Source organism: Pseudomonas sp. (assembly GCF_017744435.1).
Lineage (GTDB): Bacteria > Pseudomonadota > Gammaproteobacteria > Pseudomonadales > Pseudomonadaceae > Aquipseudomonas.
The window spans coordinates 1-57671 of the sequence record NZ_JAGIBG010000032.1; the positions used below are offsets into that span (position 1 = coordinate 1).

Sequence of the window (57671 nt, forward strand, 5' to 3'; positions counted from 1 at the left end):
CTTCAACGACGGTGGCGTATTCGACCAGATCTACACCAACCAGCAGTAATTGATGTAGGCAGGACCGGCCTCTTCGCGGCTAAAGCCGCTCCCAGGGCCCTGCGCTGTACCTGTGGGAGCGGCTTTAGCCGCGAAGAGGCCGGTCCTGCCTACATCAATTACTGCTGGTTGGTGTAGATCTGGTCGAATACGCCACCGTCGTTGAAGTGGGTCTTCTGCACGGTACGCCAGTCACCAAAGGTCTTCTCCACCGACAGGAAGTCGACTTTCGGGAAGCGGTCGGTGTACTTGGCCAGTACCGCCGCATCACGCGGGCGCAGGTAGTTCTGTGCGGCGATTTCCTGGGCTGCTGGCGACCACAGGTACTTCAGGTATTCCTCGGCCACGGCCTGGGTGCCTTTCTTGGCCACCACCTTGTCGACCACGCTCACTGGCGGCTCGGCCTCGGCCGACACACTTGGGTAGACCACTTCGAACTGATCGCGGCCGAACTCGCGGGCGATCATCTCGGCTTCGTTCTCGAAGGTGACCAGCACGTCGCCGATCTGGTTGGTCATGAAGGTGGTGGTGGCGGCACGGCCACCGGTATCGAGCACCGGCGCCTGCTTGAACAGCTTGCCGACGAATTCGCGGGCCTTGGTTTCATCGCCGCCCTGCTTGAGTACATAGCCCCAGGCCGACAGGTAGGTGTAGCGGCCGTTACCGGACGTCTTGGGGTTGGGCACGATCACCTGCACACCGTCCTTGAGCAGGTCCGGCCAGTCCTTCAGGGCCTTGGGGTTGCCCTTGCGCACGATGAACACAGTGGCCGAAGTGAACGGCGCGCTGTTGTTCGGCAGGCGGGTTACCCAGTTGTCCGGCACCAGCTTGCCGTTGTCGGCCAGGGCGTTGATGTCGGTGGCCATGTTCATGGTGATGACATCGGCCGGCAGGCCATCGATCACCGCACGCGCCTGCTTGCTCGAGCCGCCGAAGGACATCTGCACATTGACCTTCTCGTTGTGCTCGGCTTCCCAGTGTTTCTGGAAGGCCGGGTTGTAGTCCTTGTAGAAGTCACGCATCACGTCATAGGAAACGTTCAGCAGGGTCGGGGCAGCTTGGGCCAGGCTGCCCAAGGCCAGGCCGGCGGCGAGCAGCGAGGCGGTGAAGAGTTTTTTCACGTTGCGTCCTTGTTCTGGTTCAAATGTTTGGCAATGTGCCAGCGACTATAACGTTTGGTTCTTGGGCGTTTAAAGACCGAATGGCTCTTTGCTTATTCGGTTTTTGGAAACAGCACGTTACCGCAACGCGAGCAGAATGCCGCGCCATGCTCGTGGGTCTTCTTGCTGCAGGTCGGGCAGTCATGTTGCAGCTGCTCGCCGCGCATCGCGTTGGCCAGTTCGGCGGTAAAGATCCCGGTTGGAACGGCGATGATCGAGTAACCGGTAATCATCACCAGCGACGACAGCACCTGCCCCAGCGGCGTCTTTGGCACGATGTCGCCGAAGCCCACCGTGGTCAGCGTGACGATCGCCCAGTAGATCCCTTTGGGGATGCTGGTAAAGCCATGCTCCGGCCCTTCGATCACATACATCAGGGTGCCGAACACCGTTACCAGGGTAGAAACCGTCACCAGAAACACGATGATCTTCTGCTTGCTGCCGCGCAGCGCTTCCATCAGGTAATGCGCCTGCTTCAGGTAGGGGCTGAGCTTGAGCACGCGGAAGATCCGCAGCATCCGGATCACCCGGATGATCAGCAGGTACTGGGCGTCGCTGTAGTACAGGGCGATGATCCCCGGGACGATCGCCAGCAGGTCGACCAGACCGTAGAAGCTGAAGGCATAGCGCAAGGGCTTGGGCGTGCAGTACAGGCGGGTGAGGTATTCGGCCAGGAAGATCGCGGTGAAGCCCCATTCGATGGCGGCCAGCAGGCCGGCGTATCCCTGGTGCACATCGTCGATGCTGTCGAGGATCACCGTGACCAGGCTGGCCAGGATGATCAGCAGGAGGATCTTGTCGAAGCGCCTTCCAGCCACGGTATCGGTCTGGAAGACGATGACGTAGAGCTGCTCGCGCAGGCTCGCAGGGTTGTTCATTGGCTCGTTCCACAATTGCGATGGGCAGAGCCTAGGGGCTGCGTTTCAGCTGTGCAAGCGGCTGGGGTTGCGCTGCCGGGGCTGGGCGAGGTGGCTACCCAGATGCATCAACCAGCAAGCAGCGACGAAGGGCGCAGTCAACCCGGAGACAGGCAAAAGCTTGAACACCGGTTGCAGCAGCAGGGCCAGAGCAATGGCCAGCAACGTAACCCAAGGCTTTTCACCCTGCCGGCTGAAGGCTAACGCTGCCAGCGCGGCATTGAAGCCGAACAAGCCCAGCCACGCAGCTTGCGCCTGGTCGGCGAGCAGCGCCACGCCGCCGCCAATGGCCGAACCGAGCACGGCCCACGTCGCGGCATAGGGGTTGGCAATGAACATCCCGATGATGATCAGCAACCCGGCCAGCGGCTGGTCGAGCAGGAAGATCTGCCCGACGCCCCGCGCCAGGGCATACACAGGTTCTGCGTCGACGAAGCCGCTGGGCGCGGGGCTTGCGAACAGCAGGGCAACCCAGCCGAGCAGCACGAAGGGTGCGGTGTAGGCAACCAGCAGCTTGCCGCCACGCTTGCGCCATTGGTGGGTGATGATGCTCGACAGGCCGCCGGCGGCGATGATCAGCGGCGGCAGAATGACCGACCAGGGCAGCACGGCGCTGATCAGGATGCCGATCAGCACGCCGTTGTAGCAGTACAGCCCGGCCTGGCGGTCGGCGCGGTCGTAACCGCGGCGTTGCGCGGTGAGCAGGCCGGACAGGGCGCCGAGCAGAGCGCCGCCGACCAGGTCGGGGGCGGTCAGCAGGATGGCCAGCAGGCAGCACAGGCCGCACAGGGGGTTGCGCAGCAGCAGCACCTGGCTGAAGCCGTTGAGCAGCGCCGTGGCCCAGTCGGGGCACGGGTTGACGAAATTCTTGGTGTACATGGGGCAGTCAGCAAGGTTGATGGGGGAGCGGTGGGCCTCTTTGGGCCTCGGTTTTCCGCAGGTTCGGTGTGATGGGAGGGCGTTGCCCTCCTTTCGCGACACAAGGCCGCTCCCACAGGGATCGTGTGTCCATGCCTTGGCGCGGTCCCTGTGGGAGCGGCCTTGTGTCGCGAAAGGGGCGCAAAGCGCCCCCGGCGATCTCAGACCAGGGTCTCGATCCGCAAGGTATTAGTCGAACCCGGCTTGCCGAAAGGCACACCGGCTGTGATCAGCAGCGTGTCGCCACGGCTGGCCATGCCTTGCGCCTGGGCGATTTCCAGGGCGGTGGACACCACCTCGTCGACCTGGCGCAGGCGGTCGTTGACCACCGAGTGCACACCCCAGGCCACGCTCAGGCGGCGAGCGGTGGCCAGGTTTGGCGTCAGGTTGAGGATCGGCGCCCGTGGCCGCTCGCGGGCGGCACGCAGGGTCGAAGCGCCCGACTCGCTGTAGTTGACCAGCACCGCCACCGGCAGGATGCCGCTGATACGGCGGATCGCGCAGCTGATGGCGTCCGATACGGTGGCCTCGGCCTTCGGCCGGCCGACGTCGAGCTGGGCCTGGTAGTCCGGGCCGTTCTCCACCTGGCGGATGATCTTGCTCATCATCTGCACGGCTTCCAGCGGGTAGTCACCCGAGGCGGTCTCGGCCGACAGCATCACCGCGTCGGCGCCTTCGGCCACGGCGTTGGCCACGTCGGTGACTTCGGCGCGGGTCGGTGCTGGCGAGAAACGCATCGATTCGAGCATCTGGGTGGCTACGACGACCGGCTTGCCCAGCTGGCGGCAGGTGCCGATGATGCGTTTCTGGATCTGCGGCACGCTTTCGGCCGGCACTTCCACGCCCAGGTCGCCACGGGCCACCATGATCGCATCCGCCAGTTCAGCGATGGCTTGCAGTTGTTCGACTGCCGAGGGCTTCTCGATCTTGGCCATCAGGTAGGCGCGGTCGCCGATCAGCTGGCGCGCCTCGACGATGTCTTCCGGGCGCTGCACGAACGACAGGGCCACCCAGTCCACGCCCAGTTCCAGGCCGAAGGCCAGGTCGCGGCGGTCTTTCTCGGTGAGCGGGGAGAGGTCGAGCACCGCTTGCGGCACGTTGACGCCCTTGCGGTCAGACAGCTCGCCACCGTTCAGCACTTCGGTGTCGATGGCGTCATCGTGCTTGGCGGTCACCCGCAGGCGCAGCTTGCCGTCGTCGAGCAGCAGGTCCATGCCTGGCTCCAGCGCCGCGATGATCTCCGGGTGTGGCAGGTTGACCCGGCGGCTGTCGCCCGGGGTCTTGTCCAGGTCCAGGCGCAGGGCCTGGCCGCGTTGCAGCTGGACCTTGCCCTCGGCGAAGCGGCCGACGCGCAGCTTCGGCCCTTGCAGGTCCATGAGGATGCCCAGCGGGTAGTTCAGCTGCTGCTCGACTTCGCGGATCCACTGGTAGCGCAGGGCGTGGTCGGCGTGCTCACCGTGGCTGAAGTTGAGGCGGAAGATGTTCACCCCGGCTTCGACCAGCTGGCGGATGTCGTCGATGCCTTTGATCGCAGGGCCGAGGGTGGCGAGGATCTTTACTTTTTTATCAGGCGTCATGATTGGGCAGTCTCGAGGATCAGGATGGCGCGGAAGTCGTTGACGTTGGTACGGGTCGGCTCGGTGACGATCAGGGCATCGAGCGCGGCGAAGTAGCCATAGCCGTTGTTGTTGTCCAGCTCGTCGCTGGCCGACAGGCCGAGGGCTTCGGCGCGGGCGTAGCTGCTCGGGGTCATGAAGGCGCCGGCGTTTTCTTCCGAGCCGTCGATGCCGTCGGTGTCACCGGCCAGGGCGTACACGCCCGGCAGGCCCTTGAGGCTTTCGGTGAGGCTGAGCAGGAACTCGGCGTTGCGCCCGCCACGGCCGTTGCCGCGCACGGTGACGGTGGTTTCACCACCGGAAAGGATCACGCAGGGCGCCTTCAGCGGCTGGCCGTGCAGCACGATCTGCCGGGCAATGCCCGCGTGTACCTTGGCCACTTCGCGCGATTCACCTTCCAGGTCGCCGAGGATCAGCGGGCTGAAACCGGCCTGGCGGGCTTTGACCGCGGCGGCTTCGAGCGACTGCTGGGGCTTGGCGATCAGCTGGAAGTGGCTGCGGGCCAGGGCCGGGTCATCGGCCTTGACGGTTTCCGAGGCGGGGTTGTTGAGCCAGTCGATGACGGCTTTCGGCGCTTCGATGTTGTAGCGCTTGAGAATCGCCAGGGCATCGGCCGAGGTGCTCGGGTCAGCCACGGTCGGGCCGGAGGCGATGACGGTGGCCAGGTCGCCAGGCACGTCGGAAATCGCATAGGTGTAGACGGTGGCTGGCCAGCAGGCCTTGGCCAGGCGGCCGCCCTTGATCGCCGAGAGGTGCTTGCGCACGCAGTTCATCTCGCCGATGGTGGCGCCGGATTTGAGCAGCGCCTTGTTGATCTGTTGCTTGTCCGCCAGGGTCAGGCCTTCGGCTGGCAGTGCCAGCAGGGCGGACCCACCGCCAGACAGCAGGAAGATGACGCGGTCTTCTTCGTTGAGGTTGCTGACCAGCTCCAGCACGCGCTTGGCCACGGCCAGGCCGGCGGCGTCGGGGACTGGGTGAGCGGCTTCGACCACCTCGATCTTCTGGCAGTTGGCGCCGTGACCGTAACGGGTCACGACCAGCCCGGAGACTTCGCCCTGCCAGCTCTTTTCGACCACTTCGGCCATGGCGGCTGCGGCTTTGCCGGCGCCGATGACGATGACCCGGCCGCTACGGTCGGCGGGCAGGTAGGGTTCGAGCACTTGGCGTGGGTGGGCGGCGGCGATGGCTGTGTCGAACAGGTCGCGGAGAAGTTTTTGCGGATCGACCGACATGGCAGGCTCCCAGTTATTGTTGTTTTGCAGAATCAAAAACGCCCCTGGAACTGCCTCCGTGCAGGCCGAACCAGGGGCGGGTGTTGCTCGGGTTCACCTATGGACCTGTGGTCGCAGGTTCATAGGTGTTGGCTTCTTCGCGGGCTTGCCCGCTCCCACAGGAATATCGTGGCCCTCAGGCTTGCGCAGTACCTGTGGGAGCGGGCGAGCCCGCGAAGAGGCCAGTGAGATCTACAACTGTCTTACTTGTCGTCGCGGATCGAGAAGTTGGCCATGTGCTCCAGGCCTTTGATCAGCGCCGAGTGGTCCCAGTTGCCGCCGCCCAGGGCCTGGCAGGTGTTGAACACTTGCTGGGCATTGGAGGTGTTGGGCAGGTTGATGCCCAGCTCCTTGGCGCCTTGCAGGGCCAGGTTGAGGTCCTTCTGGTGCAGGTTGATGCGGAAGCCTGGGTCGAAGGTGCCTTTGATCATGCGCTCGGCGTGCACTTCGAGGATCTTCGACGAAGCGAAGCCGCCCATCAGCGCTTCACGGACCTTGGCTGGGTCGGCGCCGTTCTTGGCGGCGAACAGCAGGGCTTCGGCCACGGCCTGGATGTTCAGGGCGACGATGATCTGGTTGGCGACCTTGGCGGTCTGGCCGTCGCCGTTGCCACCGACGCGGGTGATGTTCTTGCCCATGGCTTCGAACAGCGGCTGGGCGCGCTCGAAGGCTTTCGGGCAGCCACCGACCATGATGCTCAGGGTCGCGGCCTTGGCACCGACTTCACCGCCGGACACCGGGGCGTCGAGGTAGGCGGCGCCGGTGGCCTTGATCTTCTCGGCAAAGGCTTTGGTGGCGGTAGGGGAGATCGAGCTCATGTCGATCACCACCTTGTTCGGGCCCACGCCTTCAGCGACGCCGTTTTCACCGAACAGGACGCTTTCGACCTGCGGGGTATCCGGGACCATGACGATGATGAACTCGGCTTCCTGGGCCACTTCTTTCGGGTTGGCCAGGGCCACTGCGCCAGCGGCGATCAGGTCGGCCGGGGCAGCGTCGTGGTGGGTGGAAACGAAGATGCTGTGACCTGCTTTCTGCAGGTTCTGCGCCATGGGCTTGCCCATGATGCCGGTGCCGAGGAAACCGATTTTAGCCATGAGAAACTACCTCTTTATATTTGTTCGCATTCCCAGTGGGAGCAGTGATTCAGATCGCGTTGTGCGTTTTCAGCCAGCCCAGGCCCGCTTCGGTGGTGGTCAGCGGCTTGTATTCCGCGCCCACCCAGCCCTGGTAGCCGATGCGGTCCAGGTGTTCGAACAGGAAGCGGTAGTTGATCTCGCCAGTGCCTGGTTCGTTGCGGCCCGGGTTGTCGGCCAGCTGGATGTGGTTGATCAGTTTCAGGTTGGCTTCCATGGTGCGAGCCAGGTCACCTTCCATGATCTGCATGTGGTAGATGTCGTACTGCAGGAACAGGTTGTCGCTGCCGACTTCGGCCTGGATTTCCAGCGCCTGTTTGGTGGTGTTCAGGTAGAAGCCAGGGATGTCGCGGGTGTTGATCATTTCCATGACCAGGCGGATCCCGGCGGCCTTGAGCTTCTCGGCGGCGTAGCGCAGGTTTTCCACGAAGGTCTTGCGCACGTCGGCGCACTGCAGGCCTTGTGGGCGGATGCCGGCCAGGGCGTTGACCTGGGTGTTGCCCAGCACCTTGGCGTACTCGATGGCTTTGTCGACGCCAGCGCGGAATTCTTCGACGCGGTCAGGGTGGCAGGTGATACCGCGCTCACCCTTGGCCCAGTCGCCTGCCGGCAGGTTGAACAGCACCTGGGTCAGGCCGTGGGCGTCCAGCTGCTGCTTGATTTCGGCGGCGCTGAAGTCGTACGGGAAGAGGTATTCGACGCCGCTGAAACCAGCGTCAGCGGCAGCCTTGAAGCGGGCCAGGAAGTCCTGTTCGGTAAACAGCATGGACAGGTTGGCAGCGAAGCGAGGCATGGGTTGTCTCCTTGCGATGAAGGCCCCCAGGGCAAGCCTGGGGGCGTCAGGCGATCAGTCCAGCAGCGAGATGGCGGTTGGCGCGTCGTTGCCGACCAGGGCCAGGTCTTCGAACTCGTTGACCGCGTTGATCTCGGTGCCCATGGAAATGTTGGTCACACGCTCGAGGATCACTTCGACCACAACCGGCACGCGGAACTCTTCGGCCATCTTCTGTGCCTTGAGCAGGGCAGGGGCGATCTCGGCCGGCTCGAACACACGGATGGCCTTGCAGCCCAGGCCTTCGACCACGGCAACGTGGTCGACACCGTAGGTGGCAGCGTCGGTCGAGTTGATGTTCTCGAACGCCAGTTGTACACAGTAATCCATGTCGAAGCCACGCTGTGCCTGACGGATCAGGCCCAGGTAGGCGTTGTTCACCAGCACGTGGACGTACGGCAGGTTGAACTGCGCACCGACGGCCAGTTCTTCGATCATGAACTGGAAGTCATAGTCACCCGACAGCGCGACCACCTTGCGCTTCGGATCGGCTTTGACAACGCCCAGCGCGGCAGGGATGGTCCAGCCCAGCGGGCCGGCCTGGCCGCAGTTGATCCAGTGGCGTGGCTTGTACACGTGCAGGAACTGCGCGCCAGCGATCTGCGACAGGCCGATGGTGCTGACGTAGCAGGTGTCCTTGCCGAAGACCTGGTTCATCTCTTCGTATACGCGTTGCGGCTTGACCGGCACGTTGTCGAAGTGGGTCTTGCGCTGCAGGCTCGACTTGCGCTGCTGGCAGTCTTCCAGCCAGGCCTTGCGGCACTTCAGCTTGCCAGCGGCTTTCCACTCGCGGGCCACTTCGAGGAACACGTCCAGTGCCTTGCCGGCATCGGAAACGATACCCAGGTCCGGGGTGAACACGCGGCCGATCTGGGTCGGTTCGATGTCCACGTGCACGAACTTGCGGCCTTCGGTGTAGACGTCGACGGAACCGGTGTGGCGGTTGGCCCAGCGGTTGCCGATACCGAACACCAGGTCGGATTTGAGCAGGGTGGCGTTGCCGTAGCGGTGCGAAGTCTGCAGGCCGACCATGCCGACCATCTGTGCGTGGTCGTCCGGGATGGTGCCCCAGCCCATCAGGGTCGGGATCACCGGTACGCCGGTCAGTTCGGCGAACTCGACCAGCTTGTCGCTGGCGTCGGCGTTGATGATGCCACCACCGGCTACCAGCAGTGGGCGCTCGGCGTCATTGAGCAGGGCCAGGGCTTTCTCGGCCTGTACGCGGGTAGCGGACGGCTTGTTGATTGCCAGTGGCTCGTAGGCGTCGATGTCGAATTCGATTTCGGCCATCTGCACGTCGAACGGCAGGTCGATCAGCACAGGGCCTGGGCGGCCGGTGCGCATTTCATAGAAGGCCTTCTGGAAGGCGTAAGGCACCTGGCCTGGTTCCAGAACGGTGGTGGCCCACTTGGTGACCGGCTTGACGATGTTGGTGATGTCGACAGCCTGGAAGTCTTCCTTGTGCAGGCGGGCACGGGGTGCCTGGCCAGTGATGCAGAGGATCGGGATGGAGTCGGCCGAGGCGCTGTACAGGCCGGTGACCATGTCGGTGCCGGCTGGGCCGGAGGTGCCGATGCACACGCCGATGTTGCCTGGGTTGGCACGGGTGTAGCCCTCGGCCATGTGCGAGGCGCCTTCGACGTGGCGAGCGAGGACGTGATCGATGCCACCGACTTTCTTCAGGGCCGAGTACAACGGGTTGATGGCAGCCCCCGGGATGCCGAACGCGGTATCTACACCTTCACGGCGCATGACCAGAACGGCTGCATCGATTGCTCTCATTTTGCTCATGGTTTGTGCCTCATCGATTTTGTAATTGTATACAACTTGCTTTGTGCCAGAGTGTATTCATGGCTGGCCGCTCAGGTCAACGGGTTTTCGTCGGACAAGGTGGCTTTCGTTCGAGCGCCCGCGAAAACGGCGGTTTGCGATCTCGCATACGATCGTTTCAATTTATTGTATACAAAAATAGATTCAGTTGTGTTCTATTGGCTTATCGGTTTTTCACCTGCCCTCAGGGCTTCTCACAACAAGAAGAGGACCTTTCCATGAACGCTTTGAACCTGAAAGTCGCTGTCAGCCTGGTGAACGCCGCGCTGGCGGCGGGCCGCAAGATCAATGCAGCGCCACTGACCGTGGCCGTGCTCGATGCCGGTGGGCACCTGCTGGCCTTGCAGCGCGAGGACGGCGCCAGCCTGATTCGGCCGGAAGTGGCCACCGGCAAGGCTTGGGGTGCAATTGCCCTGGGCAAGGGCTCGCGCCTGCTGGCGCTGGATGCGCAGCAGCGGCCGGCGTTTTTCGCGGCGTTGAACGGCCTGGGCGAGCGGCCGGTGGTGCCGGCACCGGGTGGTGTGCTGATTCGTGATCAGGACGGCAAGGTGCTGGGAGCGGTGGGGATCAGCGGCGATACGTCGGATATCGACGAGCAGTGCGCGATCAGTGCTATTGAAGAGGTGGGGTTGAAGGCTGATGCGGGTGTAGCGGCTTAATTCTCTACTGCCTGTTCTGGCCTATTCGCGGGCACGCCCGCTCCCACAGGTACAGCGCTATCCCTGTGGGAGCGGGCGTGCCCGCGAATGGCTTACATAGGTGGCTCAGGCCGCCTCGGGCTCACAGCCCTTGAGCACCATGCGAATGATGGTGTCAGCTGCGGCATCGTAATCGCTGTCGGCCAGCTTGGCCTTGCCGGTCACGGCGGAAATCTGCCAATCGAAATCGGCATAGGTCTGGGTCGCGGCCCAGATACTGAACATCAGGTGGTGGGCATCGACATGGGCGATCTGCCCGCGGTCGATCCAGCGCTGGATGCACTCGATGTTATGCCGGGCCTGCTCGTTCAACTGCTCCACCTGGTTCGGCGACAGGTGCGGTGCGCCATGCATGATTTCGCTGGCGAACACCTTCGAGGCATGGGGCAGGTCACGTGAAATGCGGATCTTCGAGCGGATGTACGCACTCAGCACCTCTTTCGGATCACCGTCGGCATTGAACGGCGTCGATGCCTGCATGATCGGCGCGATGATGCTTTCCAGGACCTCGCGGTAGAGGTTGTCCTTGGATTTGAAGTAGTAATACACGTTCGGCTTGGGCAGGCCGGCCTTGGCAGCGATGTCGCTGGTCTTGGTGGCAGCGAAGCCCTTGTCGGCGAATTCTTCACTGGCTGCGCGCAGGATAAGCTCTTTGTTGCGCTCGCGAATGGTGCTCATGGTGGGACGGTCCTTTGACGCTGCGAGCGGGGATGTTATCAAGAACCGCTGGACAGAGCACCCATGCGAGGAACCGCTTGAGGTGATGCAATTCAGGCAGATTTGCGCGCAGCGCCCGCCTGCTGCCGGTTGAATACGCTCAGTGTGTGCAGGCTGATCAGGATTACAGCAGTTCCGATCCAGAACCTGGTATCGGGAAGCGTACTCCAGAGTATCCAGTCCGCTATCGCCGACAGGATGACATTGATGAAGATAAACGGGGTGATTTCACTGACTTCTGCCAAGGCGAAGGCTTTGGTGGCGAACAGTTGGAAGCCGAGTCCGAACACACCGACGAGGCCAAGAAGCAGTGCTTCGTGCGCTGAAGGCAAGACCCAGTCCGAGGTGTAGGTAAACGGCAGAATCACCGTTCCACTCAGGAAGAAATAGAAAATGATGTTCAGCGCCGAGTGCTGACGACTCAGGGATTTGACTCCCATGTAGGCGAGTGCGGCGAATACCGCACCCAGCAGCGCGGTCAGCAGGTAGGGCACGCGGCTTTCGCTCAGGCCAGGTTGATACAGCAGGATGCAGACGCCGGCGAACCCGCCGGCGGTACAAGCCAGCGTGGCCAGTGAGGTTTTCTGCTTGTAGATGATCAGGATGAACAGCGGCGCAAAGAATGCTGACGTATTTGACAGGATTATGGCGGTCGAGAGCGGCAGGTACTTGAGGCTGTAGAACATGAAAAGCATGCTCAACAGGCCGGCTCCGTTGCGCACCATGCTGGACCTGAAGTCAAGGATTCGCCAGCTGAAAGTCCGCTCCCTGATGATCAGCGGCACCGTGAACAGAAGGCCGACAAGAAAGCGAAAGAACAACGTCTCGGTGGGTGGAACATCATGGTTCGACGCCTCTTTGACCATGCTGCTCATGATCACGATGCTGGCATAGGCCACCACCATGTACAGGGTTGCCTTGCGGAAATCATTCATGATGGAAGTCAGGCTCCGTGCTGCATGTACTGCTGGATGTCATTCATGCTCATGCCGTTGAAAAGGTCGTTGGCGATTGCCCTGCCGTGGGAGAAATAGCAGGTGTCGTTGAGTAAGGACGACAGGGTGATGAGTGATTTCATTACGGCGGAATCATAGTGGGCATGCAGGCCCAGGCTGTACCAAGGCAGCATGACGTAGGGGATATCCTGAGTGAGGTATCTGTTGTTCACCGAGGCAGGGCAGAGTTTCAGTGCATTGTGTGCCGGGGATTGCGTGAAGAAGTCGTGGATGCTGCTGAAGTCATATCCGTAAAAACTGTTCATGTTGTCCAGATAGCTCGGTAGTTGCAGACCGTAGCGCTGGCCTATGTTGATTCTGTCGTTGTCCAGGGCCTGAATCAGCCTTGCCGTACTGGCACCGATACCTTCTTTGTAAAAGTAGAACTCTGCCTGGCCTTCGCCAATTCGTCCGGCGTTGGTGATCATTACCGTGGGGTGGCTGATTGCACTGGTGATATTCAGGCCAAGTTCCAGAACTGAGGTGCTGGCGCTCAGCCTGCACGGGAAGCCCGCCGACAGCCTGGCCATGATGAAAGGCGTGCTTCGGGCCGGCATTGCCGCCAGTTGCATCGACCGCTTGATTTCGATGATCTCCACATGGCCGGGGCGATGCGCTCGACAGGCATACGGCAGTGAAGCGGTATCCGCTATATGGATGGCCGGTGCGTGCGGCTGTTGCTTGAGTTCCCTGTATAGATAAAGTGCGCTGAAGTTGCCGGCTAGCGAGACGACGATCTGGTTATCGACCAGAAATGGCAACATCTTGCGAAACTGCGGCACGTGCGCGTGGGTTGGTAGGGACAGATAAATGATGTCTGCATTTTGTACGGCCATTTCGATATCGGTGGTGATGGCTGCAAGTGTGGTTGTCGCCTTGACCCTGCCCGTGAGCGTGATGGTATTGGCATGGATGCCATGCAGGCCGCCGGGGTGCTGTTCATCTGCATAGAGTGTGATCGAGTGGCCAAGCAAGGTGAGGTGCGCGGCCAGTGCCTGGCCGCCATGGCCGCAACCGATAATGCTTATGTTCACTGAATTGTTCCGCTGGATTGAGGTGGCTTGTTCGAATGATTTTGCGGTTGCCAGCCCTGGGAGTGATTAGGCGTAATTGTCCAGAGGTGTGGTCCTGTTCGTTTTGATCTGTAGTTCGTTTGCGGGTAGCCGCTCACCGTGCAATGGCGGGGCAGGCTGTCGCTTGCCTGAACAAGACGAGGATCGAGCGTTACCCTGAATGGGTGGGTGATAGAGTTTTAACGGGTCGTCCTTCGTGGAAGCACTGTCGTGGTCAACGGCGTACGGGCAAGGCACGGACTTTTGATGGGCCTGGGAGGGCTGTTGCTGCTGGGCCTGCTGACCTGGTGGCTGCTCTCGGGCCACGCGAACGCGCCGCGACCGGCCCCCGCCGGCGAGCCGGTGGCCGCGGTGGCCGTGGCGCTGCAGGATGTGCCGGTGTACATCGATGCCCTGGGTACGGTGACGCCATCGCGCAGTGTCAGCGTGACCACCCAGGTCAATGGCATCCTCGCCACCGTGGAATTCAGCGAAGGCCAGACGGTGCGCCAGGGCCAGATCATCGCCCGCATCGACGACCGTGCGCTCAAGGCGCAACTGGCCCAGGCGCGTGGGGTGCTGGCCCACGACCAGGCGGTGCTGGACAACGCCCGTCGCGACCTGGCGCGCTTTCGCGAGCTGATCAAGGCCGGTTCGGTCAGCCAGCAGACCCTCGACACCCAGGCCTCCACCGCGCAACAGCAAGCGGGCACGGTGGCCGCCGACCAGGGCGCGGTGCAGAATCTCGAGGTGCAGTTGGGCTACTGCACCATCGTCTCGCCGGTGGACGGTGTGGTGGGCTTGCGCCAGGTCGACCCGGGCAACTATGTCAGCACCACCAGCACCACGCCGATCGCGGTGATCACCCAGCTGCACCCGGCCATGGTGATGTTCGCCGTGCCCGAGGACGACCTGGGCAAGATCCACCAGGCACAGCTCAAGGGGCCGGTCAGCGTGCTCGCCTATGACCGCGACAAGCACAACCTGCTGGCCACCGGCACATTGCTGGCGCTGGACAACCAGGTCGATGTCGGCACCGGTACGGTCAAGGTCAAGGCGCGCTTCGACGAGGCGGGCACGGCGCTGTTCCCCAACCAGTTCGTCAATGCCCGGCTCAAGGCCGATACCTTGCTGCAGGTGCCGGTGGTGCCGACGCGGGCGATCCAGCATGGCAGCCAGGGCGATTTCCTGTTCATCGTGCAGGCTGCCAAGGCGCAATTGCGCCATGTGCGCAGCGGGCCCAGCAGCGGTGACGTCACGGCGATCCTCGACGACGGCGTGCGGCAGGGCGAGCAAGTGATCACCGAGGGGGCCGACAAGCTCGACGACGGCTCCGTGATCAAGGTTGTGGCGCAATGAGGCGCGGCTGATGAACATCTCCCGCCCGTTCATCGAGCGGCCGGTGGCCACCTGCCTGCTGATGTTCGCCGTGTTGCTGCTGGGGATTCTCGGCTATCGGTTGCTGCCGGTGTCGGCGTTGCCGCAGGTCGACTACCCGACCATCCAGGTGTTCACCCAGTACCCCGGGGCCAGCCCCGAGGTGGTCAGTTCGTCGATCAGTGCGCCGCTGGAGCGCCAGCTGGGCGAGATGCCGGGCCTGCGTTCGATGGGCTCGACCAGTTCCGATGGTGTTTCTGTGGTGACCTTGCAGTTCGACCTGGCGCTGTCGCTGGATGTCGCCGAGCAGGAAGTGCAGGCGGCGATCAATGCTGCCGGTACCTTCCTCCCGGCCAACTTGCCTTACCCGCCGGTCTACAGCAAGGTCAACCCGGCTGATGCGCCAGTACTGACCTTGTCGCTGACCTCCGATGTGCTGCCGCTGACCAAGGTTCAGGACCTGGCCGACACCCGCCTGGCGCAGAAGATTTCGCAGATCACCGGCGTCGGCCTGGTGACCATCAGCGGCGGGCAGCGCCCGGCGGTACGGATCGAGGCCAACACCTCGGCACTCAACAGCCTCGGTCTGTCGCTGGAAGACCTGCGCACCCTGTTGGGCAGCGCCAACGTCAACCAGGCCAAGGGCAACATCGACGGGCGTTTCCAGGCCTACTCCATCGGCGCCAATGACCAGTTGCAGAAGCCCGAAGACTATCGTGACCTGGTGATCGCCTACCGCAATGGCGCGGCCATTCGCCTGTCTCAGGTGGCCAGCTCGATCCTGGGGCCGGAGAACCCGCGACAGGTCGCCTGGACCAATGCCACACCAGCCATCGTGCTGAACATCCAGCGTCAGCCTGGGGCCAACGTGATCGACGTGGTGGACCGGGTGCAGCACTTGCTGCCGACCCTGCGTGCCGGCCTGCCCGGCACGCTGAAGGTGGCGGTGCTGACCGACCGGACCCAGACCATCCGGGCCTCGGTCAGCGATGTGCAGTTCGAGCTGGGGGTGGCCGTTGTGCTGGTAGTGCTGGTCATCCTGGTGTTTCTGCGCAGCCTGTCGGCCACGCTGATTCCGGCGCTGACCGTGCCCCTGACGCTGGTCGGGACCCTGGCGGTGATCTACACCCTGGGCTTTTCCCTGAACAACCTGACCTTGATGGCCCTGACCATTTCCATCGGTTTCGTGGTCGACGATGCCATCGTCATGGTCGAGAACATCACCCGCTACCTGGAAGCGGGCGACACACCGCTGCAGGCCGCGCTGAAGGGCGCGGCGCAGATCGGCTTCACCATCGTCTCGCTGTCGATCGCATTGATCGCGGTGATGATTCCGTTGCTGTTCATGGGTGATGTAGTGGGCCGGCTGTTCCGCGAGTTCGCCATGACCGTGGCGGTCGCCATCGTCATTTCCGCGCTGATTACCCTCACCCTGACCCCGATGCTGTGCGCGCGCATGTTGCAGCGCCGCCAGGGGCCGGCGCAGCAAGATCTGTTCGCCCGCATCGAGGGCCGCTACCTGCGGGGCCTGGACTGGGTGCTGGCACACCGTGGCCTGACCCTGCTGTCGGTGTTGCTGACCGGTGCCTTGACCTTGCTGACCCTCTCGGCCATGCCCAAGGGTTTCTTCCCTGAACAGGACACCGGCTTGATCCAGGGGATTTCCCAGGCCGCGCCGACCACCTCGTTCAGCAACATGCAGGCACAGCAGCAGCGCCTGGTCGCGCGTATCTTGCGTGACCCGGCGGTGGAGAACCTGTCATCGTTCGTCGGCATCGACCAGAACAACTCCACGCTCAACCAGGGCAGCCTGCTGATCAACCTCAAACCGCGCGGCCAACGTGACAGCGCCGCCGTGGTGATCCGCCGGCTGGCCGATGCCAATGCCGACGATGCTGGCATCCGCCTGTACCTGCACGGCGTGCAGGACCTGACCCTGGATGCGACGGTGTCGACCACCAGCTATCGGCTGGGGCTGCAGGCCGCCGACATGGACACCCTCGAACGCTGGACCGGCCAGCTGCTGGGGGCGATCCGCCAGGACCCGATGTTCACCGATGTGCAAAGCCAGGCCCTGCAGTTCGGCAACCAGATCCAGCTGACCTTTGACCGCGCCACCGCTTCGCGCCTGGGCGTCACGCCCCAGGCCATCGACGATGCGTTGTACGATGCCTTCGGCCAGCGCCAGGTCTCGACCCTGTACACGCAGCTCAACCAGTACCACGTGGTGATGGTCAGCGACCGGCCACCGCACAACCTGGCCGACCTGCTCACTGGCCTGTATGTGAGCCTGCCGGGTGGTGGCGTGGTGCCCTTGTCGAGCATGGCCAGCCAGCAGGTGCAGCGGGTGCCGCTGACGCTCAACCGGCTGGGCCAGTTCCCCTACGCCGACATCGCCTTCAACCTGGCGCCGGGGCAGACCCTGGGCGCGGCAGTGAACCGGCTCAAGGTGATCGAGGCACAACTGGGCTTGCCGGCGGCGGTGCAGGTGTCGCTGGAGGGGGCGGCGGCGACCTTCGCCGACTCGCTGGGCAACCAGGCCTTCCTGGTGGGCGCGGCGATCGTCGTGGTCTACCTGATGCTCGGCATCCTCTACGAAAGCTTCGTGCACCCGGTGACCATCCTCTCGACCCTGCTCTCGGCGGCGCTGGGTGCGTTGCTGGCGCTGTGGGTCAGCGGCCTGCAGTTCGACATCATCGGCCTGATCGGCATCGTGCTGCTGATCGGCATCGTCATGAAGAACGGCATCATGATGGTCGACTTCGCCCTGGAGCTGCAGCGCCGTGACGGGGCCGAGCCGCTGCAGGCGATCCGCCGCGCCGCACAGCTGCGCCTGCGGCCGATCCTGATGACCAGCCTGGCCTCGTTGTTCGGCGCCGTGCCACTGGCGCTGGGCAGCGGGGTTGGCTCCGAGCTGCGTCACCCGCTGGGCATTGCCATCATTGGCGGGCTGCTGTTGAGCCAGTTGCTGACGCTGTTCACCACCCCGGTCATCTACCTGGCAATGAACGGCCTGGCCCAACGCTTCTGCCGTCGCCGTTCGCTGCAGGATGCGACGCCATGAACCTCAGTGCGCCGTTCATCCGGCGCCCGGTGGCCACGGCGCTGCTGGCCCTGGGCCTGGCGCTGGCCGGCGGCCTGGCCTTCACCTTGCTGCCGGTGGCGCCGCTGCCGGAGGTGGACTTCCCGACCATCAGCGTGCGTGCCTCGTTGCCCGGTGCCGACCCCTACACCGTGGCCACTTCGGTGGCCACGCCGCTGGAGCGCCAGTTCGGGCAGATCGCCGGGGTGACCCAGATGACCTCGGCCAGCACCCTGGGGGCCACCCGCATCAACCTGCAATTCGACCTCGACCGCAACATCGACGGCGCCGCCCGCGATGTGCAGGCGGCGATCAACGCGGCGCGCAGCAACCTGCCCAGCGACCTGACCGGCAACCCGACCTACCGCAAGGTCAACCCGGCCGATTCGCCGATCCTGATCATCGGCCTGACCTCCGACAGCGCCACCCCGGGGCAGATGTACGACGTGGCTTCGACCCTGCTGGAGCAGCGTCTGTTGCAGACCCGCGGGGTCGGCGACGTGACGGTCGGCGGCGGGGCCTTGCCGGCCGTGCGCGTGGAGCTCAACCCGGACCGCCTGAACCACTACGGCGTGAGCCTGGAGCAGGTGCGTTCGACCATCGCCAACGCCAACGTCAACCTGCCCAAGGGCGTGGTCGAGCTTGGTGCGCAGAGCCATGTGCTGGCAGCCAATGACCAGCTGTACACGCCCGCCGATTACGCACCGCTGGTGGTCAAGCAGGTCGGCGGCAGCCTGGTCCGCATCGCCGACCTCGGCCAGGTGCGCGAAGACGTCGAGGACCTGCGCAACTTCGGCCTGTTCAATGGCAAGCCGGCGGTGCTGCTGGTGCTGTTCAAGCAGCCCGGTGCCAACGTCATCGACACGGTGGACGCCGTGAAGGCGCAGTTGCCGCTGCTGCAGGCCTCGATTCCCGCGACCATCAAGTTGAGCGTGCTGATGGACCGCAGCACCACCATCCGCGCCTCGTTGCGGGATGTGGAGATCACCCTGTTGGCCGCGATCCTGCTGGTGACCTTGGTCACCTACGGCTTTTTCCGTGACTGGCGCAGTACCCTGGTGCCCGCCACGGTCGTGCCGCTGTCGCTGCTGGGCACCTTCGGCGCCATGTACTTTCTGGGCTACAGCCTCAACAACCTGTCGCTGATGGCGCTGACCATCGCCACCGGTTTCGTGGTGGACGATGCCATCGTCGTGGTGGAGAACATCATGCGCCACCTGGAACGCGGCGTGCCGCGGCAACAGGCGGTACTGGAAGGGGCGGGTGAAGTCGGCTTCACGGTGCTGAGCATCAGCGTGTCGCTGGTGGCGGTGTTCATTCCGCTGCTGTTGATGGGGGGGATCGTCGGCCGGCTGTTCCGCGAGTTTTCCGTGACCCTGTCACTGTCGATCGTCATCTCCATGCTGGTCTCGCTGACGGTCACCCCGGTGCTGGCCAGCGCGCTGCTGCGCCCGCCACGGCAGGCCTCAGCCGAAGACACGCCGGACTCGCGCTTCCACCGGTTCTACGACCGCAGCCTGGCCTGGGTCATCGACCATTCGCGGCTGATGGGGCTGCTGACCCTTTTGGTGCTGGTACTGGCTGTGGTGCTGTACACCGTGGTGCCCAAGGGGTTCTTCCCGCAGGAAGACAGCGGGCGTCTGAGTGGCACCATCCTCGCTTCGCAGAGTGTGTCCTACGGGGCGATGCAGGCGGACTTTCGCGAGATCAACCGCCAGGTGGTGAGCAACCCCAATGTCGCCACCGTGGGCGGTTTCGTCGGTGGTGGCGGCGGCGGTGGCTCCGGGGCGATCAACAGTGCCCAGCTGTTCGTGGCGCTCAAGCCCAAGGGCGAGCGGCAGGCCACGGCCGACCAGGTCATCGCGCAGATTCGCCACACCCTGGGCGCGATGCCGGGCACCAGGCTGTACCTGCAGTCGGCGCAGGACATCACCGTCGGTGGCCGGCAGAGTGGGGCGCAGTTCCAGTACACCCTGACCGCGGATGACCAGGACACCCTCGACCTCTGGGTGCCCAAGGTGGTCGACGTGCTGCGCGGCCTGCCGCAGCTCACCGACGTCAATACCGACCAGCAGAACGCCAGCCTGATGACCCACCTGCAAGTCAGCCGTGATGCCGCCGCGCGGCTGGGGGTGAGCATGTCGGCCGTGGACCAGACCCTGTACGACGCGTTTGGCCAGCGCCAGGTGTCGACGCTGTACCGGGCCGCCAACCAGTACCATGTGGTGATGGGCCTGGCGCCGTCGTACTGGACCGACCCTGCGGCACTCCAGGCCATCTACCTGCCCAGCCGGCAGCCAGGCGAGCCGCTGGTGCCACTGATGGCGGTGGCCAGCCAGTCGTTGGCGCGCACGGCCATCGCCATCAACCACCAGGGCACCTTCCCGGCGGTAACCGCTTCGTTCAACCTGGCCCCTGGGGTGTCCATCGGCCAGGCCACGGCGCTGGTCGACAACGCGGTGGCGCAGCTGCGCATGCCGGCCAGTGTGGTCGGCGAGTTTGCCGGTACCGCGCAGGTGTTCAAGGCATCGCTGGCCGGCGAGCCCTTGCTGATCGCCGCCGCGCTACTGGCGGTGTACATCGTGCTCGGCATTCTCTACGAGAACCTGGTGCACCCGCTGACCATTCTCTCGACCTTGCCCTCGGCCGGGGTGGGTGCCCTGGTGGCGCTGCTGCTGACCGGTACCGAGCTGTCGATCATTGCCCTGGTGGGGATGATCCTGCTGATCGGTATCGTCAAGAAGAATGCGATCATGATGATCGACTTCGCCCTCCAAGAGCGGCGCGTCGAGGGCAGCGACGCCCGCGCCGCCATCCGCCGGGCGTGCCTGGTGCGGGTGCGGCCGATCCTGATGACCACCCTGGCAGCCACCTTGGGCGCATTGCCGCTGGTGCTGGGCCATGGCTATGGCGCGGAGCTGCGGCGGCCGTTGGGCATCTCGATCATCGGCGGGTTGCTGTTCAGCCAGCTGCTGACGCTGTACAGCACGCCGGTGGTCTACCTGTGGCTGGACCGCCTGGGCGGCAAGGCCAAGGAGCAAGGCACATGAAGCTGCGCATCGCTGGCTTGCTGCTGTTACTGTCGCTGACGGGTTGCATGGTCGGGCCGGATTACCAGCGTCCTGAGATGGCGCTGCCCCAAGGCTTCAAGGAAGGCACCCAGTGGCAGCGCGCCGCCGCCAACCCGCAAGGGGCACTGGCAAGCCGCTGGTGGCTGGCCTTTGGCGACCCCCAGCTGAACAGCCTGGTCGAGCAGTCGGCCCGGGCCAACCAGTCGATCGTCGCTGCCGAAGCAGCCTGGCGCCAGGCCAAGGCCCAGGTCGATATCAGTCGTGCGGGTTTGTGGCCGACCGTCAGTGCCGGGTTGTCGATGAGTCGAGGCGTGGGTGGCAGTGGTAGCAGCGCTGGCAGTGGTGTTGCGGGTTCAGGCACATCCGGCGGTGTGGAGCAAACGGTCAGTGCCACGTTGGGGGCAAGCTGGGAGCCTGATCTGTGGGGGCAGGTACGGCGCACCATCGAGTCCAACCAGGCCCTGGCCGATGTCTCGGACGCCCAGCTGGCCGGCGTGCGCCTGTCGATCGCCAGCAGCGTGGCGAGCAATTACCTGGGCTTGCGCCAGCTGGACCTGGACATTGGCCTGCTCGAACAGCAACAGCAGCTCAACCAGCAGTTGCTGGACATGACCCAGGCCAGCTTCCTCCAGGGCACGGCGTCCAACGATCAACTACTGGTGGCCCAGGATCAGCTGAGTGCCGTGGTCGTCAGCCTGCAGACGGCCCAGCGCAGCCGCGAGCAGTTCGAGCACGCCCTGGCCGTGCTGGTCGGCCAGGCACCGGCACAGTTCAACGTGATGCCCAGGGCCGATTACGCTTTTGTCGTGCCGCACCCGCCCTTGAGCCTGCCTTCAGTGCTGCTGCAACGGCGGCCCGATGTGATCGCTGCCGAGCGCACGGCGGCGGCGGCCAATGCCCGCATTGGCGTGGCCGAGGCGGCATTTTTCCCGAACCTGGACCTCACCGCAGAAGTCGGCTTTCGTGGCAGTGCGCTGGGCGGCTTGTTCAATACTGCCAACCGTATCTGGAGCCTTGGCCCGGCGCTGTCGGCGACGCTGTTCGATGGCGGCGAACGCGAGGCCGCCTTGCGCCAGGCCTACGCCGGCTACGACCAGGACGTGGCCAACTACCGCGGTACGGTGCTGGCGGCACTGCAGAATGTCGAAGACAACCTGTCGGCGCTGAACCACCTGCAGCGCCAGGCCGACACCTTCGGCCAGATCCACCAGCGCAACCAGCAGCTTTTCGCCAGTCAGCAGTCCCAGCAGCACGCCGGGGTGGCCAGTCGGCAGGCGGTGCTGACCCAGCAGTTGCTGCTGTTGCAGAGCGAACAGAGCCTGCGCGATGCCCAGGGCCAGCAGAGCCAGGCCAGCGTGGCGCTGATCCAGAGCCTGGGCGGTGGCTGGGCACCTTGAACGGCGCGGGGTATGCTGCGGCTTTTGAACCGTAAGGAAGCGCTTTCCATGGCCGCAAGCAGTCTGCTGGTACTGATCGACGACATTGCCACGGTGCTCGACGATGTCTCGGTGATGACCAAGGTCGCGGCAAAGAAGACCGCAGGTGTGCTGGGCGACGACCTGGCGCTCAATGCCCAGCAGGTCACCGGCGTGCGCGCCGAGCGCGAGATCCCGGTGGTGTGGGCGGTGGCCAAGGGGTCGCTGGTGAACAAGGCGATCCTGGTGCCGGCGGCGCTGCTGATCAGCGCGTTCATCCCCTGGGCGGTGACGCCGCTGCTGATGCTCGGCGGCGCCTACCTGTGCTTCGAGGGCTTCGAGAAGCTGGCGCACAAGTTCCTGCATAGCAAGGATGAGGACGAGCAGCAGCATGAGGCGCGCAAGGAGGCCGTGGCCGATGCCAGTGTCGACCTGGTGGCGTTCGAGAAAGCCAAGATCAAGGGCGCGGTGCGTACCGACTTCATTCTCTCTGCGGAAATCATCGCCATTACCTTGGGCATCGTCGCCGATTCGCCGCTGACGCAGCAGATCATCGTGCTGTCGGGCATCGCGGTGGTCATGACCATCGGTGTGTATGGGCTGGTGGGCGGTATCGTCAAGCTTGACGACCTGGGGCTGTGGATGACCCAGAAGTCTTCAGCGCTGGCCCGCTCGATCGGCAATGGCATCCTGCGCGCCGCGCCCTACATGATGAAGAGCCTGTCGGTGATCGGCACCGCCGCGATGTTCCTGGTCGGTGGCGGGATCCTGGTGCACGGGGTGGCGCCCTTGCATCACGCGATCGAGGCGTTCAGCGAAGGGCGCGGAGGGGCACTGACCAGCGGCCTGCTCAATGGCGTGGCCGGTGTGCTGGCCGGGGCCGTGGTACTGGCGGTGGTGGCGGTTGCGGGGAAACTGTGGCGTATGGTTCGCTCGGCCCGCTAAGGCTGTATGGCCGGGGCTTCGCCCCGGTTCGCGGGCTTGCCCGCTCCCACAGGAATCGCTCATGCCCTGAAGCTAGCGCTAAACCTGTGGGAGCGGGCAAGCCCGCGAACACCGGCGGAGCCGGTGCCATCCATCGCGATCAGTTTTCGGTCGTGGCGTCCTGTTGCTCGGGTTTCCAGGCCAGCAGGCCCTGGCTGAAGCCGTAGGCCGCGCTCTGGTAGTAGGCGATTGCCCGGCGGATCAGCGGGTTGTCGCTGGCGACCGTGGTTTCATGGCTCTTGCCCAGGGCGTCCTCATGCACACGCATGCCGCCACGCGGGCTGAGAATGGCCAGGTTGTTGCCGTCGAACAGCCCCAGGTGCTGGTAGTTGCCGATCAGCACGCGTGGCGGCAGGTCGTCTTCCTTGAGCAGGTCGCGGCCGAAGAAGGTCGAGGTGTAGTCGAAGTTGAGCAGGCCCAGCAAGGTGGGCGCCAGGTCGATCTGGCTGGCCAGCTTGGCTTCTTCGCGGGGCTCGATCATTTTCGGTGCGTAGATCCACAACGGGATCTGGTAGTTGTTCACTGGCAGGTCTTCGACCCCGGCACTGCCGGCCGTGTGGTCGGCGACAAACACGAACAGGGTGTTGTCGAACCACGGCTTGCCCTTGGCTTCCTTGAGGAACTGGGCGATGGCATGGTCGGTGTACTTCACCGCGCCTTCGCGGCCGTCGCCTGACGGGATGTCGATACGGCCGTCCGGGTAGGTGTAGGGGCGGTGGTTCGAGGTGGTCATCAGTTGCAGGAAGAACGGCTTCTGCTGGGCGTAATCGGCATCGGCCAGCTTGAGGGTCTGCCGGTACAGGTCCTCGTCAGCCATGCCCCAGGCGTTCTTGAAGCTGATTTCGCTTTCATCGACGCTGCTCTGGTCGACGATGCGGTAGCCATTGCCGCTGAAGAACGCGTTCATGTTGTCGAAGTAGCCGCGCCCGCCGTAGACGAACACGGCGTCGTAGCCTCTGGCGGTCAGTTGCTGGCCAAGGCTGGCGTAGCCGCTTTCGCGACCGATGCGCTTGACGATCGAGCGGCCCGGGGTGGGCGGGATCGACAGGGTGATGGCTTCCAGGCCGCGGTCGGTGCGGGTGCCGGTGGCGTAGAAGTTGTTGAAGTACAGGCTCTCGCGGCGCAGGGCATCGAGGTTTGGCGTGAGGTTGCGCGCATCGCCGTTGCTGCCCATGTACTTGGCGCTGAAGCTCTCGATGGTCACCAGGATGATGTTCGGCGTGCGCTGTTCACCGCTGGCACTGATGTGGCGGCGGATGTCCTGAGGTTCCTGGCCCTGGAAGCGGGCGTTGGGTTCGGCCAGTTCCTGGTGCATCTGCGCGCCGACTTCGCCGGCACCGAGGCTGGCGTAGAACTGGGTGTAGTCCAGTTCGTTGTTACGGAAGGCGGCGAAGAACTGGTACGGGCCGTTGCTGGCCAGCTCGCGTTGGTAGGCGTTGCCGCCCTGGCCGCGCGGGAACTGCTGGTCGATCACCACGATGTTCAGGCCGACCAGCACCGCCAGCACGGCTAGCCCGGACCAGCGCTGACGCGAGGTGGCGGCGGGGCTGGCGAGGGCCTGGGTCAGCGGCTTGCGCAGCACCAGGGCGAGCAGGACCGCAGCCACCGCGATGCTGCCGAGCAGTGCTGGCAGTGGGTAGGACTCGCGAATGTTATCCAGCACTTCCTTGGAATAGACCAGGTAGTCGACTGCGATAAAGTTGAAGCGTACGCCGAATTCGTCCCAGAACAGCCACTCGGCCACGGCAACGAACAGCATCACGAACAGGCTGACCACCCACACGCCGGCGAGCAGCCAGCAGTGAGCACGCGAGCGCCACAAGGCATTCGGGCACAGTACCAGGTACACGCCCAGTGGCAGGGCGGTGTAGATGAGGAAGCTCAGGTCGTAGAGGGCACCGTCGAAGAAGATCGAGAAATAATTGCCGCTGACCTCATCCAGGTGAGTGGCCAGCAATATGAAACGTGTCAGCAGGAATATGCCGAACCAGGTGGAGCAGAGTAACAGCAGATAGCGCCATGGCGCGGCGAGGGGAGTACGCATCAGGTTGGCCTGTTTTCTTTCTTGGTTGTGCGAGGGCAGCGAGTCTAGTCGAAAAACTGCAAAAATAATGTCAAAAAATCGCAGTAAAGGCGAAGGCGATGGCTTTATAGTCGTAACTTGCCATTTCAAATTTGCTCGGGAGGAAACGCCCACATGTTTGGTGTACTGACGTACGACGCCTATCACCTCGCACTTTACCTGTTCACGGCGCTGGCGTGGGGGGCTCTGGGCTTTGGCTTTCTGCTGCGCGGCGCCGACACTCAGGCCCTTTACAAGTGCTGTGCGATGTTCGGCCTGGCATTGGCGATCAATGCCGCAATGCTGGTGTTGGATATCTTCCGGGTAATTCCACACCATGCAGTGGAGTTGGTGTTGCTGGTATTTGGCATGTTACTGCCTGCGGCCATTTTTTTGACCACAAAGGCAGCTTTATCTGCAAGTAAGATAAGTCTTAAAAATTTGTAAGTTTAAACTTACAAGGCGGGATCATGACGGCGCCGTCAGGCAACGGCGCTGTCACGAATCAGCCGATCAGAAGTGCACTTTCACCAGCAAGCTCATGGTGTTCTGGTCGGTGGTGAAGCCATCGCTGTCCTTGATCCCGTACTTGTCCTTCCAGTAGTCGTACTCGACACCCACATACAACTGCTTCTCGCCCAGGTGCAGGGCCTTGCCCAGGTCGTACTTGATCTGTGGGTTGAAGTGCAGGTTGGCGTGGTAGGTGCCGTGACGGTTCTCGTCGTTGTCGACGACCCAGTCCATGAAACCATCGATCAGCACATCGGAGTCACCGACCGGAATGGTGTAGGACCAGACCGGGGTGATCTGCCAGACATTGTTGCCCGCACGGCTGCCTTCAGGCATGCGGTTGTAGAAGTTCAGCTGGAAGTAGTCGAAACCGGGGATGTTCAGGTCGAAGCCTGGGCCGATCAGGTACGACTCGACGTCACCCTCGCCAAACTCGTAGGTCGCAGCCAGCAGCACGTCTTTGACCGGGCCGAACTCGAGCTTCTGGTCGAAGATCTTGCCGAACGACAGGCGTGGGCTGAACTCGCCGTAGTAGCTGTTGGGGCCGTTGTTGGCGTCCTTCTTGCCCTGGTAGAAGATCTTGTCGACGAAGAAGAAGTTGTCGCCGTACTTCCAGCCATCGGCATGCTCGAAGGTGAAGGTTTGCTGAGTATCGGGGTTGACCTTGAAGTTCTTGCCCCACAGGTAGGTCAGGCTGTTGTTCTGCCACTGCAGCAGGTCGCCGGCGAAGGTGGTGCCGCAGGCCAGCAGGCCGCCCGCGAGAATCAGGCTATTGATGGTACGCATTGCGAGTGTCGCTCCCTTGATTGATCTGTTGTCAGCGCTCGTTACAGGCGCTTTTTTGTCTTTTGGGTCAGCTTTTTTCGATTGGCCACAGCTGTTTGGCAAGAGCTGCGCCAACTTTTCGGGGTTAGCTGCTACCTTCCTGCTCGACTTCGTTCTGAACGGATGAAAATGGGTGTATCAGGCTGGCAACACGTTGGCCAACCGCCCGAATTCATTGACTGAGCGGTCAGTAAACGCAGGCAGAATCCATCCTGCCCTGATCGAGGGGGCGCGCAGATTACTGGCTTGCGCGCCGCGCCTCAAGTGCTCCGTCCTGGAGCACGCTGACTCAAACTTGAGCGTTTGGTCAGATTTTCAGAAGTGTACTTTGATCAGGGCGCTGGCGACACTCTGATTGCTGTCCAGGTTGCCGCGGCTGTCGATGCCGTACTTGTCTTTCCAGTAGCTGTACTCGAAGCCGACATAAAGCTGCTTGGCACCGATGTTCAGGGCCTTGCCCAGGTCGTACTTGACCTGCGGGTTGAAGTGCAGGTTGGCGTGATAGGTGCCACGGTTGTTCTGGTCGTTGTCGGTGACCCAGTCCATGTAGCCGTCGATCAGAATGTCGGATTTGCCCACAGGGATGGTGTAGGACCAGCCGGGGGTGATCTGCCAGACGTTGTCACCGGGGCGGTCACCCTCGGTGTTGCGTACATAGAAGTTCAGGGTGAAATAGTTGAAGCCGGGAATGTCCAGGTCGAAGCCGGGGCCGATCAGATAGGCCTCGTTGTCGCCTTCGCCACGTTCGTAGGTCATCGCCAGCAGCACGTCCTTGATCGGGCCGAAGGCGAGCTTCTGGTCGAAGATCTTGCCGAACGACAGGCGCGGGCTGAACTCACCGTAGTAGGTGTCTTCGCCTTTGCCGGGGTCGGCCTTGCCGTTGTAGAAGATCTTGTCGACGAAGAAGAACGTGTCGCCGTACTTCCATTTGTTGGCGTGTTCGAAGGTGATGGTCTGCTGGATATCGGGGTTGATCTTGAAGTCCTTGCCGTACAGGTACGTCAGGCTTTCGCCGTGCCACAGCAGCCAATCGCCTGCATGGGCGGGGAGGGTGGCCAGCAGGCTGCTGCCCAGCAGCAGGGACGAGGTGATGCGCTTCATGTTGTGATTCCCGGACTTATTGTTTTTGTTGGCGGTTTTTTCGGCGCGCAGGCGCCCCGAGCGGCCCATTCCGGCGGGCCGACGGTGAAGCGGTTACTGCAGGAAATGAGCAGGGGCGGCAAACGGCGCCGCCCCGCTCAGGGCTCAATGCTCGTGGCAGGCGTCGTTGTGCACGGCGCGCTCGGCACCACCGAGGATGTTGAACAGCACGTTGAGCACCAGGGCACTGACCGTGGCCATGGCGATCCCGCTGTGGGTGATCGGTTCCATCCACTGCGGCATCTGCGCGAAGAACTCCGGCTTGACCACAGGGATCAGGCCGAAGCCGACGCTCACCGCCACCAGCAACTGGTTGCGGCGGTCGCCGATGTCGGCTTCCTGGAGGATCTTGATCCCGGTGGCGGTGACCATGCCGAACATGGCGATGGACGCGCCGCCCAATACCGCAGGCGGGATCGAGGCGATCAGGAAGGCCGCCTTGGGCAGCAGGCTGAGCACGATCAGCAGTCCACCTGCCGTGATCGTGACGTAGCGGCAACGCACACCCGTCATCTGCACCAGGCCGATGTTCTGGGCGAACGAGGAGTGGGTGAAGGTGTTGAAGAAACCGGCGATGAACGACGCACCGGCATCGCACAACAGACCGCGACGCAGCATCCCGGGGGTCACTTCACGGTCTGTCACCTTGCCCAGGGCGAGGAACATGCCCGTGGACTCGACGAAGATGATCACCACCACCAGGCACATCGACAGGATCGGCGCCAGGCTGAAGGTCGGCATGCCGAAGTGCAGTGGGGTCACCACTTGCAGCCACGGCGTGTCGCTCAGGCCCGACAGGTCGACCATGCCGATGGAACCGGCCAGGATGTAGCCCAGGCCCATGCCCACCAGGACCGACACGTTGACCCAGAAGCCGCGCATGAAGCGGTTGATCAACAGGATGACGGCCAGCACCAGGCCAGCCACCAGCAGGTAGATCGGCGAACCGAAGGTCGCGGCGTCCTGGCCGCCACCGGCCCAGTTGACTGCCACCGGGAACAGCGACAGGCCAATCGAGGTGATCACCGTACCGGTGACCAGCGGCGGGAAGAAGCGTACGACTTTGGACATGAACGGTGCGATCAGCATGCCGAAGAACCCGGCAGCGATGGTCGCGCCAAAGATCCCCTGCAGGCCTACGCCCGGCATGCCGGCCATGGCCACCATGCTGCCGACGGCAGCGAAGCTGGCACCCATCATCACTGGCATGCGGATCCCGACCGGGCCGATACCGAACGACTGGATGATGGTGGCGACACCGGCGACCAGCAGGTCGGCGTTGATCAGGAAAGCGACTTCTTCACGAGACAAACCAGCGGCCTGGCCGATGATCAGAGGGACGGCGATCGCACCTCCGTACATCAGCAACACATGTTGCAGGCCAACCAGGATCAGTTGGAACAGGGGCAGAGGCTGTCGCGGCGGCGCAACTGGAATGTACGCCTTGCGTGACTCGGACATGCAGCACCTCGAGTTTTGTTTTTATTCTCGGATCCAAGCGCCAGTCGCATACGGCAGGCCCGGTGGCGGCAGCCTGGGGTTCCCGCATGCAGTCGAACGCTCGATGCTTGCTTGTTGCATGAATCTATAAGGGTGAGGCCGGGGTTGCCGGCCTCTTCGCGGCGCAAGGCCGCCCCCGCCCGGGCGCGCGGACGCCCAGGCAGGAGAGGGTGGATCAGTTGACCTGGGCGCCTTTGGCGATCCAGTCACCGACGAGCTTGCGCTCTTCGGCGGTCATCTGGGTGATGTTGCCCAGTGGCATGATCTGGCTGGCGACCGCTTGCGCCTGAATGCGCGCGGCCTGGGCCTGGATCTGCTGCGGGGTGTCGAACATCACGCCGGCAGGGGCTGCGCTGAACAGTGGGCTGGTCGGTTTCGACGAGTGGCACACGCTGCAGCGTTCCTGGATGACTTTGTGGATCTTCTCGAAGTCGCCACCGGCGGCCTGTGCGGTCGCCTGGGCCGGGGCTTCGGCGGGTGCGGCTGGCGCTTCGGCGGCCTTGGCGGCTTCCTCGGCACGCAGCTCGGCGGCGGTCTTGCCACCCACGGCGGTGGCTGGCAGTGGCTGGTACTCGACCTTGGCTGCGGCCTGCTCAGGGCTGACTGCGATCGGCTTGGGGCCGGTGACATAGGCCAGGCAGATCATCGCCAGGGCACCGACCGGCAGGGTCCAGGCGTACTTGTTGCTGTCGTGGCGGGTGTTGAAGTAGTGGCGGATCAGAACCGCTGCTACTGCGATACCGGCCAGGATCAGCCAGTTGTACTGGCTACCGTAGGTGCTCGGGAAGTGGTTGCTGATCATGATGAACAGCACCGGCAGGGTGAAGTAGTTGTTGTGACGCGAGCGCAGCAGGCCCTTGGCCGGCAGTACCGGGTCCGGGGTCTGGTTGTTCTCGATCGCCGCCACCAGCTGGCGCTGGGCCGGCATGATGATGCGGAACACGTTACCGACCATGATGGTGCCGATGATCGCACCGGTGTGCAGGTACGCACCACGGCCGCTGAACACCAGGCTGAAGCCGAAGCAGGCGGCGATGATCAGGACGAACAGCACGGCGCCGAGCAGGGCAGGGTGCTTGCCCAACGGCGAGTCGCACAGGAAGTCGTAGATGAACCAGCCGGCGACCAGCGAACCGATACCGATGGCCACGCCTTCGGCACCGCTCAGGGTGCTGCCGGGTGCCAGCAGGTAGAGGCTCGGGTTCCAGTAGAACACCACGCACAGCAGGGCGATACCGGACATCCAGGTAAAGTAGGCTTCCCATTTGAACCAGTGCAGGTTCTCGGGCATTTTCGGGGGCGCGAGCTTGTATTTCTCCAGGTGGTAGATACCACCGCCGTGAATCGCCCAGAGATCACCCGACAACCCATCGCGCGGGTTGCTTCGGTTCAGGTGGTTCTCCAGCCAGACGAAGTAGAACGATGCACCGATCCAGGCGACACCGGTGATCATGTGAACCCAGCGAATGCTCAGGTTCAGCCATTCGTGAAGGTGTGCTTCCACAGTATGTACCTCTGCCGATCACCGTGAACGATGACCGACCTTTTCTTATTGGTGGGGATTGAGGATCAGCATCTGTTCCTCGGTGAAGTAATGCTCATCGCAGTTGTTGCCAGAACCGCTGCGATCAACCACCAGGAAGTCATCCCGCTTTTCGATCGTCAGCACCGGGTGGTGCCAGACGCCGCGATGGTAATTAACGCCCTGCCTGCCGTTACTACGGAAGGCACGGACCAAGCCTGATACAGGTGCATCGCCAACCGGCGCGACCACGATCAGAAAGGGGTTGCCGAGCAGCGGGATGAAAGCCTGGCTGCCCAGCGGATGGCGCTCCAGCATGCGCACGGTCAGCGGCATGTCCTGCGCGTCGGCGCGGAAGATGCTGATGATCGCCTTGTCTTCAGGCTCGGCGGTCTCGACCGTGGCGAGCTTGTGAAAGCGCATGGTCGAGCCGTTGTTGATCATGAAGTGGTCGCTGCCATCGGTTTCGATCACGTCTCCGAATTCGGCGAAGGCTTCTTTGGTCAGGGGCTCGATCATCAGGGTGCGCATGCGGTTATCTCTTCTATTGTTCGTTTTTCTGAATAAGGGTTCGGCTGTTGCTTACAGCTGCAGCAGGCGGAACAGGGCGATCAGGTTGATCTGCGCCAGGGCTTCCTTGAATTCGGCATCGGTATCGTTGTGGATGCGTTTTTCGAAGGCGGCGAGGATCTGGTGCCGGTTGCTGCCCTTGACCGCCATGATGAACGGGAACTGGAACTTGGCCTTGTAGGTGTCGTTCAGTTCGGTGAAGCGGGCGAACTCTTCGGCGGTGCACTCGTGGATGCCGGCGCCGGCCTGTTCGTTGGTGCTCGATTCGGTCAGCTCGCCCTGGATGGCGGCCTTGCCGGCCAGGTCCGGGTGAGCGTTGATCAGCGCCAGCTGGTCGGCATGGTTGGCGCTGAGCAGGATGTCGCTCATGCGCTGGTGCAGCGCCTCGATCTCGTCCAGTTCGCCCAGCTGGCCCAGGTCGTAGGCTTTTTCGGCGACCCACGGCGAGTGCTCGTAGATGTCGGCGAACACCTTGACGAAGGCGTCACGGTCCAGGGCGGATGGCTTGAGGGTCTTGAAGGCGGTCATCAGGCGTTCTCTTTCTTGTACGGGTGGGTGGCGTGCCAGTGGCGGGCGATGTCCACGCGACGGGCGAACCAGACCTGGTCGTGGCTCTTGGCGTAATCGACGAAGCGCTTGAGCGCGGCCAGGCGTGCCGGGCGGCCGACCAGGCGGCAGTGCAGGCCGATGGACAGCATCTTCGGTGCTTCGGCACCTTCGGCGTAGAGCACGTCGAAGGCGTCTTTCAGGTACTGGAAGAACTGCTCGCCGCAGTTGAAGCCCTGCACCTGGGTGAAGCGCATGTCGTTGGTGTCCAGGGTATACGGGATCACCAGGTGCGGCTTGCCGGTCGGGTTGTTCGGCTCCCAGTAGGGCAGGTCGTCGTCATAGGTGTCGCTGTCATAGAGGAAGCCACCTTCTTCCATCACCAGGCGGCGGGTGTTTGGGCCGGTGCGGCCGGTGTACCAGCCCACTGGGCGTTCGCCGGTGAGTTCGGTGAGGATGCGGATGGCTTCGAGCATGTGCTCGCGCTCCTGGGCCTCGTCCATGTTCTGGTAGTCGATCCAGCGGTAGCCGTGGCTGCAGATCTCGTGGCCGGCTTCGGCCATGGCGCGGATCACGTCGGGGTGGCGCTGGGCAGCCATGGCCACGGCGAAGATGGTCAGCGGTACGCCGCTGTCCTTGAACAGCTTGAGCAGACGCCACACGCCGGCGCGGCTGCCGTACTCGTACAGCGATTCCATGCTCATGTTGCGCGCACCCTGCAGCGGCTGGGCGGCTACCATCTCGGACAGGAAGGCTTCGGACTCTTTGTCACCGTGCAGGATGTTGCGTTCGCCGCCTTCTTCGTAGTTGAGGACGAAAGACAGCGCGATGCGAGCGTTGCCCGGCCATTGCGGGTGAGGAGGGTTGTTGCCGTAACCGATCAGGTCGCGAGGGTAGTCAGCGCTCACTGCAGTCTTCCTTCTTGTGTGTTGGTGCGGGGTGGGCGGGCCGCGTCGGGATGTCGCACCACCGGATGGGCTGATTGTATACAACTTCTGAAATCTTTTGTAAGCCTGTTTTTCCGCATTTCTTCCCTTTTGTCGCATGAGAACGTGTTGCAAGAAACCTGCCTGAATGGTCAGTTAATGACATTGACGTCCATACGCCGCCTGTATTTGCGACTGAAGGGCTGATTGGCGGGGTTGCGACGGAAGGGATTAAAAAATTGTGTACAATCTGGCGATGAAATGTCTTAATGGCGTCATTCCCGCACATCGCAGGCCCTAAGCTGGGGCGTTGGCTGTGTATTTTTTGCCCATAGATTGAACAAGAGGCGACAAGCAGATGGGACGTTTGACCACACACGTACTGGATGCCGCGCATGGCTGCCCAGGCAGCTCGATCAAGGTCGAGCTGTACCGCGTCGAAGGCCAGCAGCTGGAGCTGGTGAACACTGCCCTGACCAACAGCGATGGCCGCGTCGACGCGCCGCTGCTGCAAGGTGACGATTATCGTACCGGCGTCTACCAGCTGCAGTTCAGCGCTGGCGCCTACTACCGTGCCCGCGGCGTGCAGCTGCCGGACACTGCATTTTTGGATGTTGTCGTGCTGCGCTTCGGCATCGATGAAAAGCAGGAGCACTACCACGTGCCGCTGCTGATCTCGCCGTACAGCTATTCGACCTATCGCGGAAGCTAGTTGGTCGCTAGAAGAATCTTCGTAGGTCCTTTGGCCCGCTCCCACACTGGCGGGCTTTTTTTCGTCTGCTGTTTTTGTATGGCCTTTGTTGGCCCTTTCGCGGGCAAGCCCGCTCCCACAGGGTCACCACAAGTCCTGTGGGAGCGGGTTTACCCGCGAAGAGGCCAGCACAGATTTTAGCAATAAAGAAAGGGCGCCGAAGCGCCCTTGGTGGGTGCGGTGAGGGTCAGAGGAACACGAACTTGGCAATGAAGATCGCGCACAGGACCCACAGGCTGGCGGAGATTTCCTTGTACTTGCCGGTACCCGCCTTCAATGCCACATAGCTGATGAAGCCCAGGGCGATACCGTCGGCGACGGAGAAGGTCAGCGGCATCATGATCACCGTGACGATCGCCGGAATACTGTCGGTCGCTTCGTCCCAATGAATGTGCGCCATGCTGCCCATCATCAGCATCGCCACATAGATCAGCGCGCCCGCAGTTGCGTAGGCAGGGATCATCCCGGCCAGCGGAGCAAAGAACATCGCCGCTACGAACAGCAGGCCAACCACTACCGCCGTCAGGCCAGTACGACCGCCCGCCGCGACGCCGGCAGCACTTTCCACATAACTGGTTACCGGTGGTACACCGACCACGGCACCGAACACGCTCGAAGCACTATCTGCCTTCAATGCCCGCGACAGGTTTTCAATACGGCCATCAGGCGCCACCAGATTGGCCCGCTGCGCCACGCCCATCAGCGTGCCAGCGGTGTCGAACATGTGCACGAACAGGAACGCCAGCACCACGCTGATCATGCTGACGTTGAACACGCCCGCCACATCCATGGCCATCCAGGTCGGTGCCAGGCTCGGCGGCATCGACATTACCCCGCTGAACTTCACCAACCCCAGGCCCCAACCGGCCAGGGTGACGCCGATGATGCTGATCAGGATTGCGCCGAACACGCGCTTGTAACTGAGGATGGCGATCAGCAGGAAGCACAGTGCCGCCAGCAGTGGCCCCGGCTCATGCAGCGAACCCAGCTTGATCAGGGTGGCCGGGCTGTCGACGATGATGCCGGCGGTCTTCAGGCCGATCAGCCCGAGGAACAATCCGACGCCGGCCCCCATGGCATGGCGCAGGCTCACCGGGATGCTGTTGAGCAGCCATTCGCGCACGCGTGACAAGGTCAGGAACATGAACAGCACGCCCGAGACGAATACCGCCCCCAGCGCCGTTTCCCAGTTGTAGCCCATGGTGCCGACCACGGTGTAGGTAAAGAAGGCATTCAGCCCCATGCCTGGCGCCAGGCCCACCGGCCAGTTGGCGTACAGGCCCATCAGCAGGCAGCCCAGCGCGGCGGCGATGCAGGTGGCGACGAAGGCGGCACCATGGTCGATGCCGGCGTCGGCCATGATGTTGGGGTTGACGAAGATGATGTAAGCCATGGTGATGAAGGTGGTCACCCCGGCGATCAGCTCGGTTCTGACAGTGCTGCCGTGTTGCTTGAGTTTGAAAATCCGTTCCAGCCAACTCGTTTCGAGCGGTGGCGCGAGATCCAGCGTAGGGGCTTCGGATTTGCGGCTTTCCACAGCGAGTACTCCTCAAGTCTTTCTTGTTGTTGTTGGAGCCAGGGTCCTGAGCAATGCACTTGGTGGCTCCGCGAGGGAAGGCAGACGTCTGACGCGTTTTGTTGACTCACGGGTCAAGATGTTGCCCGATGGATTATGCTTTTGTGTACAAAGAATGCAAATAATGTTTTATCTTTTGTGTGCTCAATGCGTCGTATAACGGCTATATAGGTAAAAGGCCCCCTGCGGAATCGCCTCAGCCTGTGTACAATGGCGCCATACTTTCTCTTCGTGCCTCGAGAGCCCATGAACGAACAGCTGCAACCTCTGAAAAAACCTGCGCGCACTGGCAAGGCCGGCCGCAGTGGTACCCAGGACGACATCGTCTACGCGCACATCTTCGAGGCGATCCTCGAGCAGCGATTGGCGCCGGGCACCAAGTTGAGCGAGGAAGCGCTGGGCGAGATCTTTGGCGTCAGCCGCACCATCATCCGCCGCGCCCTGTCGCGCCTGGCCCACGAAAGCGTGGTGCTGCTGCGGCCGAACCGCGGTGCCGTGGTGGCCAGCCCGACGGTGGAAGAGGCCCGTCAGGTGTTCTTCTCGCGGCGCATGGTCGAACGTGCCATTACCGAACTGGCCGTGCAGCACGCGACGCTGGAGCAGCTCAACGAACTGCGCCAGATGGTGCGCGAGGAGCGTGACAGCTTCTCCCGTGGCGACCGTGGCGCCGGTATCCGCCTTTCCGGCGAGTTCCACCTCAAGCTGGCCGAAGCGGCAGGCAACGCCCCGCTGGTCAGCTTCCAGCGCAGCCTGGTGTCGCAGACTTCGCTGATCATTGCCCAGTACGAAACTGGCACCCGCTCGCACTGCTCGTATGACGAGCACATGCAATTGATCGATGCCATTGAGGCGCGTGATGCCGAGCAGGCGGTGAGCCTGATGATGCACCACATGGATCATATCGATAGCAAGCTGAACCTGGACGAGGAAAGCGCTTCGGACGATCTGCATGCGGTGTTCTCCCACCTGCTGAAAAAGCCCAAGGCGTCCGCCAAGGGTTGATCGTTTGCCTGGCTGATTTCAGGGCCGCTTCGCGCCCCATCGCCGGCAAGCGCGGCTCCTACAGGTACAGCACTGACCTCAAGGAATGTGCAGTACCTTGTGGGAGCCGCGCTTGCCGGCGATGGGGCGCGCAGCGGCCCTGTGCTGTTACTGGCCAATAGCCAAACCTCTGCTAAATTCTTGTGAGCAAACCTTCATCAAGCAGTTGGGCTTGCGCATCCGTTGCGTTCCACTTCTTGAGGAAAGGTCGATGACCATGTCTCTGGGTACACGGATGGGGGCCGAGCTGGTCGGCACCTTCTGGTTGGTTCTTGGTGGCTGCGGCAGTGCCGTGCTCGCAGCCAGTTCTCCCGTCGGCATCGGTGTGCTCGGTGTCGCCTTCGCCTTCGGTCTTACCGTGCTGACCATGGCCTTCGCCATTGGTCATATCTCCGGCTGTCATCTCAACCCCGCCGTGTCGTTCGGGCTGGTGGTGGGTGGACGCTTCCCGGCTAAAGAGCTGCTGCCCTATGTGATCGCCCAGGTGATCGGCGCCATCCTGGCCGCTGGCGTGATCTATCTGATTGCCAGCGGCAAGGCCGGTTTCGAACTGTCCTCGGGCCTGGCGTCCAACGGCTACGCCGACCACTCGCCTGGCGGCTACACGCTGGGCGCGGGCTTTGTCAGTGAAGTGGTGATGACCGCGATGTTCCTGGTGGTGATCATGGGCGCTACCGACGCCCGTGCCCCGGCAGGCTTCGCGCCGATTGCCATCGGCTTGGCCCTGACCTTGATCCACCTGATCTCGATCCCGGTGACCAATACCTCGGTCAACCCCGCGCGCAGCACGGGGCCGGCATTGTTCGTCGGCGGTTGGGCCCTGCAGCAGCTGTGGCTGTTCTGGGTGGCGCCGCTGATCGGGGCTGCGATCGGCGGCGCGCTGTACCGGCGCCTGGCGAAAGAGCCTTAGCGCTGGTGCACGCAACGCCCGGCGGCGTAGGTTTCGCGCACGGTGCGGTCGTCGCCCAGGGTGGTGAGCACGAACAGGGTTTCTTCGATGCTGCTGGACTGCTGAATGCGGTAGTCCAGTAGCGGCGTGGCCTTGTAGTCGAGCACCACGAAGTCGGCATCGTTGCCCGGGCGCAGGCTGCCGATACGGTCGTCCAGGCGCAAGGCGCGAGCGCCGCCGAGGGTGGCCAGATACAGCGACTTGTACGGGTGCAGGCGCGCGCCTTGCAGCTGCATCACCTTGTACGCCTCGTTCAGTGTGTTGAGCAGCGAGAAGCTGGTGCCAGCGCCGACATCGGTGCCCAGGCCCACGTTGACCTTGAAGCGCTCGGCCTGGGGCAGGTTGAACAGGCCGCTGCCGAGGAACAGGTTGGAGGTCGGGCAGAAGGCCACGGCCGAGCCGGTTTCCGCCAGGCGCTGGCATTCGCTGTCGCACAGGTGCACGCCGTGGGCGAACACCGAGCGCTCGCTGAGCAGCTCGAAGTGGTCGTAGACGTCCAGGTAGCCTTTCTGCTCGGGGAACAGCTCTTTCACCCAGTCGATTTCCTTGAGGTTCTCGGACAGGTGGGTGTGCATGTACAGGCCCGGGTATTCCTTCAGCAGCTGACCGGCCAGGGCCAGCTGTTCCGGCGTGCTGGTCGGGGCGAAGCGTGGGGTCACCGCGTAGTGCAGGCGGCCCTTGCCGTGCCAGCGCTCGATCAGCTGCTTGCTCTCGGTGTAACCGGACTCGGCGGTGTCGGTCAGGTAGTCCGGGGCGTTGCGGTCCATCATCACCTTGCCGGCAATCATCCGCAGGTCCAGGCGCTCGGCTTCTTCGAACAGGGCGTTGACCGACTGCGGGTGCACGCTGCCGAACACCAGGGCGGTGGTGGTGCCGTTGCGCAGCAGTTCCTTGAGGAAGATCTTCGCCACCTTGTCGGCGTGGTCCTTGTCGGCGAACTGCTTCTCGCAAGGGAAGGTGTAGGTATTGAGCCAGTCCAGCAGTTGTTCGCCGTAGGAGCCGATCATGCCGGTCTGCGGGAAGTGGATATGGGTATCGATGAAGCCTGGGGTGATCAGCGCGTCCTGGTAATGCACCACCTCGATGTCGGCCGCCAGGGTCGGCAGCAGCTCGCTGGCAGGGCCGACGGCGCTGATGCGGCCATCGTCGATCACCAGCAGGCCGTCCTCGAAGTACTCATGGGAAGCGTCCAGGCCTACCTCGGCCGGGTCGGCGATGCTGTGCAGGATGGCGGCACGGTAGGCTTTGCGGGTAACGGTCATAACACACTCGTCAAATGGCTTGGCTGCGCCGGGAGGGCGGCAGCAACTGGGCAATGGGGCCGGCGTTGGCGGCAGCGTCGTGCTGGCCGAAGCAGGCGTTGTAGGTGGCAATGATTTCGCCGGCGATGGACACGGCAATCTCGATCGGCAGCTTGCCCTTGACCTCGGGCAGGCCCATCGGGCAGCGCATGCGCGCCAGCACGGCATCGTCGTAGCCGCGCTCGCGCAGGCGGTGCTCGAACTTGACCCGCTTGGTCTTCGAGCCGATCAGGCCGAACCAGGTGAAATCGTTGCGTTTGAGAATGGCGGCGGTCAGTTCCAGGTCGAGCTGGTGGTTGTGGGTCATGACGATGCAGTAGCTGCCTGGCGGCAGGTCCGCGACTTCGTCGACCGGTTCTTCACTGACGACCTTGCACACCCCGTTGGGGATGAGTTCGGGGAATTCCTGTTCACGCGAGTCGATCCAGCGCACCCGGCAGGGCAGCGCGGCGAGCAAGGGTACCAGAGCACGGCCGACATGGCCCGCGCCGAACACGGCGATGTGCGCCTGCACCGCAGCCATCGGCTCGAACAGCAGCACGGTGGCGCCGCCGCAGCACTGGCCGAGGCTGGCGCCGAGGCTGAAGCGCTCCAGGTGCGGGGTGTTGCGGTGTTCCTCGAGCATCTGCCGGGCGATGTGCAGGGCCTTGTATTCCAGGTGGCCGCCGCCGATGGTGTCGAACAGGCCGGTGGCGCTGACGACCATCTTCGAGCCAGCGTTGCGCGGGGTTGAGCCGCGCTCCTCGATGATGGTCACCAGCACGCAGGCTTCGCCGCGGGACTGGTGGTCGGCGAGGGCGTTGATCCATTGGTGCATGATTCAACCTCTCTTGTGTGTACACGCGGTCCATGTGGGAGCGGGCTTGCCCGCGAAGAAGCCACCGCGGTGCATGGCAAGGGCTTCGCCCTTGTTCGCGGGCAAGCCCGCTCCCACAGGGTCAGATGTCGGCCTGGCTAGTGCGTTACGGGTTCCAGTTCCGGCTCGGCAGGCTGCGCTGCAGCCACCGCCTTGCGCATCTGCTCGCAACCCCACAACACCCGCTCCGGCGTCGCCGGCGCATCCACCTGTGGCTGCACGCGGTAGTCGGCGATGCTGGCCACGGCGTCCTTGAGCGCGCACCAGGCGGCGATGCCGAGCATGAACGGCGGCTCGCCCACGGCCTTGGAATGGAACACGGTGTCTTCCGGGTTCTTGCGGTTTTCCACCAGCTTCACCCGCAGGTCCAGCGGCATGTCGGCCACCGCCGGGATCTTGTAGCTGGCCGGGCCGTTGGTCATCAGCTTGCCCTTGGCGTTCCACACCAGCTCTTCGGTGGTCAGCCAGCCCATGCCCTGGATGAAGCCGCCTTCGACCTGGCCGATGTCGATGGCCGGGTTCAGCGAGTCGCCCACGTCATGCAGGATGTCGGCGCGCAGCATCTTGTACTCGCCGGTCAGGGTGTCGACGATCACTTCCACGCAGGCCGCGCCGAAGGCGAAGTAGTAGAACGGCCGGCCGCGCGCCTGGCTGCGGTCGTAGTAGATCTTCGGCGTGCGGTAGAAGCCGGTGGTCGACAGCGACACCTGGGCGAAGTAGGCCTGCTGCACCAGTTGCTCGAAGCTGACGATCTGGTCGCGCACGCGCACGTGGCCATTGCGGAACTCGACGTCTTCCTCGGTCACCTGGTAGTGCCGTGCGGCAAACTCGGTGAGGCGCTTCTTGAGGATTTCGGCGGCGTTCTGGGCGGCCTTGCCGTTCAGGTCGGCGCCACTCGACGCCGCGGTCGGCGAGGTGTTGGGCACCTTGTCGGTATTGGTGGCGGTGATCTGGATGCGGCTGAAGTCGACCTGGAACACCTGCGCCACCACCTGTGCCACCTTGGTGTTCAGGCCCTGGCCCATCTCGGTGCCGCCGTGGTTCAGGTGAATGCTGCCGTCGGTGTAGATGTGGATCAGCGCACCGGCCTGGTTGAGGAAGGTGGCGGTGAACGAAATGCCGAACTTGACCGGGGTCAGCGCCAGGCCTTTCTTCAGGACCGGGCTGTTGGCGTTGAAGCGGCGGATCGACTCGCGGCGCTCGGCATAGTCGCTGCTGGCTTCCAGTTCGGCGGTCATCTCCTCGAGCATGTTGTGCTCGACGGTCTGGTAGTAGTGGGTGACGTTGCGCTCGGTCTTGCCGTAGTAGTTGGCCTTGCGCACGGCCAGCGGGTCGCGGCCCAGGTGGCGGGCGATGTGGTCCATCACCTGTTCGATGGCGACCATCCCCTGCGGGCCGCCGAAACCGCGGTAGGCGGTATTGGAGGCAGTGTTGGTCTTGCAGCGGTGGCCGTGCACGGTGGCATCGCCCAGGTAGTAGGCGTTGTCGGAGTGGAACATGGCGCGGTCGACGATCGAGCCGGACAGGTCGGGCGAGTAGCCGCAGTTGCCGGCCAGGTCGAGGTTGATGCCGTGCAGGCGGCCGTCGTCGTCGAAGCCGACGTCGTACTCCACATAGAACGGGTGGCGCTTGCCGGTCATGGTCATGTCTTCGACCCGCGGCAGGCGCATCTTGGTTGGCTGGCCGGTCAGGCGCGCAATCACCGCGCACAGGCAGGCCGGGCTTGCCGCCTGGGTTTCCTTGCCGCCGAAGCCGCCGCCCATGCGGCGCATGTCCAGCACCACCTTGTTCATCGGCACGTCGAGCACTTCGGCGACCAGCTTCTGCACTTCGGTGGGGTTCTGCGTGGAGCAGTAGACGATCATGCCGCCGTCCTCGGTGGGCATCACCGAAGAGATCTGGGTTTCCAGGTAGAAGTGCTCCTGGCCGCCGATGTGCAGGGTGCCTTGCAGGCGGTGCGGAGCGCTGGCCAGGGCGGCGGCCGAATCGCCGCGCTGGTGGGTGTGGCTGTCGAGCACGAAGTGCTTCTTGCGCAGGGCATCGACCACGTCCAGCACTGGCTCCAGGTCTTCGTACTCGACGATGGCAGCCATGGCCGCACGGCGCGCGGTATCCAGGTCACGGGCCGCCACGGCGAGCACCGGCTGGCCGAAGAACTCGACCTTGTCGATGGCCAGCAGCGGGTCGCCGGCGACCACCGGGCCGATGTCTTTCAGGCCCGGGATGTCTTCGTGGGTGATGGCGATGCGCACGCCTTCGAAGGCGTAGCAGGGCGTGGTGTCGATGCGCAGGATGCGCGCATGGGCACGGTCTGCAGTGCGCGCATAGACATGCAGCTGGTTGGGGAATTCCAGGCGGTCGTCGATGTACAGCGCTTCGCCCGACACATGCTTGTCGGCGCTGTCGTGCTTGACGCTGCGGCCGACCCCGGTGGTCAGGTCCTGGCTGAACAGTTCGGCCATCTCGGCCTGGCTCTTGGCTACGTGATGGTTAGACATAGTCGGTCACCCGGGTCTCGATGTAGGGCGTTTGCTGTTCGATGAAGTACTTGCGCAGCAGGTTCTGCGCGGTCAGCAGGCGGTATTCCTTGCTGGCGCGGAAGTCGCTGAGCGGGGTGAAGTCTTCGGCCAGGGCCTGGCAGGCGCGTTCGACGCTGGCCTGGTTCCACGGTTTACCGCGCAAGGCGGCTTCGCAGGCACGGGCGCGCTTCGGGATGGCCGCCATGCCGCCGAAGGCGATGCGCACGCCGCTGACCACGCCGTCTTCGATGCTCAGGTTGAAGGCGCCGCACACGGCGGAGATATCGTCGTCCAGGCGTTTGGACACTTTATAGGCACGGAAGGCCCAGTCGTTGCTGGCGCGTGGCACGATGATCTTCTCGATGAACTCGCTGTCCTGGCGGGCCGTGATGCGGTAGTCGATGAAGTAGTCTTCCAGCGGCATCACCCGCTGGCGCTCGCCCTGGCGCAGGACCACCTGCGCATCCAGGGCGATCAGCAGGGGCGGCGAGTCGCCGATCGGCGAGGCGTTGCCGATGTTGCCGCCGAGGGTGCCCTGGTTGCGAATCTGCAACGAGGCGAAACGGTGCAGCAGGTCGCCGAAGTCCGGGTATTCCTCGTTGAGTGCGCCGTAGCAGTCGGTGAGCGGGGTGGCGGCGCCGATTTCCAGGTGGCTGGCGGTCTTGTCGATGCGCTTGAGTTCGGCGACGTGGCCGACGTAGATCATCACCGGCAGGGTCTTGTGGAACTGGGTGACCTCCAGCGCCAGGTCGGTACCACCGGCCAGCAGGCGGGCTTCAGGGTGCGAGCTGTACAGCTCGGCCAGGTCGGCCACGGTCAGAGGCACCAGGCAGCGCTTGTCGCCACTGTTTAGCTCGCCGGTCTGGGTCGGGGCGATGGCCTTGAGGCGGGCGATGGTCTGCCCCTGCTGGGCGTCGAACTGGTCGCGGCAGGGCAGCCGGCAGCTTTGCTCGGCGGCGTCGAGGATCGGGCGGTAACCGGTGCAGCGGCACAGGTTGCCGGCCAGGGCTTCCTGGGCCTGGTGCAGGTCGGCGCCCTGGCTGTTTTTCTGCAGGGCGAACAGCGACATGACGAAACCGGGGGTGCAGAAGCCGCATTGCGAGCCATGGCAATCTGCCATGGCCTGTTGCACGCTATGCAGTTGGCCGTTGTGCTTGAGGCCTTCGACGCTGATCAGTTGCTTGCCGTGCAAGGAGGAAACGAACGTCAGGCAGGAGTTCAGGCTGCGGTAGCGCAGGCTATCCTCGCCCTGTTCATTTTGGACAAGCTCGCCGACCACCACGGTGCAGGCGCCGCAGTCGCCACTGGCGCAGCCTTCCTTGGTGCCGGGTTTGCCCAGGTGCTCACGCAGGTACTGCAGCACCGTCATGTTCGGGTCCAGGGCATGCTCACTACGCAGCTCCTGGTTGACGAGAAACTGGATCACGGGGATGGCCTCGCAATGGTTTTATTGTTGTTGGGCGGACAATAAGCAGACCTGTCGCAGTGGTCAATATTTTTCTGACTCAAAGGTCAGGAAATTGCGCATGTCGACGCCCAGCCGAACACAGTGCCCTTATCACAAGCATAGATCGCGCCGTGTGGCTGGCTGCCTGGCCGTTCAAATAAAGCGCCGCGCCCCTCTGCGCGTGCGCTGGGCAAGTGCGCTACAATCGCTCCCTTGTGCCCAGTTCAATGATTTTGAAGGAAAACCATGACGTTCAAGGCGCCGGACAGCCTCTCCGAGCAGATTGCCGACTACCTGGCCGAACGCATCATTCGCGGCGAGCTTGCGCCCGGTGAGCGGATCCAGGAGCAGAAGGTCACCCAGGCCCTCAGTGTCAGCCGTGGCTCGGTGCGCGAAGCGTTGTTGATCCTCGAACGTCGCCATCTGATTGCGATCCTGCCGCGACGTGGCGCCCATGTCACTGAACTGGACGAGCGCAGCGTGCGCAGCCTGTGCACCCTGATGGGCGAGTTCTACATCCTGCTCGGCAACGCCGTTGCCCAGAAATGGCGCCTGGAAGCCGACCTGCGCCCGTTCCTGGACATCCAGCAGCGCCTGCAGCAGGCACGCGACCGCCAGGACATCAAGGTATTTGTCGCCGAGAGCTTCGCGGTGATGCGTGCGGCATACCCTTTCGCCGACAACCCTTACCTGCAGGAAACCGTAGAAAACCTGCAGCCGGCCATGAGTCGCGCCTATTACCTGGCCCTGGACCAGCGCCAGGCCAACATGGACGACTACCTCGACCTGTTCGCCCGACTGCTCGATGCCGTGGTTGCCCGTGACCTGTCGCGCATCCGCGAGGTGCTCACCGCCTATGGCCAGCGCAGCTGCGAACTGGTGCTGGCGGCGCTGGCCCGGGGCTGACCGATGCGCCTGAAGTGCATTCGCCTGGCCGGGTTCAAGTCGTTCGTCGACCCGACCACGGTCAACTTCCCCAGCAACATGGCGGCCGTGGTCGGCCCCAACGGCTGTGGCAAGTCCAACATCATCGACGCGGTGCGCTGGGTGATGGGCGAGAGTTCGGCGAAGAACCTGCGCGGCGAGTCGATGACCGACGTCATCTTCAACGGCTCCACCAGTCGCAAGCCGGTGAGCCAGGCCAGCATCGAGCTGGTGTTCGACAACAGCGAAACCACCTTGCTGGGTGAATACGCTGCTTATGCCGAGATTTCCATTCGCCGCAAGGTCACCCGTGACGGACAGAACAGCTATTACCTGAACGGCACCAAATGCCGCCGTCGGGACATCACCGACATCTTCCTCGGCACCGGCCTGGGCCCGCGCAGCTACTCGATCATCGAACAGGGCATGATCTCCAAGCTGATCGAGGCCAAGCCCGAAGAGTTGCGCAACTTCATCGAAGAGGCGGCCGGCATCTCCAAGTACAAGGAGCGCCGCCGCGAGACCGAGAGCCGCATCCGTCGCACCCAGGAGAACCTGGCGCGGCTGACTGACCTGCGCGAAGAGCTGGAACGCCAGCTCGAACGCCTGCACCGCCAGGCCCAGGCCGCCGAGAAATATCGCGAATACAAGGCCCAGGAACGCCAGCTGAAGGCGCGCCTGTCGGCGCTGCGCTGGCGCGACCTGGATGAGCGCGTACGCCAGCGCGAGACGGTGATCGGCGATCAGGACATCGCCCATGAGGCGCTGGTCGCCGAGCAGCGCAATGCCGATGCCAGCATCGAGCGCCTGCGCGATGGCCACCATGAATTGTCCGAGCGCTTCAACCAGGTACAGGGCCGCTTCTACTCGGTGGCCGGTGATATCGCCCGGGTCGAGCAGAGCATCCAGCACGGCCAGCAGCGCCTGCGCCAGTTGCAGGACGACTTCAAGGAAGCCGAGCGCACCCGCCAGGAAACCGAATCGCACCTGGGTCATGACCGCACCCTGTTGGCCACCCTGGGTGAAGAGCTGGCCATGCTCGAGCCGGAGCAGGAGCTGACCCTGGCCGCCGCCGAAGAGGCTGCCGCCACCCTCGAAGAAGCCGAATTGGGCATGCACGGTTGGCAGGAGCAATGGGACGGTTTCAATACCCGCTCTGCCGAGCCTCGGCGCCAGGCCGAAGTGCAGCAGGCACGCCTGCAGCAGCTGGAGGCCAGCCTGGAGCGCCTGGCCGAGCGACAGCGCAAGCTGGTCGAAGAAGGCGAGCAACTGGGTGTGGAGCCACAGGATGCCTCGCTGCTCGATCTCTCCGAACAACTGGCCAGCAGCGAGATGCTGCTTGAAGAGTTGCAATTGTCGGAGGAGCAGGTGGTCGAGCGCCTGGAAAGCGTGCGCGAGCAATTGCAGCAGGCGACCAGTGCCCAACAGCAGCAGCAGGGCGACCTGCAACGCCTCGGCGGGCGTCTGGCCTCGCTGGAGGCGCTGCAACAGGCTGCGCTGGAGCCGGGCGTCGGCGCCGCCGACTGGCTGCGCGAGCAAGGCCTGGAGCAGCGCCCGCGCCTGGCGGAGGGCCTGCGCGTGGAGCCGGGTTGGGAGCTGGCGGTGGAAACCGTGCTCGGCGCCGATTTGCAGGCCGTGCTGCTGGATGATTTTGCCGGGCTGGATTTCAACGGCCTGGAGCAGGGCGAGCTGCGCCTGTTGCTGGCGACCGGGGGCGGCGAGCGTCAGCCCGGCAGCCTGCTCGACAAGGTCGAAGGGCACATCGACCTGGCCCCGTGGCTGGGCCGGGTGCAACCGGTCGAAGACCTTGCCGAGGCCTTGGCAAGGCGCGCAGCCTTGGGTGAAGGGCAGAGCCTGGTCAGCCGAGATGGCTACTGGGTTGGCCGCCACTTCCTGCGCGTCAGCCGGGGTGGCGAGGCCCAAGGTGGCGTGCTGGCCCGTGGTCAGGAAATCGAACGCCTGGGTCAGGAGCAGCTCGAGCTTGAAGCAGCGCTGGAGCAGCTGGACCAGCAGCTTCAGGCAACCCGCGAGCAGCAGTTGGAGCTGGAGGAGCAGCGCGAGCAGCTGCGCCGCCGCACGCAGGATGAAAGCCGCCAGCACGGCGAGCTCAAGGCCAGCCTCTCCGCTGGCCGCGCCCGTGCCGAGCAGGTGGAGCTGCGCCGTCGCCGCCTGCAGGAAGAACTGACCGAGCTTCAGGAGCAGCGTGCCCTGGAGCAGGAGCAATTGGGCGAGGCTCGTCTGGTGCTGCAGGAGGCGTTGGACCTGATGGCCCAGGACGCCGAGCAGCGCGAACAGCTGATGGCACGCCGCGACACCCTGCGCGAAGGCCTCGATCGCATCCGTCAGGAAGCTCGCCAACACAAGGATCACGCCCACCAACTGGCCGTGCGCCTGGGCTCGCTGCGTGCCCAGCATGACTCCACCCGCCAGGCCCTTGAACGCCTGGAGCAGCAGGCCGCACGCCTGAGCGAGCGCCAGGAGCAGCTGAGCCTGAACCTGGAAGAGGGTGAGGCGCCCCAGGAAGAGCTGCGCCTGAAGCTCGAAGAGCTGCTGGAGCGGCGCATGAGCGTCGATGAGGAAATGCGCCTGGCTCGCCTGCACATGGATGAAGCCGACCGCGAACTGCGCGACGCCGAAAAGCGCCGTACCCAGGCCGAGCAGCAAGCCCAGATGCTGCGTGGTCAGCTGGAACAGATGCGCTTGGAGAACCAGGGATTGGATATCCGTCGCAAAACCCTACAGGAACAATTGCTCGCTGACGGCTACGATTTGCAGGGAGTGCTCGCCACGGTCGAGGCTGAAGCCACCGAGCAGAGTACCGAGCAGGAGCTGGAGCAGGTCGAAGGCCGCATCCAGCGCCTGGGTGCGATCAACCTGGCGGCCATCGAGGAGTACGAACAACAGTCCGAGCGCAAGCGTTACCTGGACGCCCAGGACGCCGACCTGGTCGAGGCCCTGGAGACCCTGGAAAACGTCATCCGCAAGATCGACAAGGAAACCCGCAACCGCTTCAAGGATACCTTTGATCAGATAAATGCCGGATTACAGGCACTTTTTCCAAAAGTTTTCGGTGGCGGCAGCGCTTATCTGGAACTGACGGGCGAAGATCTACTCGATACAGGGGTGACGATCATGGCGCGTCCGCCGGGCAAGAAGAACAGCACCATCCATTTGCTGTCCGGCGGCGAGAAGGCACTGACCGCATTGGCGCTGGTGTTTGCCATCTTCAAGTTGAACCCCGCACCGTTCTGCATGCTCGACGAGGTCGATGCGCCGCTGGACGATGCCAACGTCGGGCGGTACGCCCGGCTGGTCAAGGAAATGAGTGAAAGCGTGCAGTTCATCTACATCACCCATAACAAGATTGCCATGGAGATGGCGGATCAATTGATGGGGGTGACCATGCATGAGCCCGGTTGCTCACGTCTTGTTGCAGTTGATGTGGAGGAGGCCTTGGCCATGGTGGACGCCTGATGAGCGAAGATGGGACGAAAACTGTAGGCAAATGCCCCTGTCATGTGCGACAGACGGTGTAAAGTTGCCTTTGGTCGTGCTAGCTTAATGTCACTCGTTTTTTGCGTGGGTAAAACGCCTGTCAGAACATAGAGTTGGCGCCACGTGTTAAAGGGCTTTGAACCCTTTGTTTTCAAGCATATTTTTATAGAGGCACGGGATTACATGGAAATCGGTCTGCGCGAGTGGCTGATCGTCATCGGCGTCATTGTCATCGCCGGTATTCTTTTCGACGGCTGGCGCCGCATGCGCGGCGGAAAAGGCAAGCTGAAATTCCGTCTGGATCGCAGTTATTCCAACCTGCCAGACGAGGAGGGCAACGCTGAAGTGCTCGGCCCGTCGCGGGTGCTGGATACCCAGAAGGAGCCTGAACTGGACGAGGCCGACCTGCCGTCGCTCAGTGCACCGGCGCGTGAGCGCGAACGTGAGCGTGAGCCGAAGCCGGCCAAGGCCAGCAAACGCGGCAAGCGCACGGCAGAAGCGCAGCAGCAGGGCGACCTGAACCTGGCCGCCGAACCGCGTGAACCCGACCTGTTCGCCGATGCCGATGAAGATTTCGCCGCCGACAACACCCGCAACAGCGGTTTTGCTGCCACCGGCAACGCAACCAAGGAGTTGCCACCGGTCGAGGAAGTGCTGGTGATCAGCGTGATTTCCCGCGACGAAGGCGGTTTCAAGGGCCCGGCCCTGCTGCAGAACATCCTCGAAAGCGGCCTGCGTTTTGGCGAGATGGACATCTTCCATCGCCACGAAAGCATGGCCGGTCACGGTGAAGTGCTGTTCTCCATGGCCAACGCAGTCAAGCCGGGCATCTTCGACCTGGACGACATCGACCACTTCAGCACCCGTGCCGTGAGCTTCTTCCTCGGCCTGCCAGGCCCTCGTCATCCGAAGCAGGCCTTCGACGTGATGGTGGCGGCAGCGCGCAAACTGGCCCACGAGCTCAATGGCGAACTGAAGGACGACCAGCGCAGCGTGCTGACCGCCCAGACCATCGAGCACTACCGCCAGCGCATCGTCGAGTTCGAGCGCCGTGCGCTGACCCAGAAGCGCTGATGTGCCCAAGTGGGTGGACCTCGCCTCGGTCCCACCCACCCTGTTTCAAGCGCAAGAGCAGCCCTGGGCTGCTCTTTTGCTTTGCAAGAGAACCTGAAAAATGACCGCCGAAACCCGAATCCACGAACTGCGCGCCGAGCTCGACCAGCACAACTACCGCTATTACGTGCTCGACGAGCCGAGCGTGCCCGATGCCGAATACGACCGCCTGTTCAACGAACTCAAGGCGCTCGAAGCCGAGCACCCGCACCTGGTGACCCCAGATTCGCCCACCCAGCGTGTCGGCGGCGCTGCCCTGGCAGCTTTCAGTCAGGTACGTCATGAAGTGCCGATGCTCAGCCTGGGCAACGCCTTCGAGGAGGGCGACCTGCGCGAGTTCGGCCGCCGGGTGGTCGAGGGGCTCGATCAGCCTGGCGCGGTGGATTTCAGTTGCGAGCCGAAGCTCGATGGCCTGGCGGTGAGCCTGCTGTACCGTGACGGCCATTTGGTGCAGGGTGCGACCCGTGGCGACGGCACCACCGGCGAGGACATCAGCGCCAACGTGCGCACCGTGCGCAACATCCCGCTGAAGCTGCAGGGCGAAGGCTGGCCCGCCGTGCTCGAAGTGCGCGGCGAGGTGTACATGAGCAAGGCCGGCTTCGACCGCCTCAACGCCGCCCAAGCCGAAGCGGGCGGCAAGACCTTCGCCAATCCGCGTAACGCCGCTGCCGGCAGCCTGCGCCAGCTGGATTCGAAGATCACCGCCAGCCGCCCGCTGGAATTCTGCTGCTACGGCGTCGGGCAGGTTTCCGAGAGCATCGGCGAAAGCCACATCGGCATTCTCGAGCAGCTCAAGCAGTGGGGGCTGCCGATCAGCCGCGAGCTCAGGCATGCGGCCGGTATTGAGGAGTGCCTTGCCTACTACCGCGACATCGGCGAACGGCGCAACAGCTTGCCGTACGAGATCGATGGCGTGGTATTCAAGGTCAACAGCCTGGCGGCCCAGCGCGAGCTGGGTTTCCGTGCGCGCGAGCCACGCTGGGCCATCGCCCACAAGTTTCCGGCCATGGAAGAGCTCACCGAAGTGCTCGACGTCGAGTTCCAGGTCGGCCGTACCGGCGCGGTCACGCCAGTGGCGCGCCTGAAGCCGGTCAAGGTGGCAGGTGTGACGGTGTCCAACGCCACCCTGCACAACATGGACGAAATCGCCCGGCTGGGGCTGCGCATCGGTGATACGGTGATCATCCGCCGTGCCGGTGACGTGATCCCGCAGGTCATGCAGGTGGTGCTTGAGCGCCGTCCCGACGATGCGCGCCCGGTGCAGGTGCCGAGCGAATGCCCGGTCTGTGGCTCGCAGGTCGAGCGCACCCAGTTGGTCAAGCGCAGCAAGGGCAAGGAAACCACCAGTGAAGGTGCGGTGTACCGCTGCGTCGGCCGCCTGGCCTGTGCCGCCCAGCTCAAGCAGGCGATCATTCACTACGTCTCGCGCCGCGCCATGGACATCGATGGCCTGGGCGAGAAAAGCGTCGAGCAACTGGTGGATGAAGGCCTGATCAGCTCGCCGGCCGACCTGTACACGCTGGAATTCGATCAGATCGTCGGCCTGGAGGGCTTTGCCGAGGTCTCCAGCAAGAAGCTGCTGGACGCCATCGAAGCCAGCAAGCGCCCGAGCCTGGCGCGCTTCATCTACGCCTTGGGCATTCCGGATGTCGGCGAGGAGACCGCCAAGGTCCTGGCCCGCTCGCTGGGCAGCCTGGCCCGCGTGCAGCAGGCGCTGCCGCAGGTGCTGACCTACCTGCCGGACATCGGCCTGGAAGTCGCCTACGAGATCCACAACTTCTTCGAGGACGAGCACAACCGCAAGGTCATCGAACAGTTGCTGGCCTGTGGCATGCAGCTGCAGGATGAAGGCGAGCTGGCTGCCGAGTTCGCCGCCAGCACGACCCTTGCCGGCATGATCGCCAAGCTGGACATTGCCTCGGTTGGCCCGACCGGCGCCGAGAAGCTGGTCGCCAAGCTCGATAGCCTGGACAAGATCATCGCGGCTGACGGCATCGACCTGCGCCAGGCCCTGGCGGCGAAACAGGCCGAAGCGGTGCGCGAGTTCTTCAAGGATGAGGCCAACCAGAAGCTGGCCCGTGATATCGAGGCCCAGCTGTTGGCCTTCGGCATGCACTGGAGCAGCGAGAAGAAGGTGGCCGAAGGCCTGCCGCTGGCTGGCCAGACGTGGGTGCTGACAGGGTCCCTGGAGCGCTTCAGTCGCGACATCGCCAAGGAGAAGCTGGAAGGGCTGGGTGCCAAGGTGGCCGGCTCGGTGTCTGGCAAGACCCACTGCGTGGTCGCTGGCCCTGGCGCGGGTTCCAAGTTGGCCAAGGCCAGTGAGCTTGGGGTGAAGGTGCTGGATGAAGAGGCTTTCGTAGCCTTCCTGGCGGAGCAGGGCATCACCGTCTGATGACTTGCCACAATCCCTGTGGGAGCGGGCGTGCCCGCGAAGCAGGCAACGCGGTCGATGGCACCGACTTTGCCGGTGTTCGCGGGCAGGCCTGCTCCTGCCAGGGGCCTCTTTTGGTCATGCCGGCCGCCACAGCCCAGACAAGTCATTGAGAAATGATGACTTTTTCTTCCACAGAGGTTGTATCTTCGCCCCAGACCGGTACAATGGCGCGGCTCGCTGCTTGGCGAGCCGCGTAGTGGTGGCCCCATCGGTCCCCCCGCATTGATTACCCGTTAACCTGGTCAGGCCCGGAAGGGAGCAGCCATAGCGGGAACATCGAGTGCCGGGGTGTGGCTGGTGGGGCCGCCTCCATTTCCGGGGTCGGAAAGTTTCATTCGGCCCTGCGCATCACCTCTCCCAGCTTTTGATCACTGATTACAGCTGTCCGCTGTGAGAACGAGCGCCGCCTGTACGGCGCTGATTGGCTGATGCCCTCAAAGGCTGTATTTCTCTTCGATCCTGCGCTTGTCGAGCGCGTAGCGCTTGATGTCGATCGCTTCAGTTTCCAGCTGGGCATCCAGCTCGTCCATATCGCGTTTTTTCAGCGTTGCAACATGGGCCTTGGTGGCTTGATAGTTGATCATCTCTGCAGCGTCATGCCCACTGACAGGGTCCCAGAGGATGGAGAGCGGCCAGCACAGCAGGTTCACCACGCCAAAGCCGTAGGCGCGGCCGTAGAACGATCCGCCACCTGGAAGCAGGCCAAGGCCAGCGGCAAGCCCAGGCTTTTTCTCTTCTACCGAGAGGTTTCTGGCGCGGTAGCCAGCGAGTTCCGACTCTTGGACCGAATTGAGGCCGGTGGCACAGCCAGTGGTCAGCGCTATCAATGCGGCAGCGGTCAGATTTCGAACGGTGGACATGCAGCTTTCCTTAGTGTGGGTACGTTTCTCGCCCGCCGCTGGGCGTCGGGGCGCGTAACTCTACACTGAGTAATGGCCTATTGATATCAACTTGTCGCTGGCACTTCCGGGGTTATCAGAGGTGTGTTTTCCAATCCGGCTCAAGGCTGTATCACCGAAATTCCCCGCGAATACTCCGTCGCTCCATACCGCCGCACAATCCGCTCAATCTCCCCCGACTCCTTCATCCGCACCAACGCCCGCAAAACCCCCTGGGTCGGTATCGCCGGATCATTCCTCACCATGCACCCCAGCGCCTGTTCCTCCAGCACGGCCTGTATCGGCAGCCGCTGTTCGGCTGGCAATCCCTGGTTGAACCACTGCAGTGACAGCTCATTGCTTACTGCATGCTGATACCGCCCGATTTGCAGCTTCTGCAGCGCCAGTTGCTGGCTGCGGCTGTCCTCCCGCAGCAGGCGCCCCTGGGCAAACAGCGGCTCCAGCGTACCGTAGGCATACCCCAGCACCGTGCCGATCGCCTGCGGTGGCAGTTGTTCAGGGCGAGCAGGGGTGGCGTCGCCCGGTCGCCCGACCAGCACGTCGCGCTGCAGAATCAACGGAATGCTCCAGACGAAATTCCCCGGCCGATCATTGAACCACTGGCTGCTCACATAGCAGCGCACATCGATATCGCCAGCATCCATCGCCTGTTGCAGGCGCAGGCGGGCCATCACGTGGTACTCCGGGCGCACGCCGGCCTCTCGGGCCAGTGCCTGGATCAGGTCGAATACCAGGCCCTCCACCGGCTGGTCGCCTTCGACCCGCACCAGCGGCATGCTCCAGCTCTCGGCCACGGAAAAGCGCAGCACCGGGAGGTCCGCCTGGCTGTAGGTGGTCCAGAGTAATAGCAGGGCCAGCAAACGTCGCAATGCACATCCTCCATGAACAGCGCGCCAGTTGCTTAGCTTAGACGAGCCGCGCAGGGTGCAATTTTGCCCCCGCTCCGCTAGCATTAGCGATCTTCCGCTCGATCAGGCTGCGATGGTTTTTCGATGAGTTATCAGGTTCTTGCACGTAAATGGCGTCCGCGCTCGTTCCGCGAAATGGTCGGCCAGACCCATGTGCTCAAGGCCTTGATCAATGCCTTGGACAACCAGCGCCTGCACCACGCCTACCTGTTCACAGGTACCCGGGGTGTGGGCAAGACTACCATTGCGCGAATCATCGCCAAATGCCTCAACTGCGAGACCGGCATCACGTCCACGCCCTGTGGCACCTGCTCGGTGTGCCGGGAGATCGACGAGGGGCGCTTCGTCGACCTGATCGAGATCGACGCCGCGAGCCGCACAAAGGTCGAAGACACCCGCGAACTGCTCGATAACGTGCAGTACGCACCCAGCCGTGGGCGCTTCAAGGTCTACCTGATCGACGAAGTGCACATGCTCTCCACCCACTCGTTCAACGCCTTGCTCAAGACGCTGGAAGAGCCGCCGCCCTACGTCAAGTTCATCCTTGCCACCACCGACCCGCAGAAGCTGCCGGCCACCATCCTGTCGCGCTGCCTGCAGTTCTCGCTGAAGAACATGAGCCCGGAGCGGGTGGTCGAGCACCTGAGCCACGTGCTGCAGGCCGAGAACGTGCCGTTCGAGCCGGATGCCCTGTGGCTGCTCGGCCGCGCGGCCGACGGTTCGATGCGCGACGCCATGAGCCTGACCGACCAGGCCATCGCCTTCGGCGAGGGCAAGGTGCTGGCCGCCGATGTGCGCGCCATGCTCGGCAGCCTCGATCATGGCCAAGTCTATGGTGTGTTGCAGGCGCTGCTCGAAGGCGATGCGCGGGCGCTGCTCGAAGCCGTGCGCAACCTGGCCGAGCAGGGGCCGGACTGGAGCGGCGTGCTGGCCGAAATGCTCAATGTGCTGCACCGCGTGGCCATTGCCCAGGCGCTGCCCGAGGCGGTCGACAACGGCCAGGGTGATCGCGACCGGGTGCTGGCGCTGGCTTCGGCGTTGCCGGCCGAGGATGTGCAGTTCTACTACCAGATGGGCCTGATCGGGCGCCGCGACCTGCCGTTGGCGCCGGACCCGCGGGGCGGTTTCGAAATGGTCCTGCTGCGCATGCTGGCATTCCGCCCGGCGGATACCGACGATGCGCCGAAACCGGTGCTAAAGCCAGTGGGGATCAGCCAGGCCACAGCTGATCCGGCAACCCCGGTGGCAGCGCCAGCCGTTGCTGTCGAGGCGCCTGCTGTTGAGCCGTCGCAGCCTGCGCCAGTGGCGCAGGCCGAGGTCGCACCGGTTGTGGTGCAGGCTCCTGAGCCAGAACCGGAGCCGGAGCCCGAAGTCGCCGCGCCTGAGCCGGTGGTGGTGGAGGAGGTCATCGACCTGCCCTGGGAGGAGCCTGCCGCAGCGCCCGAACCCGCGCCCGAGCCCGTACCTGCTCCGGCCCCGGCTCCAGCTCCAGCTCCAGCTCCGGTTGCTGCCTCGCAGAACGCCCAGCCCGTCTATGACGAGCCACCCTTCGATCCGTCCGCCTACGCTTCGGCTGGCATGGATCGCGACGACGAGCCACCCATGGATGAGGACTACTACGGTGGCGAAAGCGACCCGGTAGGCTTCAGCTATCTCGACGAGTTGGCCGAGCACGTTCAGGAGGAGGCGCCTGCCGTCGCCCCCGAGCCCCTGCCAGCGGCTCAGCCAGCGACCGGCCTGGCCCTGCAATGGCTGGAATTATTCCCACAGTTGCCTGTGTCCGGCATGACAGGCAACATCGCTGCAAACTGTACGCTGATGGCCGCCGACGGCGACGACTGGCTGCTGCACCTGGACCCAGGCCAGGGCGCGCTGTTCAACACCACCCAGCAACGCCGGCTGAACGAGGCGCTCAACCAGCACCTGGGGCGCACCCTGAACCTGCGGATCGAGCTGATTCGCCCCGAGCAGGAAACCCCGGCCCAGGCGGCGTCGCGCAAGCGTGCCGAGCGCCAGCAGGACGCCGTGCTGTCGATCGAGCAGGATCCGTTGATCCAGCAGATGATCAAGCAGTTCGGTGCCACGGTGCGACAGGATACTATTGAGCCTGTAGAAGCCCTGGTCAGCCAGGGCCAGTAATCGATAACCATGCGGCCGGCCCCTCGCCGGGCCGCATCACATGACCTAATCGAGGTATACCCCAATGATGAAAGGTGGCATGGCCGGCCTGATGAAGCAGGCCCAGCAGATGCAGGAAAAGATGCAGAAGATGCAGGAAGAGCTGGCCAACGCCGAAGTCACCGGCCAGTCTGGTGGCGGCCTGGTGAGCGTGGTGATGACCGGTCGTCACGACGTCAAGCGTGTCAGCATCGACCAGAGCCTGATGTCGACCGATGAAGACGACAAGGAAGTGCTGGAAGACCTGATCGCCGCTGCGCTGAATGACGCCGTGCGCAAGATCGAGCAGAACAGCCAGGACAAGATGGGCAACATGACCGCTGGCATGCAATTGCCGCCGGGCTTCAAGATGCCGTTCTAAGGCATCGTGTTGCACAGAGCCGCCGCTGGGTAACCGCGGCGGCTTTTTCTTGCCTGTGCAAATGGCCCGCTCACAGGGTCTACTGATTTGACGCCCATGCCTGCGCTGGGTATAAACCGCCTCTCATTGATTTATCAGGCCTTTCCCATGAGCTTCAGCCCTCTGATCCGCCAACTGATCGACGCCTTGCGCACCCTCCCGGGCGTCGGCCAGAAAACCGCCCAGCGCATGGCCCTGCAGCTGCTCGAGCGTGACCGCAGTGGCGGCCTGCGCCTGGCCCAGGCGTTGAGCCAGGCCATGGAAGGGGTAGGGCATTGCCGCCAATGTCGGACCCTGACCGAGCAGGAGCTGTGCCCGCAGTGCAGCGACCCGCGCCGTGACGATACGCAGCTGTGCGTGGTGGAAGGGCCGATGGATGTGTATGCGGTGGAGCAGACCGGCTATCGCGGGCGTTACTTCGTGCTCAAGGGGCATTTGTCGCCGCTCGATGGCCTGGGGCCTGAGGCGATTGGTGTACCGCAGCTGATGGCGCGGATCGAGGAGCAGGGCAGCTTTACCGAGGTGATTCTGGCGACCAACCCGACCGTGGAGGGTGAGGCGACGGCACATTACATCGCCCAGTTGCTGAATGAGAAGGGGCTGGTGGCGTCGCGGATTGCCCATGGTGTGCCGCTGGGCGGAGAGCTGGAGCTGGTTGACGGTGGCACGCTGGCCCATGCCTTTGCCGGGCGCAAGCCGATTTCGCTGTAATTTCGCGGGGCTGCGTCGCAGCCCATTCGCGGGCACGCCCGCTCCCACAGGTACAGTGTTGCCCTCAGGCCTGCGGTAATCCTGTGGGAGCGGGCGTGCCCGCGAATGGGGCACAAAGCGCCCCCAAATCAGAAACTCAGTACTCGCTCAGGGAGAACTCGGTCAGGCAGAAGGTCGGTACCCCGGCCGCCTGCAGCCGGCGCGAACCATCCAGCTCTGGCAGGTCGATGATCGCCGCCGCCTCGAATACCTGCGCCCCGGTGCGACGCACCAGGTTGGCGGCAGCCAGCAGGGTGCCACCGGTGGCAATCAGGTCATCGAAGATCAGCACCGAATCGCCTTCGCACAGGCTGTCGGCATGCACTTCCAGGAAGGCTTCGCCGTATTCGGTCTGGTAGCCCTCGCTCAAGACGTCAGCCGGCAGCTTGCCCTGCTTGCGGAACAGGATCAGCGGCTTGTTCAGCTGGTGGGCGATGATCGAGCCGATCAGGAAGCCACGCGCATCCATGGCGCCGATGTGGCTGAACTCAGCCTCGACGTAACGCTCGATGAACTGGTCGGCCACGTAGCGCAGCCCGCGCGGCGACTGGAACAGCGGGGTGATGTCGCGGAAGATCACGCCGGGCTTGGGGAAGTCCACTACCGGGCGGATCAGGGCTTTGAGGTCGAAGGCGTCGCTGTGCATTGTTGCGGGTATCCTGGGAAAACGAATGCCCAAGTATACCCGCTAAACGCCGGCCTCAGGCCTCGATTGCACCGCCGGCCAGCGCGCACAGCTGGATCGGGTCGAGGATGTGCACTTCCTTGCCTTCGGCGCGGATCAGGCCGTTCTGCTGGAAGCGAGTGAATACCCGCGACACGGTTTCTACTGCCAGACCTAGGTAGTTGCCGATTTCGTTGCGCGACATGCTCAGGCGGAACTGGTTGGCCGAGTAGCCGCGGGCACGGAAGCGGGCGGACAGGTTGACCAGGAAGGTGGCGATGCGTTCGTCGGCGGTCTTCTTCGACAACAGCAGCATCATCTGCTGGTCGTCACGAATTTCGCGGCTCATCACCCGCATAAGCTGGCGGCGCAGCTGTGGCAGTTGAACGGACAGCTCATCGAGGCGCTCGAAGGGGATTTCACAGACCGAGGTGGTTTCCTGGGCCTGGGCCGACACCGGGTAGGCCTCGGTGTCCATGCCGGACAGGCCGACCAACTCGCTGGGCAAGTGGAAGCCGGTGATCTGTTCTTCGCCGCTGTCGCTCAGGCTGAAGGTCTTGAGGGCGCCGGAACGTACGGCGTAAACCGAGCCGAAATTGTCACCCTGGCGGAACAGGAACTCGCCTTTCTTCAGCGGGCGTCCGCGCTTGACGATTTCATCCAGTGCATCCATGTCTTCCAGGTTGAGCGAAAGAGGCAGGCACAGGGGTGCCAGGCTGCAGTCCTTGCAGTGGGCCTGGTTGTGAGCGCGCAGT

45 protein-coding genes and 1 other RNA gene (1 of these 46 running past the window's edge) are annotated in these 57671 nt (G+C 63.5%); 18 read left to right on the forward strand and 28 right to left on the reverse strand.

The annotated features are described in order from the left end of the window. Positions 1-158: 158 nt before the first annotated feature. From J7573_RS19535 to gcl, 8 genes are all read right to left on the reverse strand, one after another. Entirely contained in the window at positions 159-1160 is a 1002-nt protein-coding gene (locus tag J7573_RS19535) for a sulfate ABC transporter substrate-binding protein (protein WP_294339093.1), read from the reverse strand. Positions 1161-1252: 92 nt separating this feature from the next. Then, positions 1253-2077: an ion transporter gene (locus J7573_RS19540; RefSeq protein ID WP_294339095.1), complete on the reverse strand. Its 825-nt coding sequence runs from the start codon at positions 2075-2077 to the stop codon at positions 1253-1255. Positions 2078-2122: 45 nt separating this feature from the next. Beyond that, the gene (locus tag J7573_RS19545) at positions 2123-2995 is read right to left on the reverse strand and encodes an urea transporter (protein ID WP_294339097.1); all 873 of its coding nucleotides are present in this window, start codon (positions 2993-2995) and stop codon (positions 2123-2125) included. 200 nt (positions 2996-3195) lie between these two features. Further along, positions 3196-4611 carry a pyruvate kinase gene (gene pyk / locus J7573_RS19550; protein WP_110636657.1) on the reverse strand — a complete coding sequence of 472 codons (1416 nt, stop codon included), beginning with the start codon at positions 4609-4611 and terminating at the stop codon, positions 3196-3198. Then, positions 4608-5882, reverse strand: coding sequence for a glycerate kinase (locus J7573_RS19555; protein WP_294339101.1), 1275 nt, complete (start codon positions 5880-5882; stop codon positions 4608-4610). Before J7573_RS19555 ends, pyk begins: the two co-directional genes overlap by 4 nt. Before the next feature lie 242 nt (positions 5883-6124). Next, positions 6125-7018 (reverse strand): 2-hydroxy-3-oxopropionate reductase, encoded by an 894-nt coding sequence (locus J7573_RS19560; RefSeq protein ID WP_103446540.1) that lies wholly within the window; start codon positions 7016-7018, stop codon positions 6125-6127. Between the two features lie 49 nt (positions 7019-7067). Further along, positions 7068-7850, reverse strand: coding sequence for a hydroxypyruvate isomerase (gene hyi, locus J7573_RS19565; protein ID WP_294339105.1), 783 nt, complete (start codon positions 7848-7850; stop codon positions 7068-7070). A gap of 54 nt (positions 7851-7904) precedes the next feature. Beyond that, the gene (gcl, locus tag J7573_RS19570) at positions 7905-9680 is read right to left on the reverse strand and encodes a glyoxylate carboligase (RefSeq protein WP_159411457.1); all 1776 of its coding nucleotides are present in this window, start codon (positions 9678-9680) and stop codon (positions 7905-7907) included. Between the two features lie 257 nt (positions 9681-9937). Here gcl and J7573_RS19575 point away from each other — a divergent pair, with 257 nt between their 5' ends. Continuing rightward, positions 9938-10378: a heme-binding protein gene (locus tag J7573_RS19575; RefSeq protein WP_008091653.1), complete on the forward strand. Its 441-nt coding sequence runs from the start codon at positions 9938-9940 to the stop codon at positions 10376-10378. 105 nt (positions 10379-10483) lie between these two features. Here J7573_RS19575 and J7573_RS19580 read toward each other — a convergent pair whose 3' ends face one another. From J7573_RS19580 to J7573_RS19590, 3 genes are all read right to left on the reverse strand, one after another. Beyond that, on the reverse strand, positions 10484-11095 hold the full coding sequence (locus J7573_RS19580) for a TetR/AcrR family transcriptional regulator (protein WP_110636668.1): 612 nt from the start codon (positions 11093-11095) through the stop codon (positions 10484-10486). A gap of 92 nt (positions 11096-11187) precedes the next feature. Continuing rightward, the gene (locus J7573_RS19585) at positions 11188-12069 is read right to left on the reverse strand and encodes a DMT family transporter (protein WP_294339113.1); all 882 of its coding nucleotides are present in this window, start codon (positions 12067-12069) and stop codon (positions 11188-11190) included. Positions 12070-12077: 8 nt separating this feature from the next. Beyond that, a complete protein-coding gene (locus tag J7573_RS19590; RefSeq protein ID WP_294339116.1) occupies positions 12078-13163 on the reverse strand; it encodes an NAD/NADP-dependent octopine/nopaline dehydrogenase family protein in 1086 nt (361 codons plus the stop codon). 285 nt (positions 13164-13448) lie between these two features. Between J7573_RS19590 and J7573_RS19595 the strand changes: the two genes are divergently transcribed. The 5 genes from J7573_RS19595 to J7573_RS19615 are packed head-to-tail and all read left to right on the forward strand — an operon-like array spanning position 13449 to position 23071. Then, positions 13449-14540 carry an efflux RND transporter periplasmic adaptor subunit gene (locus tag J7573_RS19595; protein WP_294339119.1) on the forward strand — a complete coding sequence of 364 codons (1092 nt, stop codon included), beginning with the start codon at positions 13449-13451 and terminating at the stop codon, positions 14538-14540. A gap of 10 nt (positions 14541-14550) precedes the next feature. Continuing rightward, a complete protein-coding gene (locus J7573_RS19600; protein ID WP_294339122.1) occupies positions 14551-17622 on the forward strand; it encodes an efflux RND transporter permease subunit in 3072 nt (1023 codons plus the stop codon). Continuing rightward, the gene (locus tag J7573_RS19605; RefSeq protein ID WP_294339126.1) at positions 17619-20690 is read left to right on the forward strand and encodes an efflux RND transporter permease subunit; all 3072 of its coding nucleotides are present in this window, start codon (positions 17619-17621) and stop codon (positions 20688-20690) included. The genes J7573_RS19600 and J7573_RS19605 overlap by 4 nt, the downstream gene beginning before the upstream one ends. Beyond that, the gene (locus tag J7573_RS19610; RefSeq protein WP_294339128.1) at positions 20687-22108 is read left to right on the forward strand and encodes an efflux transporter outer membrane subunit; all 1422 of its coding nucleotides are present in this window, start codon (positions 20687-20689) and stop codon (positions 22106-22108) included. The genes J7573_RS19605 and J7573_RS19610 overlap by 4 nt, the downstream gene beginning before the upstream one ends. Before the next feature lie 48 nt (positions 22109-22156). After that, on the forward strand, positions 22157-23071 hold the full coding sequence (locus J7573_RS19615) for a DUF808 domain-containing protein (RefSeq protein ID WP_294339131.1): 915 nt from the start codon (positions 22157-22159) through the stop codon (positions 23069-23071). 139 nt (positions 23072-23210) lie between these two features. Here the strand turns inward: J7573_RS19615 and J7573_RS19620 are convergent, their stop codons facing one another. Next, positions 23211-25154 carry an LTA synthase family protein gene (locus tag J7573_RS19620; protein WP_294339134.1) on the reverse strand — a complete coding sequence of 648 codons (1944 nt, stop codon included), beginning with the start codon at positions 25152-25154 and terminating at the stop codon, positions 23211-23213. A 153-nt stretch (positions 25155-25307) separates the two neighbouring features. Between J7573_RS19620 and J7573_RS19625 the strand changes: the two genes are divergently transcribed. Beyond that, a complete protein-coding gene (locus J7573_RS19625; protein WP_294339135.1) occupies positions 25308-25619 on the forward strand; it encodes a hypothetical protein in 312 nt (103 codons plus the stop codon). Between the two features lie 66 nt (positions 25620-25685). Here the strand turns inward: J7573_RS19625 and J7573_RS19630 are convergent, their stop codons facing one another. The 7 genes from J7573_RS19630 to puuE form a co-directional block, all read right to left on the reverse strand. Beyond that, complete coding sequence (locus tag J7573_RS19630) at positions 25686-26468, reverse strand: outer membrane protein OmpK (protein WP_103446549.1); 783 nt, start codon at positions 26466-26468, stop codon at positions 25686-25688. A 354-nt stretch (positions 26469-26822) separates the two neighbouring features. Next, complete coding sequence (locus tag J7573_RS19635) at positions 26823-27608, reverse strand: outer membrane protein OmpK (protein ID WP_294339143.1); 786 nt, start codon at positions 27606-27608, stop codon at positions 26823-26825. Between the two features lie 144 nt (positions 27609-27752). Then, the gene (locus J7573_RS19640; protein WP_294339146.1) at positions 27753-29108 is read right to left on the reverse strand and encodes a nucleobase:cation symporter-2 family protein; all 1356 of its coding nucleotides are present in this window, start codon (positions 29106-29108) and stop codon (positions 27753-27755) included. A gap of 214 nt (positions 29109-29322) precedes the next feature. After that, a complete protein-coding gene (locus J7573_RS19645; protein ID WP_294339149.1) occupies positions 29323-30651 on the reverse strand; it encodes a urate hydroxylase PuuD in 1329 nt (442 codons plus the stop codon). A 45-nt stretch (positions 30652-30696) separates the two neighbouring features. Further along, entirely contained in the window at positions 30697-31200 is a 504-nt protein-coding gene (locus tag J7573_RS19650; RefSeq protein ID WP_054884133.1) for an ureidoglycolate lyase, read from the reverse strand. 51 nt (positions 31201-31251) lie between these two features. Next, on the reverse strand, positions 31252-31767 hold the full coding sequence (uraD, locus tag J7573_RS19655) for a 2-oxo-4-hydroxy-4-carboxy-5-ureidoimidazoline decarboxylase (RefSeq protein WP_294339154.1): 516 nt from the start codon (positions 31765-31767) through the stop codon (positions 31252-31254). Beyond that, positions 31767-32693, reverse strand: coding sequence for an allantoinase PuuE (puuE, locus tag J7573_RS19660; RefSeq protein WP_027921250.1), 927 nt, complete (start codon positions 32691-32693; stop codon positions 31767-31769). Before puuE ends, uraD begins: the two co-directional genes overlap by 1 nt. A gap of 376 nt (positions 32694-33069) precedes the next feature. Between puuE and uraH the strand changes: the two genes are divergently transcribed. Next, positions 33070-33423 carry a hydroxyisourate hydrolase gene (gene uraH, locus J7573_RS19665; protein WP_054884130.1) on the forward strand — a complete coding sequence of 118 codons (354 nt, stop codon included), beginning with the start codon at positions 33070-33072 and terminating at the stop codon, positions 33421-33423. A 226-nt stretch (positions 33424-33649) separates the two neighbouring features. On the opposite strand, the gene J7573_RS19670 is transcribed toward uraH, so the two are convergent. Beyond that, positions 33650-34969 carry an NCS2 family permease gene (locus J7573_RS19670; protein ID WP_294339236.1) on the reverse strand — a complete coding sequence of 440 codons (1320 nt, stop codon included), beginning with the start codon at positions 34967-34969 and terminating at the stop codon, positions 33650-33652. A 315-nt stretch (positions 34970-35284) separates the two neighbouring features. Here J7573_RS19670 and J7573_RS19675 point away from each other — a divergent pair, with 315 nt between their 5' ends. Together J7573_RS19675 and aqpZ are read left to right on the forward strand one after the other, a co-directional pair. After that, positions 35285-36040: a GntR family transcriptional regulator gene (locus J7573_RS19675; protein ID WP_103446554.1), complete on the forward strand. Its 756-nt coding sequence runs from the start codon at positions 35285-35287 to the stop codon at positions 36038-36040. A 250-nt stretch (positions 36041-36290) separates the two neighbouring features. Then, positions 36291-36989 (forward strand): aquaporin Z, encoded by a 699-nt coding sequence (gene aqpZ, locus J7573_RS19680; protein ID WP_294339161.1) that lies wholly within the window; start codon positions 36291-36293, stop codon positions 36987-36989. On the opposite strand, the gene guaD is transcribed toward aqpZ, so the two are convergent. The 4 genes from guaD to xdhA form a co-directional block, all read right to left on the reverse strand. Beyond that, positions 36986-38290 carry a guanine deaminase gene (gene guaD, locus J7573_RS19685; RefSeq protein WP_294339164.1) on the reverse strand — a complete coding sequence of 435 codons (1305 nt, stop codon included), beginning with the start codon at positions 38288-38290 and terminating at the stop codon, positions 36986-36988. The two genes, aqpZ and guaD, sit on opposite strands and share 4 nt — an antisense overlap. Positions 38291-38300: 10 nt before the next feature. Continuing rightward, positions 38301-39146, reverse strand: coding sequence for a xanthine dehydrogenase accessory protein XdhC (gene xdhC / locus J7573_RS19690; protein WP_294339166.1), 846 nt, complete (start codon positions 39144-39146; stop codon positions 38301-38303). A 137-nt stretch (positions 39147-39283) separates the two neighbouring features. Further along, on the reverse strand, positions 39284-41683 hold the full coding sequence (gene xdhB, locus J7573_RS19695; protein ID WP_294339168.1) for a xanthine dehydrogenase molybdopterin binding subunit: 2400 nt from the start codon (positions 41681-41683) through the stop codon (positions 39284-39286). Further along, entirely contained in the window at positions 41676-43130 is a 1455-nt protein-coding gene (gene xdhA / locus J7573_RS19700) for a xanthine dehydrogenase small subunit (RefSeq protein WP_294339170.1), read from the reverse strand. Before xdhA ends, xdhB begins: the two co-directional genes overlap by 8 nt. A gap of 267 nt (positions 43131-43397) precedes the next feature. Here xdhA and J7573_RS19705 point away from each other — a divergent pair, with 267 nt between their 5' ends. From J7573_RS19705 to ffs, 5 genes are all read left to right on the forward strand, one after another. Continuing rightward, complete coding sequence (locus tag J7573_RS19705; RefSeq protein WP_294339172.1) at positions 43398-44057, forward strand: GntR family transcriptional regulator; 660 nt, start codon at positions 43398-43400, stop codon at positions 44055-44057. 3 nt (positions 44058-44060) lie between these two features. Next, a complete protein-coding gene (smc, locus tag J7573_RS19710) occupies positions 44061-47549 on the forward strand; it encodes a chromosome segregation protein SMC (protein WP_294339175.1) in 3489 nt (1162 codons plus the stop codon). Positions 47550-47753: 204 nt separating this feature from the next. After that, the gene (gene zipA, locus J7573_RS19715) at positions 47754-48644 is read left to right on the forward strand and encodes a cell division protein ZipA (protein ID WP_294339177.1); all 891 of its coding nucleotides are present in this window, start codon (positions 47754-47756) and stop codon (positions 48642-48644) included. Positions 48645-48744: 100 nt separating this feature from the next. Continuing rightward, a complete protein-coding gene (gene ligA, locus J7573_RS19720; RefSeq protein ID WP_294339178.1) occupies positions 48745-51075 on the forward strand; it encodes an NAD-dependent DNA ligase LigA in 2331 nt (776 codons plus the stop codon). Between the two features lie 248 nt (positions 51076-51323). After that, positions 51324-51420: signal recognition particle sRNA small type (gene ffs / locus J7573_RS19725), an RNA gene on the forward strand. Positions 51421-51551: 131 nt separating this feature from the next. Here ffs and J7573_RS19730 read toward each other — a convergent pair. After that, positions 51552-51977: a hypothetical protein gene (locus J7573_RS19730; protein ID WP_294339180.1), complete on the reverse strand. Its 426-nt coding sequence runs from the start codon at positions 51975-51977 to the stop codon at positions 51552-51554. Positions 51978-52117: 140 nt separating this feature from the next. Beyond that, complete coding sequence (locus tag J7573_RS19735; RefSeq protein WP_294339182.1) at positions 52118-52885, reverse strand: transporter substrate-binding domain-containing protein; 768 nt, start codon at positions 52883-52885, stop codon at positions 52118-52120. A 123-nt stretch (positions 52886-53008) separates the two neighbouring features. Here J7573_RS19735 and dnaX point away from each other — a divergent pair, with 123 nt between their 5' ends. From dnaX to recR, 3 genes are all read left to right on the forward strand, one after another. Then, positions 53009-55063, forward strand: coding sequence for a DNA polymerase III subunit gamma/tau (dnaX, locus tag J7573_RS19740; RefSeq protein ID WP_294339185.1), 2055 nt, complete (start codon positions 53009-53011; stop codon positions 55061-55063). A 64-nt stretch (positions 55064-55127) separates the two neighbouring features. After that, the gene (locus J7573_RS19745; RefSeq protein WP_027921266.1) at positions 55128-55463 is read left to right on the forward strand and encodes a YbaB/EbfC family nucleoid-associated protein; all 336 of its coding nucleotides are present in this window, start codon (positions 55128-55130) and stop codon (positions 55461-55463) included. 147 nt (positions 55464-55610) lie between these two features. Continuing rightward, the gene (recR, locus tag J7573_RS19750; RefSeq protein ID WP_054884114.1) at positions 55611-56213 is read left to right on the forward strand and encodes a recombination mediator RecR; all 603 of its coding nucleotides are present in this window, start codon (positions 55611-55613) and stop codon (positions 56211-56213) included. A gap of 136 nt (positions 56214-56349) precedes the next feature. Here the strand turns inward: recR and J7573_RS19755 are convergent, their stop codons facing one another. After that, on the reverse strand, positions 56350-56898 hold the full coding sequence (locus J7573_RS19755) for an adenine phosphoribosyltransferase (RefSeq protein ID WP_009683910.1): 549 nt from the start codon (positions 56896-56898) through the stop codon (positions 56350-56352). Between the two features lie 55 nt (positions 56899-56953). Further along, positions 56954-57671, reverse strand: partial view of a Crp/Fnr family transcriptional regulator FnrA gene (fnrA, locus tag J7573_RS19760; RefSeq protein WP_060508220.1) — the 3' portion only. Its footprint extends 17 nt past the window's final position; 718 of the gene's 735 nt are visible here — the last part of the coding sequence; its start codon lies off the right edge, out of view — the gene reads right to left on this strand; the stop codon is at positions 56954-56956.

Coding starts and splice junctions, on each gene's coding strand:
- J7573_RS19540 (WP_294339095.1), bottom strand. CDS start 2,077: ATGAACAACCCTGCGAGCCTGCGCGAGCAGCTCTACGTCATCGTCTTC.
- J7573_RS19545 (WP_294339097.1), bottom strand. CDS start 2,995: ATGTACACCAAGAATTTCGTCAACCCGTGCCCCGACTGGGCCACGGCG.
- pyk (WP_110636657.1), bottom strand. CDS start 4,611: ATGACGCCTGATAAAAAAGTAAAGATCCTCGCCACCCTCGGCCCTGCG.
- J7573_RS19555 (WP_294339101.1), bottom strand. CDS start 5,882: ATGTCGGTCGATCCGCAAAAACTTCTCCGCGACCTGTTCGACACAGCC.
- J7573_RS19560 (WP_103446540.1), bottom strand. CDS start 7,018: ATGGCTAAAATCGGTTTCCTCGGCACCGGCATCATGGGCAAGCCCATG.
- hyi (WP_294339105.1), bottom strand. CDS start 7,850: ATGCCTCGCTTCGCTGCCAACCTGTCCATGCTGTTTACCGAACAGGAC.
- gcl (WP_159411457.1), bottom strand. CDS start 9,680: ATGAGCAAAATGAGAGCAATCGATGCAGCCGTTCTGGTCATGCGCCGT.
- J7573_RS19575 (WP_008091653.1), top strand. CDS start 9,938: ATGAACGCTTTGAACCTGAAAGTCGCTGTCAGCCTGGTGAACGCCGCG.
- J7573_RS19580 (WP_110636668.1), bottom strand. CDS start 11,095: ATGAGCACCATTCGCGAGCGCAACAAAGAGCTTATCCTGCGCGCAGCC.
- J7573_RS19585 (WP_294339113.1), bottom strand. CDS start 12,069: ATGAATGATTTCCGCAAGGCAACCCTGTACATGGTGGTGGCCTATGCC.
- J7573_RS19595 (WP_294339119.1), top strand. CDS start 13,449: ATGGGCCTGGGAGGGCTGTTGCTGCTGGGCCTGCTGACCTGGTGGCTG.
- J7573_RS19600 (WP_294339122.1), top strand. CDS start 14,551: ATGAACATCTCCCGCCCGTTCATCGAGCGGCCGGTGGCCACCTGCCTG.
- J7573_RS19605 (WP_294339126.1), top strand. CDS start 17,619: ATGAACCTCAGTGCGCCGTTCATCCGGCGCCCGGTGGCCACGGCGCTG.
- J7573_RS19610 (WP_294339128.1), top strand. CDS start 20,687: ATGAAGCTGCGCATCGCTGGCTTGCTGCTGTTACTGTCGCTGACGGGT.
- J7573_RS19615 (WP_294339131.1), top strand. CDS start 22,157: ATGGCCGCAAGCAGTCTGCTGGTACTGATCGACGACATTGCCACGGTG.
- J7573_RS19620 (WP_294339134.1), bottom strand. CDS start 25,154: ATGCGTACTCCCCTCGCCGCGCCATGGCGCTATCTGCTGTTACTCTGC.
- J7573_RS19625 (WP_294339135.1), top strand. CDS start 25,308: ATGTTTGGTGTACTGACGTACGACGCCTATCACCTCGCACTTTACCTG.
- J7573_RS19630 (WP_103446549.1), bottom strand. CDS start 26,468: ATGCGTACCATCAATAGCCTGATTCTCGCGGGCGGCCTGCTGGCCTGC.
- J7573_RS19635 (WP_294339143.1), bottom strand. CDS start 27,608: ATGAAGCGCATCACCTCGTCCCTGCTGCTGGGCAGCAGCCTGCTGGCC.
- J7573_RS19640 (WP_294339146.1), bottom strand. CDS start 29,108: ATGTCCGAGTCACGCAAGGCGTACATTCCAGTTGCGCCGCCGCGACAG.
- J7573_RS19650 (WP_054884133.1), bottom strand. CDS start 31,200: ATGCGCACCCTGATGATCGAGCCCCTGACCAAAGAAGCCTTCGCCGAA.
- uraD (WP_294339154.1), bottom strand. CDS start 31,767: ATGACCGCCTTCAAGACCCTCAAGCCATCCGCCCTGGACCGTGACGCC.
- uraH (WP_054884130.1), top strand. CDS start 33,070: ATGGGACGTTTGACCACACACGTACTGGATGCCGCGCATGGCTGCCCA.
- J7573_RS19675 (WP_103446554.1), top strand. CDS start 35,285: ATGAACGAACAGCTGCAACCTCTGAAAAAACCTGCGCGCACTGGCAAG.
- aqpZ (WP_294339161.1), top strand. CDS start 36,291: ATGACCATGTCTCTGGGTACACGGATGGGGGCCGAGCTGGTCGGCACC.
- guaD (WP_294339164.1), bottom strand. CDS start 38,290: ATGACCGTTACCCGCAAAGCCTACCGTGCCGCCATCCTGCACAGCATC.
- xdhC (WP_294339166.1), bottom strand. CDS start 39,146: ATGCACCAATGGATCAACGCCCTCGCCGACCACCAGTCCCGCGGCGAA.
- xdhB (WP_294339168.1), bottom strand. CDS start 41,683: ATGTCTAACCATCACGTAGCCAAGAGCCAGGCCGAGATGGCCGAACTG.
- J7573_RS19705 (WP_294339172.1), top strand. CDS start 43,398: ATGACGTTCAAGGCGCCGGACAGCCTCTCCGAGCAGATTGCCGACTAC.
- smc (WP_294339175.1), top strand. CDS start 44,061: ATGCGCCTGAAGTGCATTCGCCTGGCCGGGTTCAAGTCGTTCGTCGAC.
- zipA (WP_294339177.1), top strand. CDS start 47,754: ATGGAAATCGGTCTGCGCGAGTGGCTGATCGTCATCGGCGTCATTGTC.
- ligA (WP_294339178.1), top strand. CDS start 48,745: ATGACCGCCGAAACCCGAATCCACGAACTGCGCGCCGAGCTCGACCAG.
- J7573_RS19730 (WP_294339180.1), bottom strand. CDS start 51,977: ATGTCCACCGTTCGAAATCTGACCGCTGCCGCATTGATAGCGCTGACC.
- dnaX (WP_294339185.1), top strand. CDS start 53,009: ATGAGTTATCAGGTTCTTGCACGTAAATGGCGTCCGCGCTCGTTCCGC.
- J7573_RS19745 (WP_027921266.1), top strand. CDS start 55,128: ATGATGAAAGGTGGCATGGCCGGCCTGATGAAGCAGGCCCAGCAGATG.
- recR (WP_054884114.1), top strand. CDS start 55,611: ATGAGCTTCAGCCCTCTGATCCGCCAACTGATCGACGCCTTGCGCACC.
- J7573_RS19755 (WP_009683910.1), bottom strand. CDS start 56,898: ATGCACAGCGACGCCTTCGACCTCAAAGCCCTGATCCGCCCGGTAGTG.